The sequence below is a fragment of the Actinomyces provencensis genome (genome assembly GCF_900155435.1).
GTDB lineage: Bacteria > Actinomycetota > Actinomycetes > Actinomycetales > Actinomycetaceae > Pauljensenia > Pauljensenia provencensis.
The window spans coordinates 1,969,995-2,015,703 of record NZ_LT700212.1 but is presented as its reverse complement, the minus strand read 5'-3'; the positions used below and the strand labels follow the sequence as shown (position 1 = coordinate 2,015,703).

36 protein-coding genes, 2 tRNA genes, 1 pseudogene and 1 riboswitch are annotated in these 45,709 nt (G+C 70.3%); of the genes and pseudogenes, 24 read left to right on the top strand and 15 right to left on the bottom strand.

Annotation, left to right across the window (positions count from 1 at the left end):
* The 5 genes from BQ9890_RS08920 to lysS form a co-directional block, all read left to right on the top strand.
* The coding region (locus tag BQ9890_RS08920) for a PH domain-containing protein (RefSeq protein WP_195907653.1) at positions 1 to 1,455 on the top strand (1,455 nt) is incomplete at its 5' end.
* Positions 1,445 to 2,344: a Rossmann-like and DUF2520 domain-containing protein gene (locus BQ9890_RS08915; RefSeq protein ID WP_268258646.1), complete on the top strand. Its 900-nt coding sequence runs from the start codon at positions 1,445 to 1,447 to the stop codon at positions 2,342 to 2,344. The genes BQ9890_RS08920 and BQ9890_RS08915, both read left to right, overlap by 11 nt.
* A 188-nt stretch (positions 2,345 to 2,532) precedes the next feature.
* Entirely contained in the window at positions 2,533 to 3,414 is an 882-nt protein-coding gene (gene panC, locus BQ9890_RS08910) for a pantoate--beta-alanine ligase (protein ID WP_075890942.1), read from the top strand.
* A 1-nt stretch (position 3,415) separates the two neighbouring features.
* On the top strand, positions 3,416 to 3,862 hold the full coding sequence (gene panD, locus BQ9890_RS08905; RefSeq protein ID WP_075890940.1) for an aspartate 1-decarboxylase: 447 nt from the start codon (positions 3,416 to 3,418) through the stop codon (positions 3,860 to 3,862).
* 107 nt (positions 3,863 to 3,969) lie between these two features.
* Positions 3,970 to 5,517: a lysine--tRNA ligase gene (gene lysS, locus BQ9890_RS08900; protein ID WP_075892950.1), complete on the top strand. Its 1,548-nt coding sequence runs from the start codon at positions 3,970 to 3,972 to the stop codon at positions 5,515 to 5,517.
* A 441-nt stretch (positions 5,518 to 5,958) separates the two neighbouring features.
* Here the strand turns inward: lysS and BQ9890_RS08895 are convergent, their stop codons facing one another.
* From BQ9890_RS08895 to BQ9890_RS08870, 6 genes and pseudogenes are all read right to left on the bottom strand, one after another.
* Entirely contained in the window at positions 5,959 to 6,786 is an 828-nt protein-coding gene (locus BQ9890_RS08895; RefSeq protein ID WP_230297886.1) for a uridine kinase family protein, read from the bottom strand.
* A 43-nt stretch (positions 6,787 to 6,829) separates the two neighbouring features.
* Positions 6,830 to 7,525, bottom strand: coding sequence for a LutC/YkgG family protein (locus BQ9890_RS08890; RefSeq protein WP_075890938.1), 696 nt, complete (start codon positions 7,523 to 7,525; stop codon positions 6,830 to 6,832).
* Positions 7,522 to 9,288 carry a LutB/LldF family L-lactate oxidation iron-sulfur protein gene (locus tag BQ9890_RS08885; protein WP_078062343.1) on the bottom strand — a complete coding sequence of 589 codons (1,767 nt, stop codon included), beginning with the start codon at positions 9,286 to 9,288 and terminating at the stop codon, positions 7,522 to 7,524. Before BQ9890_RS08885 ends, BQ9890_RS08890 begins: the two co-directional genes overlap by 4 nt.
* Complete coding sequence (locus tag BQ9890_RS08880; RefSeq protein WP_075890936.1) at positions 9,288 to 10,076, bottom strand: (Fe-S)-binding protein; 789 nt, start codon at positions 10,074 to 10,076, stop codon at positions 9,288 to 9,290. Before BQ9890_RS08880 ends, BQ9890_RS08885 begins: the two co-directional genes overlap by 1 nt.
* A 438-nt stretch (positions 10,077 to 10,514) precedes the next feature.
* Positions 10,515 to 11,042: pseudogene (locus BQ9890_RS08875) on the bottom strand (amino-acid N-acetyltransferase); the annotation flags it as partial.
* Positions 11,012 to 11,956: a sugar-binding transcriptional regulator gene (locus BQ9890_RS08870; RefSeq protein ID WP_075892946.1), complete on the bottom strand. Its 945-nt coding sequence runs from the start codon at positions 11,954 to 11,956 to the stop codon at positions 11,012 to 11,014. The gene BQ9890_RS08870 and the pseudogene BQ9890_RS08875, both read right to left, overlap by 31 nt.
* 155 nt (positions 11,957 to 12,111) lie before the next feature.
* Here BQ9890_RS08870 and BQ9890_RS08865 point away from each other — a divergent pair, with 155 nt between their 5' ends.
* The 3 genes from BQ9890_RS08865 (at position 12,112) to glpK (ending at position 16,493) form a co-directional block, all read left to right on the top strand.
* Positions 12,112 to 13,860 (top strand): glycerol-3-phosphate dehydrogenase/oxidase, encoded by a 1,749-nt coding sequence (locus BQ9890_RS08865; RefSeq protein ID WP_075890934.1) that lies wholly within the window; start codon positions 12,112 to 12,114, stop codon positions 13,858 to 13,860.
* 194 nt (positions 13,861 to 14,054) lie between these two features.
* A complete protein-coding gene (locus BQ9890_RS08860; RefSeq protein WP_075890932.1) occupies positions 14,055 to 14,864 on the top strand; it encodes an MIP/aquaporin family protein in 810 nt (269 codons plus the stop codon).
* A 108-nt stretch (positions 14,865 to 14,972) separates the two neighbouring features.
* Positions 14,973 to 16,493, top strand: a complete 1,521-nt coding sequence (gene glpK / locus BQ9890_RS08855; RefSeq protein WP_075890930.1) for a glycerol kinase GlpK — start codon at positions 14,973 to 14,975, stop codon at positions 16,491 to 16,493.
* Between the two features lie 231 nt (positions 16,494 to 16,724).
* On the opposite strand, the gene BQ9890_RS08850 is transcribed toward glpK, so the two are convergent.
* The 3 genes from BQ9890_RS08850 to BQ9890_RS15670 form a co-directional block, all read right to left on the bottom strand.
* Positions 16,725 to 17,285, bottom strand: a complete 561-nt coding sequence (locus BQ9890_RS08850) for a PIN domain-containing protein (protein WP_075890928.1) — start codon at positions 17,283 to 17,285, stop codon at positions 16,725 to 16,727.
* Positions 17,286 to 17,436: 151 nt separating this feature from the next.
* Entirely contained in the window at positions 17,437 to 18,153 is a 717-nt protein-coding gene (locus BQ9890_RS08845) for a PspA/IM30 family protein (RefSeq protein ID WP_075890926.1), read from the bottom strand.
* A gap of 215 nt (positions 18,154 to 18,368) precedes the next feature.
* Entirely contained in the window at positions 18,369 to 20,363 is a 1,995-nt protein-coding gene (locus BQ9890_RS15670; protein ID WP_456047838.1) for a TPM domain-containing protein, read from the bottom strand.
* Positions 20,364 to 20,607: 244 nt separating this feature from the next.
* Between BQ9890_RS15670 and BQ9890_RS08835 the strand changes: the two genes are divergently transcribed.
* The 4 genes from BQ9890_RS08835 to BQ9890_RS08820 all read left to right on the top strand — a co-directional run bounded on the left by BQ9890_RS08835 (position 20,608) and on the right by BQ9890_RS08820 (position 24,807).
* Positions 20,608 to 20,985, top strand: coding sequence for a cold-shock protein (locus tag BQ9890_RS08835; RefSeq protein ID WP_075890922.1), 378 nt, complete (start codon positions 20,608 to 20,610; stop codon positions 20,983 to 20,985).
* Complete coding sequence (locus BQ9890_RS08830; protein WP_075890920.1) at positions 20,978 to 21,787, top strand: DUF3027 domain-containing protein; 810 nt, start codon at positions 20,978 to 20,980, stop codon at positions 21,785 to 21,787. Before BQ9890_RS08835 ends, BQ9890_RS08830 begins: the two co-directional genes overlap by 8 nt.
* Positions 21,788 to 22,002: 215 nt before the next feature.
* Positions 22,003 to 23,460 carry an NCS2 family permease gene (locus tag BQ9890_RS08825; protein ID WP_075890918.1) on the top strand — a complete coding sequence of 486 codons (1,458 nt, stop codon included), beginning with the start codon at positions 22,003 to 22,005 and terminating at the stop codon, positions 23,458 to 23,460.
* 30 nt (positions 23,461 to 23,490) lie between these two features.
* Positions 23,491 to 24,807, top strand: a complete 1,317-nt coding sequence (locus BQ9890_RS08820; protein WP_075890916.1) for an MFS transporter — start codon at positions 23,491 to 23,493, stop codon at positions 24,805 to 24,807.
* Positions 24,808 to 24,908: 101 nt separating this feature from the next.
* Here the strand turns inward: BQ9890_RS08820 and serC are convergent, their stop codons facing one another.
* A complete protein-coding gene (gene serC / locus BQ9890_RS08815) occupies positions 24,909 to 26,045 on the bottom strand; it encodes a phosphoserine transaminase (RefSeq protein ID WP_075890914.1) in 1,137 nt (378 codons plus the stop codon).
* Positions 26,046 to 26,259: 214 nt separating this feature from the next.
* Here serC and BQ9890_RS08810 point away from each other — a divergent pair, with 214 nt between their 5' ends.
* The 3 genes from BQ9890_RS08810 to BQ9890_RS08800 all read left to right on the top strand — a co-directional run bounded on the left by BQ9890_RS08810 (position 26,260) and on the right by BQ9890_RS08800 (position 29,065).
* Entirely contained in the window at positions 26,260 to 26,952 is a 693-nt protein-coding gene (locus BQ9890_RS08810) for a metal-dependent transcriptional regulator (RefSeq protein WP_075890912.1), read from the top strand.
* A 99-nt stretch (positions 26,953 to 27,051) separates the two neighbouring features.
* Positions 27,052 to 27,219, top strand: a riboswitch (cyclic di-AMP (ydaO/yuaA leader).
* A gap of 7 nt (positions 27,220 to 27,226) precedes the next feature.
* A complete protein-coding gene (locus BQ9890_RS08805; protein ID WP_075890910.1) occupies positions 27,227 to 27,997 on the top strand; it encodes a C40 family peptidase in 771 nt (256 codons plus the stop codon).
* Positions 27,998 to 28,135: 138 nt separating this feature from the next.
* Positions 28,136 to 29,065, top strand: a complete 930-nt coding sequence (locus BQ9890_RS08800; protein WP_075890908.1) for a universal stress protein — start codon at positions 28,136 to 28,138, stop codon at positions 29,063 to 29,065.
* A gap of 147 nt (positions 29,066 to 29,212) precedes the next feature.
* On the opposite strand, the gene BQ9890_RS08795 is transcribed toward BQ9890_RS08800, so the two are convergent.
* Together BQ9890_RS08795 and BQ9890_RS08790 are read right to left on the bottom strand one after the other, a co-directional pair.
* On the bottom strand, positions 29,213 to 29,686 hold the full coding sequence (locus tag BQ9890_RS08795; protein WP_075890906.1) for an Lrp/AsnC family transcriptional regulator: 474 nt from the start codon (positions 29,684 to 29,686) through the stop codon (positions 29,213 to 29,215).
* A 5-nt stretch (positions 29,687 to 29,691) separates the two neighbouring features.
* A complete protein-coding gene (locus BQ9890_RS08790; protein WP_078062340.1) occupies positions 29,692 to 30,924 on the bottom strand; it encodes a pyridoxal phosphate-dependent aminotransferase in 1,233 nt (410 codons plus the stop codon).
* 310 nt (positions 30,925 to 31,234) lie between these two features.
* Between BQ9890_RS08790 and BQ9890_RS08785 the strand changes: the two genes are divergently transcribed.
* The 5 genes from BQ9890_RS08785 to BQ9890_RS08765 all read left to right on the top strand — a co-directional run bounded on the left by BQ9890_RS08785 (position 31,235) and on the right by BQ9890_RS08765 (position 40,036).
* A tRNA-Arg gene (locus BQ9890_RS08785) sits at positions 31,235 to 31,307 on the top strand.
* A gap of 227 nt (positions 31,308 to 31,534) precedes the next feature.
* Positions 31,535 to 34,630: an N-6 DNA methylase gene (locus tag BQ9890_RS08780; protein ID WP_075890904.1), complete on the top strand. Its 3,096-nt coding sequence runs from the start codon at positions 31,535 to 31,537 to the stop codon at positions 34,628 to 34,630.
* A gap of 339 nt (positions 34,631 to 34,969) precedes the next feature.
* Positions 34,970 to 35,509 carry a Dps family protein gene (locus tag BQ9890_RS08775; RefSeq protein ID WP_075890902.1) on the top strand — a complete coding sequence of 180 codons (540 nt, stop codon included), beginning with the start codon at positions 34,970 to 34,972 and terminating at the stop codon, positions 35,507 to 35,509.
* Positions 35,510 to 35,711: 202 nt separating this feature from the next.
* Positions 35,712 to 39,782 carry a prevent-host-death family protein gene (locus BQ9890_RS08770; RefSeq protein ID WP_143226289.1) on the top strand — a complete coding sequence of 1,357 codons (4,071 nt, stop codon included), beginning with the start codon at positions 35,712 to 35,714 and terminating at the stop codon, positions 39,780 to 39,782.
* Positions 39,779 to 40,036 (top strand): toxin, encoded by a 258-nt coding sequence (locus BQ9890_RS08765; protein ID WP_075890900.1) that lies wholly within the window; start codon positions 39,779 to 39,781, stop codon positions 40,034 to 40,036. Before BQ9890_RS08770 ends, BQ9890_RS08765 begins: the two co-directional genes overlap by 4 nt.
* A gap of 125 nt (positions 40,037 to 40,161) precedes the next feature.
* Here the strand turns inward: BQ9890_RS08765 and mscL are convergent, their stop codons facing one another.
* The 3 genes from mscL to BQ9890_RS08750 form a co-directional block, all read right to left on the bottom strand.
* A complete protein-coding gene (gene mscL / locus BQ9890_RS08760) occupies positions 40,162 to 40,572 on the bottom strand; it encodes a large conductance mechanosensitive channel protein MscL (protein WP_075890898.1) in 411 nt (136 codons plus the stop codon).
* A 37-nt stretch (positions 40,573 to 40,609) separates the two neighbouring features.
* Positions 40,610 to 41,230, bottom strand: coding sequence for an SAF domain-containing protein (locus BQ9890_RS08755; protein ID WP_075890896.1), 621 nt, complete (start codon positions 41,228 to 41,230; stop codon positions 40,610 to 40,612).
* A 234-nt stretch (positions 41,231 to 41,464) separates the two neighbouring features.
* Positions 41,465 to 42,091, bottom strand: coding sequence for a 5-formyltetrahydrofolate cyclo-ligase (locus tag BQ9890_RS08750; RefSeq protein ID WP_075890894.1), 627 nt, complete (start codon positions 42,089 to 42,091; stop codon positions 41,465 to 41,467).
* A 195-nt stretch (positions 42,092 to 42,286) separates the two neighbouring features.
* On the opposite strand from BQ9890_RS08750, the gene BQ9890_RS08745 reads away from it, so the two are divergent.
* The 4 genes from BQ9890_RS08745 to BQ9890_RS08730 all read left to right on the top strand — a co-directional run bounded on the left by BQ9890_RS08745 (position 42,287) and on the right by BQ9890_RS08730 (position 45,691).
* Positions 42,287 to 43,498, top strand: a complete 1,212-nt coding sequence (locus BQ9890_RS08745; protein WP_075890892.1) for a molybdopterin molybdotransferase MoeA — start codon at positions 42,287 to 42,289, stop codon at positions 43,496 to 43,498.
* Positions 43,498 to 44,187, top strand: a complete 690-nt coding sequence (locus tag BQ9890_RS08740; protein WP_075890890.1) for a GNAT family N-acetyltransferase — start codon at positions 43,498 to 43,500, stop codon at positions 44,185 to 44,187. The genes BQ9890_RS08745 and BQ9890_RS08740 overlap by 1 nt, the downstream gene beginning before the upstream one ends.
* An 87-nt stretch (positions 44,188 to 44,274) precedes the next feature.
* A complete protein-coding gene (locus tag BQ9890_RS08735; protein ID WP_143226288.1) occupies positions 44,275 to 45,489 on the top strand; it encodes a hypothetical protein in 1,215 nt (404 codons plus the stop codon).
* 126 nt (positions 45,490 to 45,615) lie between these two features.
* Positions 45,616 to 45,691: transfer RNA gene (locus tag BQ9890_RS08730), tRNA-Ala, on the top strand.
* Positions 45,692 to 45,709: the final 18 nt, after the last annotated feature.

The following is a 45,709-nucleotide window of genomic DNA, read 5'->3' as shown; positions in this document are numbered from 1 at the left end:
GGGCACAGGGGCGTCGGCAGGAGGGTCGGCACCGACGGGCGTGACGGTGCGGGCAGTGACGCCGACGGTGAGGATGCAGCGAACACCGGTGGGGTCGGGACGGGTGCCGCGGGGACGGGGATGCCCGGGACCCCTCGGACCGGCACGGACGCGTCGGGCGCGGACTCGGAGGCCGGGACCGGTGGTGTGCGCACCGATGGGGCGAGGGCCCTGGGAGCCGGACCCGGCGTGGCGCCCGTCGCCCACGAGCACCAGCTCTACAGCGTCCCGGTCGGACGCCTGCTCGGGTCGATGCTCATCTCCTCGGGGACCCTGATCGGCCTGCTGATCGTGGTCGCGGTGGTCGTCGGCGTCGTCGTGGCCATGGTGCAGTTCGGTGCCCGCTCCCTCACCGGACTCGTGGCTGCCGTCCCCGGCATCCTGGGAGTGGCCTCCTACCTGTGGGGACGGTTCTCGGGCGAGTTCAACTTCACCGCCGCCGTGTCCCCCGACGGCATCCGCATCCGCCGCGGGCTCACCGAGACCCGTTCCCAGACGATCCCGCCCCGGCGGGTCCACGCCGTCTCGGTCACGCAGCCCTTCCTGTGGCGGCGCATGGGGTGGTACCGGGTGACCATCACCCAGGCCGGATACGCGGGGGAGTCCTCGGACTCGGGCAGCTCGTCGAACAGCTCCAATGACGTGCTGCTGCCGGTGGGGACACGCGCCGAGGCCGAACTGGCCATCTGGCTCGTGGTGCGCGACCTGGGGGTGGAGGACCCCCGGGCCTTCATCGGGGCGGGCCTGGACGGGGAGGGCGAGGGGGAGGGGTACGTGCCCAACCCACGTCGCTCCCGGGTGCTGGACCCGGTGTCCTGGCGTCGGCAGGCGGTGGCACTGACCCGCACCTGCCTGGTGGTGCGTCAGGGCCGGGTGTCACACCTGCTGACGGTGGCGCCCGTCGAGCGGCTCCAGTCGATCGGGGTCGAGCAGGGACCCTGGCAGCGGCACCTGGACCTCGCGACGCTGCGCATGCACATCGTGCCCGGCTCCGTGCGGGCCGTGGCGTCCCACGTCGATGCCGCCCATGCCCGTGAACTGCTCTCCGACCTGCTGGAGTTGGGACGCGTGCGCCGTGGCTCCGAGCCCCCCGAGAAGTGGATGATGCGTGTGGCAGCCGTGGTTCCGGACCGGGAGGTGCGCGAGGCCATCGTCGAGGACGCCACCGGTGGAACCGACGACGCTGTCCGTGGTGTGGCCGGCGGTGGGCCTGGCGGCGGGGTCGACGGCCGCCCGGACGAGCGATTCGCCCCGGAGACTCCGGACAGCGGTCCGGGAGACCCCGTGGTGGGGAACTCGCCGGCGGGGACCCCGGCGCTCGGCGGCCCGGTGGTCGAGGGCACGGCGTCGGACGCCCCTGGGGTGGGGGAGGACCGCGGGAAGGCGGACGAGGAGGGCGAGCCGCGTGGGAACTGAACGACCGGGACGTCTCGGTGTCGGCGTGGTCGGGATGGGCCACGTCGGACCTGTCATCGCCTCCGCCCTGCGGGGTGCAGGTCATGCGATCGTCGGGGTGACCGCGTCCTCGCCGGCCTCGCTGGAACGCGCCGAGGTCATGCTGCCCGGTGTGCCCGTCCTCGACGTGGAGCACCTCGTCGAGCGCAGCGAACTGGTGGTGCTGGCGGTTCCCGACGACCAGATCGAGCCCCTCGTGAAGGGGTTGGCCGACCTGCGCGTGTGGCAGGGGGGCCAACTCCTCGCCCACACCAGCGGTGCCCACGGCACGGCCGTGCTCGAGCCCGCACGCCGCCTGGGGGCGATCCCCCTGGCCATCCACCCCGCCATGACCTTCACCGGCACCAGCATCGACATCGCACGGCTGGTGGGCACCCCCTTCGCGGTCACCGCGCCCGCCCCCGTCCTCCCCATCGCCCAGGCGCTGGTGGTCGAGCTCGGTGGCGAACCGGTGGTCGTCGCCGAGGAGCAGCGCCCGCTCTACCACGCCGCCCTCGCCCACGGGGCCAACCACCTGGTGACCCTGGTCGTGCAGGCGCAGAGGGCCCTGGCCGAGGCGGGCGTGGAGGACACGGGTGCCTTCATGCGTCCGCTCCTGGAGGCGGCGCTGGACCGCGTGAGCCGCGAGGGGGAGGCAGGCCTGTCCGGTCCCGTCGCCCGGGGGGACGCAGGAACGGTGGCCCGCCACATGGAGGCCCTGCTCGGCTCGGGTGACCTCGACGACGTCGCGGACACCTACGCCCACATGGCGCGGGCAACCGTGAGGATGCTGGTGGCCTCGGGCCGCCTCCCGGAGCGCACGGCCACCGAGGTCCTGGCCGCCCTGGCTCTCGGAGGGGCCGGGACCTGACGGGGCCGCGGGCCGGGACGTCGCTGCACGCGGGTGGACCCCTCGGTTCTGGTGCGGCCCCGGGGAGCGGGTGGACACCGTTCTGTGTGTGGGCGGTGCCGTTGCGGCTTCGATGTGCATCCCGGTGCTGCGGCGCGGGACAATGGGGTGCCCGGGAGACACCCGGGGACCACATCGAGGAGCAACCCGTGCACGACGCACCTGTCATCGCGAAGAACCGCCAGGAGCTGGCAGCCGCCCTGGCCGACACCAGCGGCACCCGTGCCCTGGTGATGACGATGGGCGCACTGCACGAGGGGCACCTCTCCCTGGTGCGCGAGGCCCGTGAACTGGCCGACCACGTCGTCGTCTCCATCTTCGTCAACCCCACCCAGTTCGCGCCCGGTGAGGACTTCGACGCCTATCCCCGCACCCTGGACGCCGATGTCGAGCTCCTGCGTTCGGTGGGCGTCGAGGTCGTCTACGCCCCCGACCCTGCGGACGTCTACCCCGTGCCCCCGCGGGTGACCATCGATCCGGGCCCCATCGCCCGGGTCCTGGAGGGGGCCACCCGCCCCACCCACCTCGCCGGGGTCGCCCTCGTGGTCACCAAGGTCATCAACCTCACCCACCCGGATGTCGCGATCTTCGGGCAGAAGGACGCCCAGCAACTCGCCATGGTCCGCACCCTGGTGCGCGACCTGGACCTCCCGGTGCGCATCGTGTCGGTGCCGATCGTCCGCGACGACGACGGTGTCGCACGCTCCAGCCGCAACCGCTACCTCTCACCGGAGGAACGGGTCCACGCCCGCGCCCTGTCCAGATCCCTGCGCGCCGGTGCACACACAGCCGGGACGGGTGGGGCGCCCTCGCGCATCCTCGCCGACACCGCTGCGGTGCTCGCACGCGAGGAGGGCGTCGAGGTGGACTACGTGGCGCTCGCGGACCCGGACACCTTCGACCCCGTGGGGGACGGTGCGCCCGGTGGCGCCCGAGCATTCCTCCTGGTCGCCGCGCGCGTCGGGGCCACACGCCTGATCGACAACACACTGCTGACCCTGGGCGGCGGGTCCTCGCAAGGAGGGGAATGAGATGACCGAGGTCATGCGCCCGATGATCCAGGGCAAGATCCACCGCGTGCGCGTCACAGGAGCGGACCTGAACTACGTCGGCTCGGTGACCATCGACGCCGACCTGCTGGAGGCTGCCGACATCCTCGCGGGCCAGCAGGTCGACATCGCCGACATCGAGAACGGCAACCGGCTGACCACCTACGTCATCGCCGGTGAGCGAGGATCCGGGATGCTGCAGCTCAACGGGGCCGCCGCCCACCTGGTGGAGGTCGGTGACCTGGTGATCGTCATGGCCTACGCCCAGGTCCCGGAGTCCCGGGCGCGACAGTGGCGTCCGAAGGTGGTCTTCGTGGACGAGCACAATGTCGCGCTGCACACGGGGGACGACCCGGGTGCCGTCCCCGAGGACACCGCGCGGGCACGCGAGCTGGGCCTGCACTCCACTGGGGTGTCGGGCCCGGCCTGAGCCGTGTGCGGGCCGACGGTGGCCCCACCACCACCGGCTACCATGGGCGGGTGACTGACGCGAACACCGAGCCCACCCCGTCCCCAGATTCCGTGACCCAGGACCCCCTGGGCCAGAAGCCCGTGCCGTCGCCCGCCGACGACACCCCCGAGCAGGTCCGGGTGCGGGCGGCGAAGCGCCAGAAGATGCTCGACGAGGGTGTGTCGCCCTACCCGGTCGTCCTGCCCATCACGACCACCATCAAGCAGGTCCGCGCCGACTACTCCGGTCTGGAGGCAGGCGAGGAGACGGACGTGGTCGTCGGTCTCGCGGGGCGCGTGGTGCTCATGCGCAACTCCGGCAAGCTGTGCTTCGCGACCCTCCAGGACGGGGAGGGCAACCGCCTCCAGGTCATGCTCTCCGCCAAGGAGGTCGGGCCCGAGTCCCTGGCGGAGTACAAGGCCGAGGTCGACCTGGGGGACCACCTCTTCGTCCACGGACGAGTGATCTCCTCACGTCGCGGGGAGCTTTCCGTGATGGCCGAGCCCGGCGGGGACACCGCACCCGCCTGGGAGATCGCCTCCAAGGCCCTGCGACCGTTGCCCAAGACCTTCACCTCCGGTGAGGGAGGGACCGGGGGCGGACTCTCGGAGGACATGCGTGTGCGTCGACGTTACCTCGACATGATCGTGCGCCCCGCTGCCCGGGACATGGTGCGGCTGCGGGCCAAGGTCGTGAAGTCCCTGCGCCAGTACTTCGATGCGGCGGGCTTCGTGGAGATCGAGACCCCGATGCTGCAGGTGCTCCACGGGGGTGCGGCGGCGCGCCCGTTCAGTACCCACATGAACGCCTACGACACCGACCTCTACCTGCGCATCGCCCCCGAGCTGTACCTCAAGCGCGCGGTCGTGGGCGGGATCGACAAGGTCTTCGAGATCAACCGGAACTTCCGCAACGAGGGCGCCGACTCCTCCCACTCCCCGGAGTTCACGATGCTGGAGGCCTACGAGGCCTACGGCACCTACGACACCATGGCGACCCGGACACGGGAGTTCATCCAGAAGTCCGCCCGGGACGCACTCGGCACCGAGGTCGTGACCCTGCCCGACGGCACGTTGTACGACCTCTCCGGCAGCTGGGACCACATCAGCCTCTACGACGCCGTCTCGGACGCGGTGGGGCGCACCGTCACCCCCTTCACCCCGCGCGAGGAGCTCGTGGCCCTGGCGGGCGAGATCGGGGAGGAGATCCCGGACCACTACGTGCCGGGCAAGATCGTCGAGGTCCTCTTCGAGAAGACGGTGGGCGACCACCTGTGGGCCCCGACCTTCGTGCGTGACTTCCCCGAGGACTCCAGCCCCCTGACCCGCGCGCACCGCACCAGGCCCGGTGTGGTGGAGAAGTGGGACCTCTACGTGCGTGGCTTCGAGCTGGCCACGGCATACTCGGAGCTCGTGGACCCGGTGGTCCAGCGCCAGCGCTTCGAGGCCCAGGCCCTGGCGGCCGCGGAGGGCGACCCCGAGGCGATGGTCCTCGACGAGGACTTCCTCACGGCCATGGAGTACGGCATGCCGCCCGCCGGCGGCATGGGCATGGGCCTGGACCGCCTCCTCATGGCACTGACGGGTCAGGGGATCCGGGAGACCATCACCTTCCCCCTCGTCAAGAAACTCTGATGCCGAAGTCCGCTCTGTTCTGACCTCGAAGTCCGCTCAGTTCCAGGGTCGAAGTCCGCTCTGTTCGGGGCGTGAAGTCCGTCCTCCTGGGGCCTGGGGCCTGGGGGTGCTGTCCCATGTCCGATCGGCGAGAGCTCTCCCGTTCTCGTCTCGTCGGGGTCATGGGCGCAGAGGTTCCCCAGCACGCTCCCGCGTAGGGGCGAGCCCGTCACGGCGGTCGGTGCGCGCGGGCGCCTGACGGCGCACTGACCACGGGCACTCCACCCGCTTTGCCCACGTCGGAACCGCGAGGGGCACGACGGCAGATCCCGAGGTGGGACCATTCGGGCGGATCTCAGTGCCGGAACAGAGCGGACTTCGAGGTCAGAACAGAGCGGACTTCGACCCTGGAACTGAGCGGACTTCGAGGGTGGAACTGAGCGGACTTCGCGGGAGGGGGGGTCAGCGGGCGGCGCGCTGGGCCCTGCGTTCGGCGTGGACGAGCGCCTCAAGGGCTGCTGCGGCCTCGTCGAGGGACGCCACGGGCCTGCATCCGCACTCCTCCAGGTGGCGGACCTTGCCCGGCTCCTCGCGGGCCAATCTCAGACCCCGCATGATGAGCACCGGGACCGGCTTGCGGGCCTCGCCCATGTCACGCAGCAGACGGAACCACATGTTGCGCACGGGCGAGCGTGCGATGCAGATCGCGTCCGCCAGCACGCCTTCGTCCTCCAGCCGGTGCACCAGCTCCGCGGCGAAGATCCCCTCGGCCACGAAGAGCGGTTCGTCGCGGTCCAGGACCATGTGCCGCACACCCGTGCGCCGGTTGGTGGGGATGTCGTAGATGGGGACCTCGGTCTGTCCCTGCCGGCAGAGCTCCAGGATGGCACGCACGGCGTCGTCGGCGTTCCAGGAACGGGGGTCGTCCCAGTCGACCAGCCCCTCGCGCAGCATCGGCATGTCCGCGTCGTCACCGTTGCGGTAGAAGTGGTCCAGCGACAGGGAGGTCGTCCCGGTGCGTGAGGTGAGTGAGGTCTTGCCGGACCCGGAGGGCCCGGTGAGGATGATGACGCGTGCGCGCGCCCGCCTGGCGCCCGCGGGGACCTCGAAGAGCCCCTCCTGGCGTGCGTCGGTGTCGGGGACGCCCACCCCGGTCCCCGGCTCCGCCGAACCGGCGCCGTCGCCGACCCCCACCGTCCACGGATCCCCGCCGGGGTGAACCGTCGGCGGAGTCCTCAGCCCCGTGGAGGGATCGGGGTCCCGGTCGGGGTCCGGGGAGACGGCGTGCATGGGCACAAGGATAGCCGCGCGGCCAGGGGTGGCCGGGCCGTCCCTAGGCGTCGGTGACGACCACCACGCACAGGGTGCGGGGACCGTGGACGCCGTCGACGCGGACCAGCTCGATGTCGGAGGTGGCCGAGGGGCCCGCGACCCAGGTCTGGGGACGCTCGGGGTGCTCACCGAGGATCGCCACGGCCTCCGGGACCGTGCCCTGCACCTGGGAGGCCCGCACGACGCAGACGTGCACGTCGGGCAGAAGGGTGATCGCGCGACGTCCCTGGTCGGGTTCGCCGTCGAGCACGATGGTGCCCGACAGGGAGATCGCGGTGCGCGCCGCAGTGACGACGGCATTGACCCCTGCGAGGAACTCCTTGTCCAGTGGCTCCTCGCGGGAGTCGGTGTGCACCTCACGGGGTGCGGATCGCTTGCGACCCCGTCCACGACCGAGCTGCCCGCCCGCTGCTTCGGCCCACTCCTGCGGCAGACCGGAGGGGACGACGACGCTGTGCGCCTCCGCGGCCTCCAGCATGTCGTCGATGGCACCCGGTACCTCTGCGGAGCTGACCTGGGCGACCCGGGCGTGGTAGTCCTCCAGGGCCTCGACGAACTCCGCGACGATCGCCTCCGATCCCGCCGGGGAACCGGCGTGGAAACGGTAATCACGCACGACGTGTGGGTCCGGGGCGGCTGGCTGGGACTGCGCGATGGCCGCGCGCACCGCGGCGAGGATCTCGGTCTTGGCACTCATCGGGCGTCCTCCTCGGGTGTCGTGCCCGTGTCCTGTGGTTCGGTGCCCGCCAACCCTGCGCCGTCCGCTCCAGGTCCCTGCGGCGCCGCGGCGTCCTGCCCGGGCAGCTCCCCCGGCTCGGGAGCATCGACCACACCTGGAGTGGGTTCGTCACGTCCCGCACGCCGTGCCGCCTCCCACTGGCGGTAGGACTGACTGGGAGGAGCCGGGATGTCGCGGGTGTTGGTCCAGGCGGTTGCCGGCCAGGGCAGGTGGACGATCCGGCGGTCGGCACCGGCCACGGCACGTCCGACGGGCATCACGGCTCCGGCCATCCCCATGACCGACCCCTTTGACATCGGCATGATCGAGGCCTTCATCGCGACGTCCCACCCGTTGGGGACACCACCACGTGAGGCCTCCACCGTGCGGTGACGCAGTTCGACGAGGACGGAGGGGATGTCGATGCGCACCGGGCAGGCCTCGAAGCAGGCGCCGCAGAGGCTGGAGGCGAACGGGAGGGTCGCCGCCGGGTCGTCGTGTTCGAAGGCACCGCGCAGCTGGGGGGTGAGGATCGCCCCGATGGGTCCGGGGTAGACCGACTGGTAGGCATGCCCACCGACGTGCTCGTAGACGGGGCACACGTTCATGCAGGCCCCACAGCGGATGCAGTGCAGGGCCTGACGTCCCACGGGGTCCGCCAGGACCCGGGTGCGTCCGTTGTCCAGGAGGATCAGGTGGAACTCCTGGGGCCCGTCCCCCGGGGTGACGCCGGTCCACATCGACGTGTAGGGGTTCATGCGCTCACCCGTGGCGGAGCGGGGCAGCAACTGGGCGAAGACCTCCGCGTCCTGGTACGTCGGCACGATCTTCTCGATGCCCACGATCGAGATCAGGGTCTCGGGCAGCGTCAGGCACATGCGTCCGTTGCCCTCGGACTCGAAGACACTCAGGGTCCCGGTGTCGGCCACCATCATGTTCGATCCCGAGATCGCCACCTTCGCTGCGAGGAACTTGCGGCGCAGGTGGGCGCGAGCTGCTGCGGTGAGGTCGCGCGGGTCGTCGGTGAGTCCCTCGGGTGCGTCCTCCATGCGCTCGCGGAAGATCGCCCGCACCTCGGAGCGGTTGCGGTGGATCGCGGGGACGACCACGTGGGAGGGCATGTCGTCGGAGAGCTGGACGATCATCTCCGCCAGGTCCGTCTCGCGGGCCTCGATGCCGCGCGTGTGGAAGTACTCGTTGAGCCCGATCTCCTGGGTGGCCATGGACTTGACCTTGACCACCTCCGAGACACCCTTGGAGCGTGCGATGCCGAAGGCGATGCGGTTGGCCTCCTCCGCGTCGCGTGCCCAGTGGACGATGCCGCCGCGCGCGGTGACATTCGCCTCCAGCTGTTCGAGCAGCTCGGGCAGGCGGCTCATCGCGTCGTTCTTGATGGAGGCGGCCGCCAGGCGCAGTTCCTCCCAGTCGGGCAGCTCCGAGACGCGCATGTCGCGCTTGTCGCGGATCGTGTGGGTGGCGTGCTTGATGTTGCGCCGCATCTGGGTATTGCGCAGCGTCGCGGACGCGGCGGTGGGGAAGGTGGCACCCCAGCGCAGCGGGTTCTCGGGTGTGGGGGCCGAGGGCGTCCACGCCTGGACCTTCCCGCGGTCGGCGGCGTCCTGCTCGGCGGTGGTCCCGCGGTGGAGGACCTGGTCGACGGCCTGGATCGCGGTGGCCGTGGCCGTGGCGGCCGTGCCGATGGCCTTGGTCGCGGCCTCCTGGAGCTGGATCGGGACCTTCATCACGCACCCACCTTCGTCGTCGTCTCGGGAGCTGCCCAGGGTTCCTCGCGGGTCCCGGCCAGTACCTCGGCCAGGTGCATGGTGCGCACACCCGAGCGCATGCGGGACAGGCCCCCACCGATGTGCATCAGGCAGGAGTAGTCGCCCGCGACGAGCACCTCCGCCTTCGTGGACATGACATTGGCCATCTTGTCGGCGAGCATCGCGGTCGATGTCTGGGCGTTCTTCATCGAGAAGGTCCCACCGAACCCGCAGCAACTGGTCGCCTCGGGCAGCTCCATGAGCTGGAGGCCCTCCACGGCCTCCAGGAGGCGGTAGGGCTTGTCCCCGACCTTGGCGATGCGCAGTGAGTGGCAGGTCGGGTGGTAGGTGACCCGGTGGGGGAAGTAGGCGCCGACGTCGGTCACCCCGAGCACGTCCACGAGCAGCTCGGAGAGCTCGTAGGTGTGCTCGGCGATCTGTGCGGCGCGCCGGCTCAGCTCGTCGTCGCCCTCGGAGGCGGCGACCATGGCCTGTTGGTGACGGATGGACCCCGTGCACGACCCGGAGGGGACGACGATGGCGTCCCACTCGCCGTCCAGGACGGGCTCGAAGGTCCGCACGTGGTTCGCGATGATCGGCATCGCCTCGGGGAAGTATCCGGTGTTGACGTGCATCTGCCCGCAGCAGGCTTGGTCGGCGGGGAAGACCACCTCGTGCCCGAGCCTCTCCAGGAGGTGGGTGGTGGCCTGCGGTGCCTGCGGGAACATGACGTCACCGATACAGGTCGCGAAGAGTGCGATACGCATGCGACGGTGCCTCTCGGCTCGGGATGGACCCCGGAGTGGGGTGGGTCTCCTTCCACGATAGCGCTCCGGTCGAGGTCAGGAGGAGTGGCCGCGACCGCGTCCGTGGGGCGCCCGGCCACCGTGTCACCGGGTGGTGGCTTCCGTCGGTTCCCACCGGGGGTGACGAGGGCGCCCCCCTGGGTGCGTCGTCCCTGTGTCACGGTCGACGGGGAGGAAGCGGACCGGGTGGGTCCGTCAGGCTCCGCGTGCGAGGGCGCCCGGCACCCCGTCCTGCCCGTCCTCCGGGCCGTCCTGCCCGGCGTCCCGGCCGTCACCCCGCCCGACACTGCGGTCACCGCGCCCCCGCGCGTCGCCCTCGTTCGCGCTGCGGGCCACACGGGTCCACGGCGCCTGGGACTGGGGGAGGGGCTCCGAGTGGGGGAGCGGCTCCGCGCTGACGAGGTCGAGGATCATGCGCGTGTTGCCCAGGGTGTTGGGCTTGACCGAGGCGAGGTCCAGGAACTCCTTGACCCCGTCGTCGTGGCTGCGCAGCATCTCCGTGAACACGTCCTCGCCGACGGGGGTGCCCTGGATGACGCGGAAGCCGTGGCGGGCGAAGAACTCGACCTCGAAGGTCAGGCAGAAGGTGCGCATGAGGCCCATGCGGCGCGCACGTCCCACCAGTGTCTCCAGCAGGGCCGACCCGATGCCGCGGTGGAGGTGGGCCGGGTCCACGGCGAGGGTGCGCACCTCGGCGATGTCGTCCCACATGACGTGCAGTGCACCGCAGCCGATGACCGGTCCGCCGGGGGTCTCCTCGACGACGATGAACTCCTGGACGTCCTCGAAGTAGTGGATGAGCTCCTTGGACACCAGGATGCGCCTGGCTGCGTAGGGGCTGACCAGGGCGGCGATGGCGCGCACGTCCGTGGGGCGCGCGTCCCGGATGTGGAAACTCACCGCACCATTGTGCGCGGGTGCCCCGATCTCATGCGTGCCAGGTCCAGGAGCGTCCGGGCGGCGGCGTCGTCGAGGACCAGGTCGGTGGCGACACCTGCGCGCAGGGCACCCAGCAGGGGCAGGGCCTTGGAGGCCCCTGAGACGACGCACAGGCGGTGGGGGATCTTCTGGAGCGTGGCGGGAGTGGGGCCGGAGGCGCGCCTGTTGAGGTCCATCTGGGTGGAGCCGTCCTCACGGATGAGGACGGTGCACACGTCCCCGACCACCCCGTCCGCCTTGGCGTCCTGGAGTTCCTGGGGCTCGAGGTAGCCGCCGGAGTAGACGTGGGAGGGCAGGTTCGCCGCCAGTGCGCCCACACCGAAGAGCGCGACCGTGGCGGACTCGATGGTCTGCAGGACGGACCGGATGGAACGTTCCCGCCAGAGCGCCTGCTTCGTCTCGGGGTAGTCGAAGAAGGCGGGGACGGGGAAGTGGACCATCCGGGAACCGAAGGCGTCGGCAGCCTGGGAGATGATGGAGTCCGCATAGGGCAGGCCCGACTGGCTGGCGTTGGCTGCGCCGTTGAGCTGGACCACGACCGAGCCGGGGAAGTGGACGTGGGGGATGTTGCGGGTGACCTCGGCGGTCGTGTTGCCCCAGGCCACGCCGAGGACGGCTCCGGGTTCCATGAGTTCGACGAGGCGCTCCGCGGCGACGAGGGCGACGTTGTGGAGCCTGTTGACCTCGGTGTCCACGTCGGGCACGGGCACCACGGAGGCACGCACACCGAAGAGATCGTTGATCTGCCCCGCCAGTGTCCCGCGCGTCCCCGGTGCGGCTGCCACGGAGATGCGGACCAGGCCCGTCTCGCGGGCGTGGGCCAGCAGACGCGACACGGAGGAGCGGGACACCCCGAGGTGCCGGGCGATGGTCTCCATGGTCTGGCCCTGGAGGTAGTACATGGACGCGGCCTCATGTGCCTGCTCATCACGGATGCTCACGGGGACCAGTGTGACATGCACAGGCGTTCAATGCCTACGGTTCGATGTGCACCTCCTGAGATACTGGTGCCCGTCGCGACATGCGCAGATGCCCACATCGAAGGAGATGAGAAGTCATGACAGTCCCTGAGCTCTCGGTCACGAACAGGACCAAGGCACTGTCCGACATGTCCTCCGAACCTCTCGACATCCTGGTGATCGGCGGCGGGGTGACCGGTGCGGGGATCGCACTGGACGCGGTGACCCGTGGCCTGCGCGTCGGTGTCGTCGAGGCCCAGGACTGGGCGTCGGGGACATCCTCCCGCTCCTCCAAGCTGGTCCACGGTGGCCTGCGCTACCTCTACCAGCTGGACTTCAAGCTGGTCGCGGAGTCGCTGCGCGAGCGCGGTCTCCTGCTGACCACGACCGCTCCCCACCTGGTCAAGGCCCAGCCGTTCCTGTGGCCACTGAAGACGCCCGTCGTCGAGCGCGCCTACTCCGCAGTGGGCGTGGGCATGTACGACGCCCTGGCCCAGTGGGCCCACAGGGGTTCCGTGCCCATGCAGCGCCACCACTCCCGCAAGGGTTCGTTGCGCCTGGCACCGGCCCTGCGCCCCGACGCGCTGACCGGGTCGATCGTGTACTACGACTCCCGGGTCGACGACGCACGCCTCGTCGTCACCCTGGTCCGCACCGCCGTGCGCTACGGGGCGCTGGCGGCCAACCGCACCCAGGTGGTGGGTCTCAGCAAGGACGCCTCCGGGCGCGTGACGGGAGCCGACCTGCGTGATCTCGAGTCCGGCACCGACCACCACGTCGAGGCGAAGGCCGTCATCAATGCCACCGGCGTGTGGACGGAGAAGACGCAGGCCCTGGCGGGCACCGGGGGTGGCCTCAAGGTGCTGGCCTCCAAGGGCATCCACCTCGTGGTGCCGAAGGACCGCATCCGTTCCAAGGTCGGCATCTTCCTGCGCACCGAGAAGTCGGTCCTCTTCATCATCCCGTGGAAGCGGTACTGGATCATCGGCACCACCGACACCGCCTACCACCTCGACCGGCGTGAACCCGTCGCGGACCGCTCGGACATCGAGTACCTGCTGGACCACGCCAACTCCGTCCTCGCCACACCCCTGACGAAGGACGACGTCATCGGCACCTTCGCCGGTCTGCGGCCCCTGCTGCAGCCGGGCACCCTGGACGGGGACGACTCGAAGTCGACCAAGGTCTCCCGCGAGCACACGGTCACCGAGGCCGCACCCGGACTCACCGTGATCGCCGGTGGCAAGTTGACGTCCTACCGCCAGATGGCCGAGGACGCGGTGGACTTCGCACTCGGGGAGCGGCGCGCCGCCGAGCTGCCCTCCGTCACGGCGGAGACCCCTCTGGAGGGAGCCGACGGCTACCACGCGCTGTGGGGACGTCGCCACACGCTCGCCGAGCACTCGGGCCTGAGCCGGGACCACATCGAGGACCTCCTGGACAGGTACGGCTCCGACATCGAGGTCATCCTGTCGATGATCGAGGAACGCCCGGACCTGGGCGAGGAGCTGCAGGGTGCGCCGGAGTACCTCCGCGCCGAACTCGCCTTCGGGATCACGCACGAGGGCGCCCTGCACCTGGAGGACCTGCTCGTGCGCCGCACGAGGCTGACCTACGAGCACAGGGACCGGGGAACCGCCGTGGCCGAAGAAGCCGCGGACCTGGCATCCGACCTGCTTGGATGGGACCAGGAGAGGAGGTCGGCGGAACTTCGGGCCTACGAGGCCCGTTGTGAGGCCGAGGACAGGGCCGAGGGAATCCTCGACGAGGTCGAGGCCCAGGGCGTCCGTGGCGAGGTCGGGGAGGTGACCCCCTTCATCGACGTGGCACCGGACGTGCAGGGCTGAGTCCCCTCATCCCTGACATGTCGTCCGCCGGGGACCGTCACCAGGACGGTCCGTGGAGGAGAGATTCACCCGCGGGGTGTCCCGCAACCGTGGTCACTGCGGGGGTCCCCGGACCCGAAAGTGGCTCATGTGCAAGGTGGAATGGGCCACCCTCACAATCGGCGTGATGACGCGCCGGAGAAAGGTAGTGCACAGTGTTCACGACATTGCTCCCTGCGGCGATAGAAGCAGGAACGACCCCGACGAGTGCTCAGATCTTCATCTCGGAGTTCTTCGGAACGACGATCCTCCTGCTCCTCGGTGCAGGTGTGGTCGCCACGAACCTCCTCCCGAAGTCCAAGGGCCGTGGGACCGGCTGGTTGATGGTCAACTTCGGGTGGGGCTTCGCAGTCTTCGCCGGTGTCTACGTCGCCTACGCCACAGGCGGTCACCTCAACCCCGCCGTCACGATCGCCAAGGTCGTGGGCCACATGTTCGACTCCTCGGTCACCCTGAACGGACCCGCCATCGGCGAGGGCGGCGTCGCCGTGACCGCCCTGAACGTCATCATCTACATCGTCGCCCAGTTCCTGGGTGCGTTCGTCGGTGCGGTCCTCGCATGGCTGGCCTACAAGAAGCAGTTCGACGAGGACCTCGACCCGGCCCTCAAGCTCGGCGTGTTCTCCACGGGTCCTGAGGACCGTTCCTACGGTTGGAACGTCGTCACCGAGGCCATCGCCACGGCAGTGCTCATCATCTGGGTCTTCGTCGCCGGATACTCGAAATCGGGCCTGGGACCCCTCGGTGTCGCGATCATCATCGTCGTCATCGGCGCCTCCCTCGGTGGCCCGACGGGGTACGCCATCAACCCAGCCCGTGACCTCGGGCCGCGCATCGCACACGCCGTCCTGCCCATCAAGGGCAAGGGTGACTCGGACTGGGCCTACTCCTGGGTCCCGGTCGTCGGCCCGATCATCGGTGCCATCGTCGCCACGGTCATCGTCTTCGCCGTCGGCCTGGCCTGATCGACGCGGACGCCATCCACCCCTCCCCGGTGTCGGTCGGGACCGCGGTCCCGACCGACACCGGGGGAACTCCCTGAACACCACCACGTACAAGTGAGAAGGACTGACATGTCAGAAGAGAAGTACGTCATGGCGATCGACCAGGGGACGACCTCGTCCCGGGCGATCATCTTCAACCACTCCGGCGAGATCGTCGCCGTCGGCCAGCAGGAGTTCACCCAGATCTTCCCGAACCCCGGCTGGGTCGAGCACAACCCCCTGGAGATCTGGGACTCGGTCCGGGCCGTCGTCGCCGACGCCTTCGCCAAGGCGGGCATCAACCGCCACCAGCTCGCGGCGGTCGGCATCACCAACCAGCGTGAGACCACGGTGGTGTGGGACAAGAACACCGGTGAGCCCGTCTACAACGCCATCGTCTGGCAGGACACCCGCACCGCTGCCATCACCCGTGAGCTCGCCGGCGACAAGGGCATGGACCGCTACAAGGACATCTGTGGTCTGGGCCTGTCCACCTACTTCTCCGGCCCGAAGATCAAGTGGATCCTCGACAACGTGCCCGGCGCCCGCGAGAAGGCGGAGGCCGGGGACCTGTACTTCGGCAACACCGACTCCTGGGTGCTGTGGAACATGACCGGCGGGGTCGACGGTGGCATCCACGTCACCGACGTCACCAATGCCTCGCGCACCATGCTCATGGACATCACGACCCTGGAGTGGCGTGAGGACATCGCCTCCGACTTCGGCATCCCGCTGTCGATGCTGCCCGAGATCCGTTCCTCCTCCGAGGTCTACGGCTACGGCCGCAAGCAGGGTCTGCTCATTGACACGCCCATCGCGGGCATCCTGGGCGACCAGCAGGCGGCCACCTTCGGGCAGGCCTGCTTCGAGCGTGGGCAGGCGAAGAACACCTACGGCACCGGCTGCTTCATGCTGATGAACACCGGCAACGAGCCCGTGTTCTCCGCCAACGGACTCCTCACCACAGTGGCCTACAAGATCGGCGAGGAGCCTGCGGTCTACGCACTGGAGGGCTCCATCGCGGTGGCCGGGTCCCTGGTGCAGTGGCTGCGTGACAACCTGGGCATGATCGAGAAGTCCAGCGACATCCAGGCGCTGGCGGAGACGGTCGACGACAACGGTGGCGTCTACTTCGTCCCGGCCTTCTCCGGCCTCTTCGCGCCCTACTGGCGTGACGACGCCCGCGGGGCGATCGTGGGCCTGACCCGCTACGCCAACAAGGGCCACATCGCACGCGCGGTCGAGGAGTCCACGGCGTTCCAGTCCCGTGAGGTCCTGGACGCCATGAACGCCGACTCCGGGGTCCCCCTCAAGGAACTCAAGGTCGACGGCGGCATGACGCACGACGGCCTGGTCATGCAGTTCCAGGCGGACCTGTGCGGCGTCGACGTGGTGCGTCCGAAGGTCATCGAGACCACGGCCCTGGGTGCCGCCTACGCGGCCGGCATCGCCGTGGGCTTCTGGGAGGGGACCGACGACGTCATCGCCAACTGGCAGGAAGGGAAGCGCTGGACGCCGAAGGCGGACCAGGAGGAGATCGACCGCACCTACCGCCTGTGGAAGAAGGCCGTCACGCGGACCTTCGACTGGGTGGACGACGACGTGAAGTGAGCCACCCCTGTCGGTGACGCGGGTCCGGGCCAGGTGCGCGGACCCCGGGGCCGATCGGGACACTGGACAGGGACGGGCCCTGCCCCTCCGGGAGACCGGGGTGGGCAGGGCCCGTCCCTGCACCCGACCGCACATGCGCGAGGGCGGAGCCCGGTGCGCGCCCGAGTGGGTGCGCACGGGCGGGCACGTGCCGGGGAGGGACGAGGTGCCCGGCTCCCGGCAGTCCGCGACTCAGAGGAAGTCGAAGGGGTTGAACTCGTCGACGTCGATGATGCGGATACGGGGCAGTTGCACCTGGAAGGCGTGGACGTCGTACTCGAGGTCGATGACCTCCAGACCCAGGTCCACCAGCTCGTGGAGCTGGGAGGAGAGGAACTCACGGAAGCAGACGACGGCGACCTTGCGCCCCATCTCCAGCAGGGTCCGGACCTGGGGGACGAAGTCCCCGTCGTGGCTGCCCAGGATCACCGAGCCCGAGTCCAGCTGCGCGATGGCCTCCAGGGTGCGTTGGACACCGACGTCGACGACCTTCATGCCCGCCGGACCCGCCAGGGGAATGGCCTTGTAGTCCATGGCAGTCAGGGCCTGGACGAATCCCATCGGCAGGTAACCGCTCGAACCATTGAGGAAGAACAGGCCCTTGGCCGGCTCCCCCCACGTCTCCCCGGCCGATGCCAGGACTCGGTCCCATCGTGGACGTTCTTCGGGGGCCGGACGGTGGTCCAGCACGGACATTCCGAGGGTGGCGTCGATGTTCTCGCCATCGACCACCAGGTAGGTCGTTTCAGCCATGCGCCCAGAGTAGGGCCTGCAGGCACGGACGAGGGGCGGGTGGCCGGTTCCCCGACCACCCGCCCCTCGGTGCTGCAGCTGGTTCCCCCCGGTCCCATGGGCCCGGGAGCGGTTCCCGCACGTGGGCCGCGAGTACAGCTCCCCCGCGGGATCAGTCCTTGTGCTTGAGTGCTGCCAGGCGTGCCTCGACCTCCGCCGCGGAGGAATCGGTGTCGAGTTCGGCGAACTGTGACTCCAGGGAGGTCGAGGCGACCTCCGCCCGGCCCTGTGCCATGGCCTCGGTGCGGCGGACACGGTCCTCGTACCGGGCGAGCTCCGAGGTCGGGTCCATGACGTTGATCGAGGAGATCGCGTCGGTCACCTTGGCCTGTGCCTCCGCGGACTTCTGGCGCGCCACCAGCTGGTCGCGACGCGACTTGAGCTGTGCGAGACGGTCCTTCATGCCGACCAGACCCGACTTGAGCTTGTCCACGACCTCGGTCTGGGAGGCGATCATGGGCTCCGCCTCCCTGGCCTCGCCCTCGAACTGGATCTGCTTGCCCAGTGCCACCTTGGCCAGGTCGTCCCACTTGTCCGCACCGGCGGAGTCCCCGGCGGTGCGCAGCTGCTCGGCCTTGTCGGAGGCGGCCTGGGCCTTGCGACCCCAGTCGGCAGCGGTGGCGACGTCGTCCGCGTGGTCCTTCTCCGCCAGACGGAGGTTGCCGACCGTCTGGGCGACCGCGGTCTCGGCCTCGGCGATGGAGTTCGTGTAGTCGCGGATGAGCTGGTCCAGCATCTTCTGCGGGTCCTCGGCGCGATCGATGATCGCGTTGATGTTCGCCTTGGCGAGCTGGGAGATGCGTCCCAGGATCGACTGCTTCTCTGCCATGTGTTCTCCTTGGTTCGTCAGGGGTGATCGGCTTCACGTCCTGCTCGGATGATATCGGCTGGCCCGCACCGGTGCGAGGGCGGGAGTGCACGGGGCGACGGAGTGCGCGGTCGTCGGGTGGGCCGGGGAGCGCAGGGAAGCGGCCATGCCCCGCCCGTGGGACCTGTGCGCGGACCCGGGCCGGGGGGGGCAGGCGACAGGGTCGGGCTGCGGGATCAGAAGGAGGACCCGCCTCCCCCGCCNCCTCCGCCGCCGAAGCCGCCGCCGAACCCGCCCCCGCCGAAACCTCCCCGACGGTGGTGGTCGCCCCCGCCCCCACCCCAGGAGCCCCCGGAGTGGTTGCCCATGAAGATCGACCAGAGCAGCAGGTTGCCCCACGAGACACCCGAGTCGCTCCGGGTCCCTGTGTCCCCGAAGCCGCGTGGGTTGCTGCGCAGTACGGATCGCGCAGTGGACTCCGCGTCGATGGCGGCCTGGATGCTCGCCTGGGGATCCGAGTCGACGGTGGCGCGGGCCCTGTCCAGTGAGGACTCCGCCCGTTGCATCTGCGAACGCACGTCCAGGTCCACGAGTCCGCGTCGCGACTGGATGAAGGTCTCGGCCTCAGCGACTGCGGCCTCCGCGGCTGCGAGACGGTTGCGGGCGTTCCCGGTGGCACGGGTGCGCTGCTCCTCCGCGGAGCGGAGCCCGGCCAGCGCGGCGTCCAGCGCGGCCTCGGCGCTGTGCAGGTCCTCCAGGGCCGCGAGGGGATCGCCCGAGCCGGAACGGGCCGCCTGGGCTGCGGAGACGGCCCGGCGGGCGTCCTCGACCAGGGGTGCGAACGCCTGGGGATCGGCCTTCAGGCGCGTGACGTCATTGAGGTCGGAGGTGAGGGAGGCGACCGCCGTCGTCAGGTCCTCCTTGGCGTGGTCCAGGTTCTTCTGGGCGTCCATGATGGCGCGCACCTGCAGCTGGGCCATCGCCACCGCGCGCATGCCCGTGTCCACCGCCGCCACCGCGCCCGAGCGATCGGTGCCCAGGAGGCCCTGGGCCTGGTCCGCCGCCTCGCGGGCGGAGTCCAGGAGGGCGCGTGCCTGGTCGGGGTTGTCCTGGAGTGCGGAGATCGCAGCCGGGGGATAGGCGATGGCCAGGGAGTGCAGTTCCGAGACCGCGGTGGGCAGGGATGCCTCGACCTCGGAGATCCGCTCGCGCAGACCGGCCACCTGCTGGTCCGCGCTGGCCTCGGAGTCGCGCAGGTCGTGGAAGGCCTTCTGCTGCGCGACCAGGGGGAGCATCACCTGGTCCAGGGCGGTGAGGATCCGGTCGGCCGTCGCGGCCCGGGAAGCCGGGTCCCCGGCCTCGTTCATCTGCTTCTGCGCGTCGAACGCCCGCGCCACCCCCTCCTGGGCGGCACGGAACGCGGCGCCGTACTCATCGGTGCGCAGGGCGCCGAACTGGGCACGGGCGAAGTCGAGTTCGTCGGAGGCACTGCGCACCATCTCATCGGCCTCGAGGAGGCGCCTGTTGGCCAGGTCCACCTTCTGGTCGGCCGTCATGGGAGGGGCGCCCGACGCGGCCGCACCGGAGCGGATCCGGGAGTTCGTCCGGCGCGACTTCACGAGGACGAGGACGAGGGCGGCCGCGGAGCCGAGGAGCACCAGGGCGACGACGGTCCCGAACACACCGGAACCCCTGGGAGCGGACCCTGTGGCGTCGCTGCTCCCGTCCGTTTCCGTGGTCCCCGTACCCGTGCCGTCCGCCGCACCGACCATGGAGTCGACGAAGGCGGTGGCCGCCTCGGTGGTCGTGTCCGCGTCCAGGGGGTTCGCGTTGCGCAGCACGTCGACGGCGGCACTGCGTGCCACGGTGAGGTCGGAGTCGGAGACGACCTGCTCACCCTCGTTCCCGCAGGACCCGATCTGGCGTTCCTCGTAGGCGATCACCAGGACCACCGAGCTGGTGGACAGGCCCGACTGGATGCCGCTCTGCTGACACCAGGTGACCACCTCCTGACCACTGAGGTCGGGGACCGCCACGAAGTAGAAGTCGATGCCCTCCGACCCGGCGCGCCGGGCGTCGTCCTGGATCGTCGCGACCTGCGAGGTCGAGAGGAATCCCTCCGGATCGGTCACCGTGTCGCCGATGGTCACGGGAGATGTGGCGCCAGCAGGTCCTGCGGCGACCGCCAGGGCGGTCAGGGCCGTCGCCGCGGCGGCTGCGAGCCGGTGCATCGTCCTCATGCGTGTCTCCCTCCCCGGTGCCCCTCGGGCCCCGGTCGTCAGCCTATTGTGCCCGGGCGTCCCCCGCGTGCGCGCGCAGCGCCGCCCTCGCAGGCGTCGACACGTCCGCAGCGCCGCACCGGTCATCCCCCGTCCGCCCACAGCGCAGGGACGCGCCAGCCTTCGACCGCGGCGACCGGGCGAACTATCATGTGTCGGAGGCCCGTACGGGCCGCTGACCACAAGGAGTGCAATCGTGCCCACCGGCAAGGTGAAGTTCTTCGACGCCGATCGAGGCTTCGGATTCATCGGCGGCGATGACGGCGTCGAGGTGTTCCTGCATGCCTCCGCGCTGCCCGAGGGGGCTCCCGCCCCGCGTCCCGGGACCCGCGTCGAGTACGGCGTGGCAGACGGACGCAAGGGTCCCCAGGCGCTGTCCGTCCGGGTCCTGGAGGAGGCGCCGTCCGTCGTGCGCAACCAGAGACGCAAGCCCCAGGCCATGGTCCCCGTCGTGGAGGACCTCATCAAGCTCCTGGACATGTCCTCCAACTCCCTGAGACGGGGCAAGTACCCCGACAATGCCCACAAGATCGCCCAGGTGCTGCAGGCGGTCGCGGAGGATTTCGATGCCTGAGGACACTGTCCCGACCAAGCCCACCCGCACCCGCAGGCCGCGACCGGACGCCGTCCTGGAGTCCGCGGTCGAGGTGGCACGCGAGGCGGCGGAGTCCGTCGCCCGTCGCGGCACGGTGGGGGAGCACACCGGCGTCCACCTCGAGGGGGAGCGCCTCCTCACCCACTACTTCCGGACGCTGGAGCCCGGCTACGCCGGCTGGCGTTGGGCGGTCTCGCTCTCACGCGTGCCGAGGTCCAAGGTCGCCACGGTGTGCGAGGTGGACCTCGTGCCGGGGGAGGGTTCCCTGCTCGCACCCGCGTGGGTGCCCTGGGAGGAGCGGCTGCGTCCCGCCGACGTCACCCGTGACGACGTGCTGCCCTACAGCGCGGACGACCCGAGGCTGGAGCCGGGTTTCGAGGACACCGGCGAGGACCCCGACGAGCCGGTGGTTCGTGAGCTGGGTCTGGGGCGCCCGCGCGTGCTCTCCCGGGAGGGTCGCGACGAGGCCGTGGAACGCTGGTACCACTCCGATCACGGGCCGGCCGACACGCGCGTGCCCAAGGCCCCGTGCTCGACCTGCGGGTTCCTGGTGAAGATGTCGGGATCCCTGCGGGGGGTCTTCGGGGTCTGCGCGAATGAGTGGTCGCCGGACGACGGCAAGGTCGTCAGCCTGGACCACACCTGCGGGTCGCACTCGGAGACGGACGTCCCCTCCGACGGCCCCGAGTGGCCGGTCGAGCCCTCACGGGTCAACGACTTCCTCATCGTCCCCGAGCAGATGGACGGCGGGACCGTGGTCGGGGCGTCCGCAGGGGCCTGATCGCTGCTGCCCCCCTGCCGCCGATGATCCGCACCGGCCGGTTCGCCCTCGTCGACGACCGGCAGGGGTCGCCCTCGTGGGCGGCGAGCGGGGCGCCCTCGACGACGCCACGGAGGATGTCCCGCGTTTCGGGACAGCCTACTCCTGTTTGCCAGCCCACGGTCCCCACTTGGGACGCTCTTGAAATCCGGGGGCGGGGTGGGCACGATGTGCGCGTGAGCACCCAGACTGCGCGCACGCGCTCCCCACAGGCAACTCCCACCAACGCACTCGACCGCTTCTTCCACATCACGGAACGCGGGTCCACCATCGGTCACGAGGTCCGCGGCGGCTTCGTGACCTTCTTCGCGATGGCCTACATCCTGGTCATCAACCCGATCATCCTGTCCACCGACGGTGTGCTCCCGGAGGGCACACCATTCACCGCGCGTGACATCGCGGCGGGTACCGCCCTGATCGCCGGCATCATGACCATCCTCATGGGCGTGGTCGCGAACTTCCCCCTGGCACTGGCTGCGGGCATGGGCCTCAACGCCATGGTGGCATTCACCCTGGTGCTGGGATCCGGACTCACCTACCAGGAGTCCATGGGCCTGATCTTCTGGGAAGGCCTCCTCATCACCATCCTGGTGCTCACCGGCTTCCGTGAGGCCGTCTTCAAGGCCGTCCCGCGCCAGCTCAAGACCGCGATCTCGGTGGGCATCGGCCTCTTCATCGCCTTCGTCGGCCTGGTCAATGCCGGGATCATCCGCCCCGGCGGCACCCCGGTCCAGCTCGGTGTCAACGGGTCGCTGGACGGATGGCCCGCACTCGTCTTCGTCTTCGGTCTCCTGCTGACCATCGTGCTCTACGTCCGTAAGGTCAAGGGCGCCATCCTCATCTCCATCCTCGCCTCCACCGTGCTCGCCGTCATCATCCAGGCGGTCGCGGGTCTGGGCGCGAAGTCGGAGACGGACCCGACCGGGTGGGGCCAGACGGTCCCTGCGATCTCCGGGTCCCCCGTCGCGCTCCCCTCCTTCGGAACGCTGCTCCAGATCGACTTCTTCGGCGCCCTCCAGAAGCTCGGCCCCCTGGCCGTCCTGCTGCTCGTCTTCTCCCTGATGCTCGCGGACTTCTTCGACACGATGGGCACCATGGTCGCCATCGGTGGCGAGGCCAAGCTGCTGGACGAGGACGGCAACCCGCCCAAGTCCCGCCAGATCCTCCTCATCGACTCCCTGGCTGCCGTCGCCGGCGGTCTGGGTGGCGTCTCCTCCAACACCTCCTACGTCGAGTCCTCCGCCGGTGTCGGTGAGGGCGCACGCACGGGCCTGGCCTCGGTGGTCACCGGTGTGCTCTTCCTCCTGTCGACCTTCCTGTCGCCCATCGTCGAACTGGTCCCGACGGAAGCCGCGTCAACCGCACTGGTGTTCGTGGGCTTCCTGATGATGACCCAGGTCGTCGACATCGACTGGTCCTCCCCACAGATCGCGATCCCGGCATTCCTCACGATCGCTTTCATGCCCTTCGGCTACTCCATTACAGTGGGCATCGGCGTCGGCTTCATCACCTACACGGTCATCCAGGTCGCGCTCGGCAAGGCTACGAAGATCCACCCACTGATGTGGCTGACTTCGGTGCTGTTCGTGCTGTACTTCGTCCTCGGCCCCATCCAGGCGGCGTTGGCGGGATGACCCTGATGGCCTGAGGAGGCTCCCGACCAGGTGTCACGTACCTTCCACTCCCTGCGCTACCACAACTTCAGGCTCTGGTTCACCGGCAACGTCATCGCGTCGACCGGAACCTGGATGCAGCGGGTCGCGCAGGACTGGGTGGTGCTGACGGTCCTGACCTCCCACGACGGGTTCCAGGTGGGGGTGGTGACTGCCCTGCAGTTCCTGCCCCTCCTGATCCTGTCGCCCTGGGCCGGGGTCCTCGCGGACCGCGTCGACCGACGCAGGCTCCTGCTGATGACCCAATGCCTGACCGGCCTGCTCGGGCTGGTCCTGGGGGTCCTGGTGCTGACCGGCACCGCCGAACTGTGGCACGTCCACGTGCTCGCACTGGCCGGCGGTGCCGTGGCAGCCCTGGACTCCCCGGCACGGCAGGCCTTCGTGTCGGAGCTCGTACCCTCCCACTCCCTGCCCAACGCGGTGGGACTCAACTCCACCGCCTTCAACATTGCGCGTCTCTTCGGACCCGCCCTGTCCGGCCTGGTCATCGACTGGGTCGGACCGGGGTGGGTCTTCATCGTCAACGGGGTGCTCTTCCTCGCCCCGGTCATCGCTCTGGCCGCGATGCGCCCGGCGGAGCTCGTCCCCCACCGATTGGTGGCACGCCGGAAGGGCCAGGTGCGCGAGGGCGTCGCCTACGTGCGCAACCGTCCCGACATCATGCTGCTCCTCTTCGTGGTCGCCGTGGTCTCGGCGCTGGGGATGAACTTCCAGCTCACCTCCGCGCTCATGGCCACCGAGGTCTTCGGCAAGGCGGCCGGGGAGTACGGGCTGCTTGGCTCCTACATGGCCATCGGCGCCCTGGCCGGTGCCCTGCTGGCCGCTCGGCGCAGGACTCCCCGGCTGCGCATGATCGTCATCGCGGCGGGCCTGTTCGGGATCTGCGAGATCCTCCTGGGACTGGCCCCCACCTACACGTGGTTCGCCGTCCTGACGGTGCCCACGGGCCTGGCGATGCTCACCATGATCACATCCGCCAATGCTGCCATCCAGATCTCCACGGCGGAGGAGATGCGCGGGCGCGTCATGGCCCTCTACACGATGATCTTCCTCGGGGCCACGCCCATCGGCTCCCCCGTGGTCGGCTGGATCGGGGAGAACCTGGGGGCCCGCTGGTCGATCCTGGTCGGGGGCATCGCCTCCCTGGCGGTCGCGATCATCGCGGGCGTCTGGGCGATCTCCCACTGGCAGATCCACCTCCGGTTCCACTGGTCGTGGCACCCGCTGGAGGCCGAGGGCCCGGTGGAGCGGGCCCGGGCCGCCATGGACGCCGAGGAGGCGACGCGCAGGGCGCAGGAGACGTCCTGACGCCATCTGCGAGGGCGGCGCCCCGCCCGGACCGGTGTCCCGGGGCCTGGATGGTGTCGAGCCCACATGTGGTTGTCCAGGGCGTGCGGGATGCCCGCCGCTCAGAGTCGGGGCAGCAGCCAGTCGATGGAGGCGAGCAGGGACTCGACGTCGGAGGTCGGCGTGGCGGGGAAGGTCGCAATGCGCAGCTGGTTGCGACCGAGCTTGCGGTAGGGCTCGACGTCGACGATGCCGCTGGCCCGCAGGGCGGCGGCGAGCCTCTTGGCATCCACCTGCTCGGAGAAGTCGACCGTGACGACCACGGGGGAGCGCCACCGGGGCTCAGCCACGAACGGGGAGGCCACCTCGCTGGCCTCGGCCCAGTCGTAGATGAGGCCGGAGGCCGCGAGTGAGCGCGCGGACATGGCTCCGAGGCCGCCCTCTTCCAGCATCCAGGTGACCTGGCGCTCCATGAGCAGCAGGGTCGCGATGGCCGGGGTGTTGAGGGTCTGGTCCTTGGCGGAGTTGTCCATGGCCACGCAGAGGTCCAGGATCTGGGGCACCCAGCGGTCCGTGGCCGCATGCAGGCGGCGGGCTCTCTCCTGGGCGGCGGGTGAGAGCAGTGCCACCCACAACCCCCCATCTGATCCGAAGCACTTCTGGGGCGCGAAGTAGTAGGCGTCCGTGGAGGAGATGTCGACCGGGACACCGCCCGCCACCGAGGTCGCATCCACCAGGGTGAGCGTGCCCTCGCCACCGATGCGCCGCACCGGGGAGAGGGCTCCCGTGGAGGTCTCGTGGTGCGGGTAGGCGAAGACATCCGGATCAGGAAGGTCATCGGAGTCGCCCTCGTCACCGGAGAGCAGCGCGACCCCACCCGCCGGCGCCTCGACCACCACGGGCGGGAGGAGGAAGGGGGCTGTGGCGGTTTCAGTGACGAACTTGTGCCCGAATTCCCCGAATGAGGCGTGTGCGGAGCGCCTCTCGACGAGGCACGCTGTGGCGACTGCCCAGAAGGTGGTCGTGCCCCCATTGCCGAGCACGACCTCCCACCCCTCGGGCAGGTCGAACAGCGTTGTCAGGCCTTCGCGAAGTGAGTGGACGACGGAACGCACCGGGGACTGGCGGTGGGAGGTCCCCATCAACAGCGGAGTTCCCAGCGCATCGAGCTGTTCTGAGCGAATCCGGGAGGGGCCGCAGCCGAAGCGGCCGTCGAGGGGTCGGAGCTCGGAGGGGACGAGAGGCAGGTCGGTGCTCATGCTCGAAAATGTAGCCCTGTGGATCGCGTGCGGGCACGATGGTCCGGCTCCCGGGGCGCAGGTGCCGCGGTCCGGGGGGCGGTGCGCGCCCGGACATGCGAGAGTGGGCCAGATGCGGCTCCCATCACCGCGCCCTGCTCCCGGGAGGGGGCCAGGACCCTATCCTTGGAGTCGGCCACCACCAGGCGCTGCTGCGCGGAGAGGACGGGACCGGATGGGCGACCTCATCGACACCACGGAGATGTACCTCAAGACCGTCTACGAGCTCGGTGAGGATGACGTGACCCCACTGCGGGCGCGCATTGTCGAGAGGTTGGGCCACTCGGGGCCGACCGTGTCCCAGACGGTGGCACGCATGGAGCGCGACGGGCTGCTCCACGTCCGTGGGGACCGACGTCTGGAGCTCACACCCGAGGGCGAGGCCCGCGCAGTGGAGGTGATGCGCAAGCACCGCCTGGCCGAGCGGCTCCTCCTGGATGTCATCGGACTGGACTGGGCCGACGTCCACGACGAGGCCTGCCGGTGGGAGCACGTCATGTCGGACCAGGTCGAGGAGCGCCTCGTCGAGCTGCTCCACGACCCGACACAGGACCCCTACGGCAATGCGATCCCGCAGGGTGGTGGGCAGCTGGGTGGCACGCCCGCCGACCAGGTGCTCCACAGACGGGCGGACGAGGACGTCTCCGCAGTCGTCCGGCGCATCGGTGAGCCGATCCAGGCCACCCACGAGGTCATCCGGGAGTTCGAGGACCTCGGGATCCGACCGGGCACGAAGGTCCGGCTCCGGGGCGGACCGGATGTGGTGCTTGTCACTCCCGAGCACGGAGGGACTCCCGGTGCCGCTGCCCGCACCCTGTCACTGCCTGCGTCTTTGGCACCTCACCTCTTCCTCGACGACGTCCACTGAGAACCTGCGCTTCACCTTTCGTCCACATGGCCGTTATGGATACGTGACATCGGGGCCCGGTGGAGGCTAGTGTGAACCTCGGTTGCGACGCAGCCGACCACACGCCATGTACCGAAGCCGGACGATGGCGACCGTGGACAGTCACCAGTCCGGCGCGGGGGAACCACGAATGGCCCGTCAGGGCCTCGGGGTGAAGTCCGGGAGACCGGACCGGGCTCTCCTGCCCGAATCCGACAGCTGACCTCGCAGGTTGAACAAGGAGAACGCACCACTCGTGACCACCGCCAAGACCGCAGCGAGGCACCGCAAGGCCCGCCGTCCGCTCGCACCCGTCACTGACACCCTTTCCTCCCTCTCCATGAACCCCGTGCGCGGGACGGCAGTCGTCTCCGTCACCGGGCTCGCCCTGACCGCCGCGGTCTCGGCAGCAGCCAACGCGGCTCCCGTCGCCCTCGCGGATTCCGTCCAGCAGTCCCCGACGGCGAAGATCTCCACGCTGCCGACGACCGTCACGGTCCCCGACATCGCGTGGACGGCCTCGGACGAGGTAGCAGCCTCCGCCGAGGCACCGGCCCCCGAGCCGGAGCCGGAACCCGTCGAGACGGTCACCGTCGCGGCGCCTGTCGCCACTGCCGCGGCCGCCACTGCGGCCACCACGACCACCGAGGTCGCCTCCCGCAGCGAGACCCGTGAGGCGGTCGCCGCCCCGGCCAGCGCGGCAGGCTCCTCCATCGCCTCCATCGCCCTGAACATGCAGGGCATCCCCTACGTCTACGGGGGCTCCAGCTGGTCCGGGGCGGACTGCTCCGGTTTCGTCCAGATGGTCTACGCGCAGGCAGGCATCTCGCTGCCGCGCACGTCCTACGCCCAGCAGTCCAGCGGCACGATCGTCTCCGCCGCCGCCGCCCAGCCCGGGGACATCGTCTCCTGGGGCTACCACGTCGGCATCTACATCGGCAACGGCATGATGGTGGACTCCTCCAAGCCGGGCACGTCCACCACCGTGCGCACGGTGTGGGGAAGCCCGGTGTACGTGCGCATCTGAGCGTGGCACGGTGACGCCATGCGGGGCGTCCCCGAGCACGGCGGGGTCGGGTCCTTCGGGACCCGGCCCCGCTTTCCGTGTACCCGGGGGCCCGTGGCGGGGCACAATGGAGGTGACACCCGACACAAGGAGGGGAACATGGCCACCAACGAAGTGATCCTGGTCGGTGCGGACGGTTCCGCCGAGAGCCTCGCCGCGGTGAGGTGGGCGGCGGACCGTGCACTGCGTTCGGATGCGCGGATCCACGTGATCTGCACCTATGCGCTGGCCTCGTACTCAGCGGCAGCCTTGGACGGGGGCTACGCGGTGCTCGATGACGAAGCACTGCGCCGCGGCGCCCAACAGGTCATCGACGAGGCCGTCGCCGCCGCCAGGGCCAGGGGTGATGTGCGCGTCTCGGGTTCCATCGAACCCGGTGACCCCGCAGCCGTGCTGGTGGAGATGTCGGGCGAGGTCGACCTGGTCGTGATCGGCTCCCGCGGCGGCGGGGGATTCGCCGACCGACTGCTCGGCACCGTCTCCTCCGCGCTGCCTGCGCACTCGAAGAGTCCGGTGGTCATCGTCCCCAAGCACACCTCGGGGAAGAGCTTCACCCCGGTGGAGCGGATCGTCGTGGGCGTGGACGGCTCCGATGTGGCCTCCTCCGCGCTGCACAAGGCCGTCGACGAGGCAATCGTCTGGGGTGCGAAGCTCACCGCGGTCTCCGCGGTCCCCATCGCCTCGGGTGGGGGAATGATGTCCTGGCTGCCGGCCTCGGTGGACCGTGACTCCCTGCTGCGCGACGTGCGCGAGGGACTCAACAAGGCGGTCTCGACAGCGCTGGACGGCCGCGACCTCGACGTCGCGCGCCATGTGCTGGACGGCTCCCCCTCGAACCTCCTGGTCGAGTTCTCCACCGCCGTGGACCTGGTGGTCGTGGGCACACGAGGGCGCGGCGGTTTCGCCGGTCTGCTGCTGGGGTCGACCTCGCAGACGGTCATGGCGCACTCCACCTGCCCCGTCCTGGTCGTGCCCTCACGCCACCGCGACAAGGCCCCGGACCCCGCCGCCAGGTGGGAGCGGCGCTGACGGCGGTGTGCACCGCCTGACCTGCACTCCCGCGCGGTGCCCCCGGGCTCCGGCCCGGGGGCACCCCGGTGGGAGCCGGTCCCGGGTGGGAGCCGCTCCGGGCAGCGGGAGGGGGTGCGGGGTCCGCTCCCGTCGACGCGGGGGCGGTCAGTCCTCCGTCACCGGCGGCTCGTCCTCGAAGTAGGCCCGCAGGACCATGGTGGTCTCCGTCGACACGGGCGCCACCCGGTGGATCGTGTTGATGAGGTCCTCCAGCGCGCTGAGGGAGGCGGTGCGCACCCGCAGGAGGTAGCTCGGGGCGCCGGCGATGGAGTAGCAGGAGACGACGCCGTCCACGTTGCGCAGCAGCTCGGGGAGCTGTTCCTGGTGGCTGTAGTCCTGGAGGATGACCGCCACGAAGGCCGAGACCGGCAGGTCGATCGCCTCCCAGTCCACCGTGGCCCGGTACCCCGTGATCACGCCACGCTTCTCCAGTCTCTGCAGGCGCGCCTGGACCGCGGAGACGGACAGACCCGTGGCTGCTGCCAGGACCGAGAGAGTCGCCCGGCCGTCCGCCATCATGGTGCGGACGATGCGCGTGTCGATGGGATCGGGGTCGGGTGTGCGTTCGCGGGTCGCCATGGAACTCACGCTACCAAGGCACCGTGACCCAGTGAGTCCGCGAAGTGGGCCATCCGCTCGACCCCACGCGTGACGTCTGCACGGTCCCCGGCGAAGGAGAGGCGCACGAATCCGTTACCACCGGGACCGAAGGCCTCACCGGGCACGACTGCCACGTGCTCCTGGTCGAGGAGACGGTCGGCGAACTCCCCTCCCGTCAGCCCGGTGCCCCGGACGTCGACGAGGGCGAAGAACGCCCCCATGCTGGAGTTCACCCTCAGCAGTGGGTGGTCACGGAGGAGGTCGACGACCACGTCGCGGGTGCCCTCGTACTGGGACCTCATCCGGATGACATGGTCGAGAGGACCGGCGAGGGCTGTCGCCCCGGCGTACTGGGCGGGGGCGTTGAGGGAGGAGTTCATCTGCTCCGCGAGCTTGCCGGACTCCACGATGACACGGTGGGGAGCGAGCAGGTGGCCGATGCGCCACCCCGTCATCGCGAAGACCTTCGAGAGGGAGTCGACCACGATGGTCCGCTCCCGCATCCCGGGGCAGGCGGCGATGGAGGGGGCGGGGACGATGCGGTCGACCTGGCCGGTGTCGAAGACGAAGGGGTGGTAGACCTCGTCGGAGATGGCCCAGAGGTCGTGGGCGCGACACACCGCGGCGATGCGTGCCAACTCGTGCGCGTCCGTGACGGCGCCCGTCGGGTTGCCGGGGGAGTTCAGGATGACGGCTCTCGTCCGGGGAGTGAGGGCGCGTTCGAGTTCGCCGGCCTCCATGCGCATGCCGACCTCCGGGCGCAGCGGGACCCGCACGGGGGTCGCACCACTGAGGATGACCTGCGCCTCGTAGGTGCCGAAGGAGGGGGTGAACACGGCAACCTCGTCACCGGGATCGAGCACGACCCTGAGTGCGAGGTACAGCGCCAGCGTCGCCCCCGGGGTCGCGTGGATCTCGGTCCCGGGGTCGTAGGAGAGCCCTTTGACGCGGCGTGTGTAGTCCGCGACCGCGTGCCGGTACTCGGGGATCCCCAGCACATCGGTGCAGTGGGTGTGCCCCGCGCGGATGGCCTCGATGCCGGCCCGCACGACGTGGTCGGGGGCGGTGGTGGAAGGCTCTCCGAGGGCCAGGGAGATGACACCGGGAGTGCGGGCGGCCTTGTCGAACACGTCGCGGATCATCGAGCGCGGTGTGGTGAGCGCGAGCCTGGAGAGGTCCGCAGTCTCCGACGGCACCTGGCATTTGTCCTGATACATGTCTGTAGCGTAGGAAAAGAACCTGTTCAGCAGCAAGTTGATGAGAACTGGTACTGCTCGTGGCCCCTCCGACAGGTCCAGTGCCGGTCCGGGGTGGTGGTCGTGGTCGGCCCCCGGGCGCCCAGTGCCGTGCACCGGGCCCCACACCCCGCCGGGAGTGCCGACACCGTCGCCAGTGCGGGACGACCCGAGTGGGAGGGCCGCGTGGAAGGCGCGACGGGTCTTGGCGCTTCCGCGGGAGTCGAGGGGCCGCGCACCGGGAATGATAAGCTGCCCCGTGCCTCGGCGCGCCCTCGTGGATCGCCGACGGGCCCTCGTAGCTCAGGGGATAGAGCACCGCTCTCCTAAAGCGGGTGTCGGACGTTCGAATCGTCTCGGGGGCACTGGTGGGGAACCAGCCGTGAGGTGCCGAGTTCTCGAGGTCGGACCTTCACGACTCCCGTCGTCCTGACCTCCGACGAGATCTTCGGCCCCCGGTGCCCGCAGTCCGGAGCCGTGCGCGGGGAGATCGCCGCGCAGGTGTCGGCCCACGCCCCGCGTGGTGCAGGTGCCCTGCGTCCCCGCACGAGAACACCACCTGCGACGGGCGTCGCAGACGTAGGGTCGTGTCATGGAGACTCCGGAGTCCATCGTCGCTCGCATCTCACACAGGGACCCCGTCAGGGCAGAGGCAACGTTGCAGGCGGACATCCGGTCGTTCATCCTTCATGCCGGTCTCGACGTCTCGGACGACCAGATGTTGGATGTCGCGATGGAGTCCCAGGTGGGGGACGGGACGCGGCGCAGGATCGACATCGAGGCGGGGACGACCGTCATCGAGGTCAAGAAGGACCTCTCGCGCGGGACGACTCGCGCGGATGCCGAGGTCCAGTTGGCCGGGTACCTCCAGCGTCGCTCGAGTGAGCAGGGAGCCCGGTACCTGGGTGTCCTGACGGACGGGCACGAGTGGCGGCTCTACGTCCCCGACCCGGACGGGGACGGAGTGCTTCCGGCAGGCGATCCACTGGTGATCTCCTCAGCTGCGGACACCGAGCGCCTGCGGTACTGGTTGGGGACGGTCCTGGCCACGGTTGAGCACGTGCGTCCGTCGGCCGAGGCCATCGTCCGGGCACTCGGGGCGGACTCCCCGGCCCACGCGGCCGACCACGCGACGCTGCACGCGCTCTACGCGGCGGGCTCGGCCTCCCCCGAGGTACGCCTCAAGCGGGAGCTGTGGGCGAAGCTCCTGCGCACGGCATTCGGTAGTTCCTTCGACGACGACCAGGACCTGTTCGTCGACCACACGCTGCTGGTCCTCATCGGTGAGATCATCGCCCATGCCGTCATCGGTTTCGACATCTCCCGGACGGGGGGACTCTCGGCCAGGGACCTGGTGTCGGGTGCGAGGTTCCGGGACTCCCAGATCAGCGGTGTCGTGGAGTCGGACTTCTTCGACTGGCCGGCCGACGTCGAGGGCGGTGACCAGTTCGTCCGGTCACTGGCGACGCGCCTGTCACGCTTCGACTGGTCCCGCCCCGACCACGACGTCCTCAAGCACCTGTACGAGGCCGTGATCTCCCAGAGCACGCGGGAATCCCTGGGTGAGTACTACACACCGGACTGGTTGGCCGAGGCGATGATCGCGGACGTCGACACCGACCCCCTGGGGCAGGTCTGCGCGGACGTGGCCTGCGGGTCGGGCACATTCGTCTTCCACGCGGTGCACGCCTACCTCCGGGCGGCCGACGAGGCAGGGATCTCCAATGGGCAGGCGTTGGAGGGTCTGACCACCCATGTCCTGGGCATGGACGTCCACCCGGTCGCCGTGACCCTGGCGCGGGTCACCTACCTGTTGGCGATCGGCTCGGAGAGGCTGACCGCCACGGACCGCGGACCGCTGGGCGTGCCGGTGTTCCTGGGAGACTCACTGCAGTGGGAGGACCACCAGGACCTGTTCGCCGGGGACGACACGCTCACGGTGTCGACGTCAGGGGATGAGTTGGTCAGTGGTGGGGGCGGCACGCTGTTCGCTGATGACCTGGTCTTCCCGCGGTCGGTGGCGGTGGAGGCAGACAGGTTCGATGCCCTCCTCTCCGACATGGCCGACAGTGCCCAGGACACGTCGGACACATTGGACCGGACCCTCATCGAGCCCATTCTCCGGCGTGCGAAGGTCACGGATTCCCACGAGAAGAGCGTCCTCACCCAGACCTTCGCCACTTGGCGATCCCTGAACCGGACAGGGCGCGACCACATCTGGGGATACTACGTGCGGAACCTGGTCCGTCCGCTCTGGCTGACACAACCGGGGAACCGGGTGGACGTCCTGGTGGGCAACCCGCCGTGGCTGCGCTTCAACAAGATGACGGCGGACATGCAGGCGCGCTACCGGACCCTGGCGCGTGCACGGAACCTGCTGTCCGGACCACTCGGGGCCTCGGCACGGGACCTGTCGACCCTCTTCGTCGTACGCGCACTGGAACTCTATGCGGCGCCGGGCGCGCGCTTCGCCTATGTCATGCCGCAGGGGACGCTGACGCGCAAGCCGCACGACGGGTTCCGTTCGGGGGACTGGGGCCTTCCGGTCAGGGCCCGGTTCGACCGGGCGTGGGACCTCACCGGCGCGGCTGCGGCCACCGGTTTCCCGATGGTCTCGTGTGTCATCCGGGGTGAGGTCACGTCCGGCCCCGCGGAACGCATGCCCGCCCGGGTCGAGGCCTGGACCGCCCACACCTCGTCCTCGGCACTGTCCTGGTCCGAGTTCGAGCCCGAGCTCGACCGCGAGCCGAGTCGCGTCAGCGTGCTCGACCCGCGAGGGGCCCAGGAGGTCTCCCCCTACAAGAGGAAGTTCCGCCAAGGCGCCATCATCGTTCCCCGCGCCCTGCTCTTCGTGGTCGAGGAGGACGCCGGCCCGCTCGGGGCGGGTGCGGGACGTGTCCGTGTCCGGTCCCGGCGCAGCTCCACGGAGAAGAAGCCGTGGAAGGACGTGCCTGACCTGACGGGGACTGTCGAGCGCGCCTTCGTCCACCCCGTCCATCTGGGGGAGACCCTGCTCCCCTACCGGATGACGGAGCCGCTGGAGGCCGTCCTCCCGATCGGTCTGCAGGACCCCTCGGCCCTGGCCCCGCAGGACGAGATCGACGAGTACACCGGAATGTCCCGGTGGTGGGCCACCGTCGAGGAGCAGTGGGAGGCGCACCGTGTGAGGACGGAGAGGAAGCCGTTGCGTCTTCGCATTGACTACTCGGGTCAGTTGAGTGCCCAGCTGCCACTCGACGTTCCACAGCGGGTCGTCTACTCGGCCTCCGGGAACTCTCTGGCGGCGAGTCTGGTCGTGGATCCTGCAGCCGTGGTCGAGCACAAGCTCTACTGGGCCCCGGCCCGATCACTCGCAGAGGGGCGTTACCTGGTCGGCATTCTCAACTCCTCAACCCTGCTGGCCCGTGTCAAGCCCCTGCAGAACCAGGGACTGTTCGGCGGTCGGGACTTCGACAAGCACATCTTCGACATCGCATTCCCGGCGTACGACGGGACGGACGGGGATCACCAGGACCTCGTGGCAGCGGTGGAGAGAGCTGAGCAGGTCGCGGCATCGGTCGACATCGGGGCTTCACGGAGCTTCCAGGCGGCACGCAGCCTGATCAGGAGGGGTCTCGTCGACGACGGTGTCGCTGTGACGATCGACGACATCGTCGACCGAATCCTTCCTGCCCAGGATCCGGCCTGAGCACCTGCCCCGCCAGTTCACCGGCCTGGACGTTACCATCGCGGAGGAGACGCAGGAGAGAGCGCAGTGGGCACACTCGGTGAGGTCGTGGGAGTTGCCCGTGTGGCAGAGGGGATGTCCCACAAGGACCGTGCCGCACGGGTCGGTGCCACTTAGGCGACCCTCCCGCGCGTCGAGCGCGGCGTCCGACGTGACGACGGTGGCCGTGCCGCCCTTCTGTCCCGCCGGGACCTTCCCGTGGAAAATGCCCGCGGTCGGGCCTACTGTTGGGGTGTCAGCCCCGGGCGGCCCCGGGGGGTCCCTCCCGGACCACGACCGACAGGAAGGCAAGGGAGAAGGATGACCGACATCATTGAACAGACCGTCGTACCGTCCGCCGACGCCGGTGCGCGCCGCACGAGCCTGGAGGGCTCCGAGTCCGGCTTCGTCGCATCCGACGCGTTCATCACTGCACTGCAGCGTGTGCTCGTCGATCTGACGGAACTGCACCTGCAGGGCAAGCAGGCGCACTGGAACGTGGTGGGCAAGAACTTCCGCGACCTGCACCTGCAGCTCGACGAGATCGTCGACGAGGCCCGTGAGCAGGCAGACGTCATCGCGGAACGCCTGCGTGCACTCCACGCCGTGCCCGACGGGCGCAGCGCCACCGTGGCAGCGACCACCTCGCTGCCGCCCTACCCCAATGGTGAGGTCCAGACGGACCGCACCATCGACCTCATCACCGAGCGTCTCGACCACACCGTCGCCACGGTGCGCGAGGTGCACGACCTCGTCGACTCGGAGGACCCCACCACCGCTGACCTCCTGCACGAGATCATCTCCGACTTCGAGAAGCTGTCGTGGATGGTCAGTGCGGAGAACCGCGTGGCGGCCCAGTAACGATCCCTCCGCGGGGTCCCGGTCGTCCGGGGCGTCCGTGGTCGGCGCGGGTACCAGCGGGGCCCGGGGACACCGTCCCCGGGCCCCGACCCGTGTGTGCGCGAGGCGGTCAGGGGACTCGGGAGGAGGGATCCGGATGGCTGATCGTGGGAAGACCGGCACGCCTCGAGACGCCCGGGCCCGCGCACACTACCGTGGGAGCGTGGCTCCCAGTCTCTTCTCACGACCCCAGGCCCCGGATCCGGAGGGCTCCGGACATCCGGGTGGCGCTCCCGCGCCCGAAGCAGCCCAGTTGGACGCAGCAGTGGCCCAGTGGCGTGACGAGCTCGCTGCCGTCACCGCGGCCGACCAGGCTGCGGACGGCGCCCCCCGACTCAGTCTGTCGTTGGCACACCCCGGGGGTCTCGCCCAGCTCTACGCCGAGCACACGACCCGCCTGTCCAACCTGGTGCGCGGGCCCGCGGCCCATGCACGCGCCCTGGAGCAGGCGCGCGGGATCCTGGCACGTTCACGTGAACTCACCGCGCGCCACGGCATCGGCCCCGTCCACCTGGCCATCGGGCGCGCGCTGTGGGACGAGGGCGACACCCGCATGTCCTCACCGGCCATGCTGCGACCGGTCCTCCTCGAGGAGGACGAGGGCGGGGACGTCCTCATCACACTGAGGCCCGGTGCGGAGATCGGACCGGAGCTCGCCGCGGCCCTGGCGGCCGTGCGGGTGGCCATCGACATGCCGACACTGCTCGCCGACGCCCGCACCGTCCACGGCTTCGCCCCCTCCCGTGCCCTCTCGACGCTGCGCGGGGTGGGTGGGGCGCTCCCGCGCTTCGAGTTGCGCGACGACCTCGTCCTGGGGATCTTCGAGCATCCCGCCACCGTGCTCCTGCGCGAACTCGACCACCCCTCCACCCTCCTCGTGAGCCAGGTCGTGCGCGCGCTGGCAGGGGACGAGGGCGCACGTTCCGAGACGTTGGGTGCACTCCCTGCACCGAACCCCGTCGACCGGGATCCCTGGGAGGAGACCGGGGCCGGGGACCTCACCCCACGCCAGCAGGACGTGGTCGAGGCTGTTGCCGGTGGGCACTCCCTCGTCATCGACGTGCCCGACGGGGGGGACGACACCCCCGTCCTCGCGGCGATCCTGGCGGACTCCGGTTCCAGGGGCCGCTCCACGCTCCATGTCGCGGGTTCACCCTCGCGCACCTCGCGGGTCGAGGGTCGCCTGCGCGCACTGGGTCTGGACGAGCTCGCGGTACGGGTGGACGGCGGCGCCGATGTCGGCGGAGGACTGCGCGCCCGACTCTCGGACGCCATGGCCGACACCTCCGACGTGGTCGACCCCGCCGAGGTCGACGAGATGCGCGCGCAGCTGCGCCGGGTGCGCGAAGCGCTGTCCTCCTACACGACGTACCTCCACCGCCCCTTCGAACGGTTCGGTGCCTCCGCCTACGACGCCCTCCAGGTGCTCACCGACCTCACGGGAGCCCACCCCGCCCCGCGCACGCGCGTCAGGCTCCGCGAGGACGTCCTCACCGACGTCGCCCACGACCAGGGTGAACGCGCACGCACCCTGCTCCACCGGGCCAGTGCGCTGGGGGTCTTCGCCCGCGCCAGCGATCACGTCGCCTGGCGAGGTGTGGTCATCAACTCGGCGGAGCAGGTCCCCGACGTCCTGCTGCGCGTCAAGCGCCTCGCCACCGAGACCCTGCCCGAGATGCGTGTCCAGATGGGTGCCGTCGCCGGGGAGACGGGGATCGTCACCGCCACGACCCTGGCCCAGTGGGAGGAACAGCTGCGCATGCTCGAAGGCGTGCGCGACGCGCTCGACGTGTTCCGACCGACCATCTTCGAGCGCTCCGCCGCCGACATGGTCATCGCCACGGCCCCCAAGAAGTGGAGGCGTGAGCACGGCATCACCATGAAGCGGTCCCAGCGCTCGCGCCTCGTCAAGCAGGCGAAGGACCTCGTGCGGCCGGGTCGCCACGTGGAGGACCTCCACCGTGAACTCATCCTGGTCCAGGAGAAGCGCGACGTCTGGCGCAGGCACTGTGACTCCGACGGCTGGCCCAAGCTGCCCAGGCGTCTGGACGAGGCGGCCGCACTCGCCGCCTCCGTGCGCACTGACCTCGACCGGCTCTCGCCCCTGCTGTCCACCTCGCACCCTGATCTGGCCCGCATGCCGGTGACGGACCTGGCGCGTCTGCTGGACCGTCTCGATGCGGACCCGGACGGTGCCCGTGAGCTCCCGCAGCGTGTGGCGGTGCTCAAGGCGCTCTCCGAAGCGGGCCTGGAGGACCTGGCCGCGGACATGCGGGACCGCCACGTGGGTGACGACCTGCTCGACGCGGAGCTGGACCTCGCCTGGTGGGCCTCGGTCCTGGGGACCATGCTGGCCTCCGAGCCGCGACTGGGGGGCTTCGACCCGGCGCGTCTGGAGGGGATGCTGGAGCAGGGACGGGAGCTGGACCTCGCCCAGGTCGCCTCCCTGACCCCCCAGGCACTGCAGCGCCTGCACCGGCTGCGTCGACAGGCCCTGGCCACACGGCCCGAACAACAGGGTGACCTCCTCGCCGCCCTCCAGGCGGGCCTGCCCGCCACGGAACTCTTCTCACGGCACGGCCTGGTCTCCCACCTGGTCCCCGTGGTCATGACCGTCCCGACGCTCGTTCCGCACCTGGTCCCCGAGGGGCACCGTGTCGACCTCGTGGTCCTCGACGACGTGGAGGACCTGCCCCTGGCGGAGCTGGTGCCCCTCATCGCCCGTGCGCGTCAGGTCGTCGTGGTCGCCGACCTGTCGCGGGCGGAGCCCGGAGGCACGGCAGCGACACTGGCACAGGTGCTTCCCGCCACCCGGCTGCAGGTGAGGCCGTCCCAGCTCAACGACCAGGTGGCGCGCCTGCTGAGCGCCCACGGCGCTGAGGGGACGGGCGTCCCCGTCCCCTGGACCACTGCCAGTGCCGCCGTGCGGGGGGTCTGGGCGGAGGGCTCCGGGATGCCCGCCCCGGGTGTCGCCGCAGTGGAGTCCTCCACGGCGGAGGTCGAGGCCGTGGTGGACCTGGTCGTCGAGCATGCGCTGACCGAACCGGACCGTTCACTGGCGGTCATCGCCCTGAACACGCTGCACGCCACGCGCATCCGTCAGGCGGTCTCCCGCAAGGTGGAGTCCTCCCCCGGCCTGGCAGCCTTCTTCGGCCCGGAACCGGCCGAGCCCTTCGTGGTCACCGACCCCGCGGGTGCCCGCGGGCTCAGCCGTGACTGCGTGGTGATCGCCGTCGGGTTCGCGAAGACGCCGCACGGGCGCGTCCTCCACGACTTCGGGGTCCTCTCCACCCGGCAGGGTGTCTCGGCGATGGCCGACGTCCTGCGGGCCGTGCGTGGGGACCTCACCGTGGTCTCCTCGATCAGGGCCTCGGAGCTCGACCGCTCCAGGCTCTCCGCAGAGGGTGCACAGATGCTCGCGGATCTCCTGGAGGTCGCCGAGGGCGGGTCGGGGACCGGACCCGGTGAATGGCCCACCCTCGAGAGCGCTCCGGACAGGCTCCTCGTGGACCTGGCCGACCGGCTGTACGGGATGGGCCTCGAGGTCGTCCCCAATGTCGGGATCGAGGGAGGCATGCGCATCCCCCTGGCGATCGGGCACCCCGAGGTCCCCGGGCGTCTGCTGGTCGCAGTGCTCACCGACGACGATGCCTACGTCTCGGAGCCGTCCCAGCGTGTGCGCGACCGCGTCTGGCCGGCACTCCTGGAGGCACAGGGGTGGAAGGTCCGCACGGAGTTGTCCATGGCCGTCTTCATCGATCCCCAGCACGAGGCCGAGGAGATCGTCCAGGTGGTCCTCGACGCCGTCGACGAGATCAACGGATCAGCCGCCGACGTCGTGGAGATCCCCGAGGACGCGGCCCTGGACCTGCCGGAGGTGGATCCCGTCCTCGATGCCCAGGTCGCAGCCACGGACGGCATCAGGGAACGTCTGGACACCCTGGAGTCCCCCGGGAGCGCGGAGCCGGAGGACGTTGCGGACGCAGGGGCGTCCACTGGGGAGGGAGCCCTCGCGCGTGGGCCGCGTCCCGCGATCGCACGGGGTCTGCCCCTGGCAGCCTACGGGGACGACCAGCTCGACGAGCTGGCCGACTGGGTGCGCTCCGACGGGGTCGGGCGCGACGAGGACCAGATGGTCGAGGAACTCCGCGAGGCGCTGGGGCTCACCCGCAGGGGTGCGCAGTCCGACGCCGTCCTCCACAACGTCGTGCGACGCACAGCGCCCAGGGCATGAGCGGCCAGACGCCCCGTGCCGGTGACGAGGCCGGGACCCAGCGCTCCACCCGGCGTCGGGGCGGGCGCCGCGTCGTGCGGGTGTCGGAGGTGGACCGCCGCCTGATCGAGCAGGGGCTGCCACCCTCGTGGGAGGAGAGGATCGGTCCGGAGGACGTGTCAGCGGTCGACGGCTCCGACCCGGACCGTGGCGACGGGGCCAATGACCGTCGTCTGCTGGACAACGTGCCCCCTCACTCCCAACCGAGGACCTGAACCGACCTGGACGGCACCTGCACCCGGGCACGGCCGGGTGGAACGCTTGAGGGCCCCGCACCAGGTGGTGCGGGGCCCTCATACGCGTCAGACGGGAGCCGACCGGTGGCCGGGACCCGGATGCCTCACTTGGTGGTGGGGATCTCCCGGGCGAGCAGGTCGCGGATCTCGACGAGGAGCTTGGTCTCCTCGGTCTGCTCCGGCTCGGCCTCCTCGACCTTGGTCTTGTTCATCGCAGCCAGCTTGTTCATGGGCACGACGATGAAGAAGTACAGGGCGATGGCCACCAGCAGGAAGTTGACCAGGGCGGTGAGGATCGCTCCGGGCTGGACGAGGGCGGCGTTGTCCCCGGTGCCGATGGTGAACTGCAGCAGCGAGTCGAAGTTCGGCTTGCCGAAGATGCCACCGATCAGTGGGTTGATGAACTTGTCGACGACGGCGTCGATGACGGCGGTGAATGCACCACCGATGATGACGCCGACGGCCAGGTCGATGACACTGCCGCGAGAGATGAAGTCCTTGAAGCCCTGGATCATGGGGAGTCTCCTCTGTGTTGACGGGTGGCCCGCCTTCCTACGGGCGCAGCACCAAGCTGAGTGTTCCCGCCCCGGTGTGGCCCAGGACGCGGCCGGTGTCCACTGCCCGGAGGACGAGACCCACCCGCGCAGTGGGAGAGTTCCCCCACGAGGAATCCTCGTCGACCACCATCGAGGTTAGGCGCACCGCTTCGGCCAGTAAAGAGGCCGCACAGCCCGACCGGTCACACATGTGGGGTGAGGACCAGATGTCCACGGTGTCACCCGTCTGGAGCCCGACCGTCTGGTCGAGGGGAACCGTGAGCATCAGCCGGGCATCCCCGGGTCCCAACCCGCGGGAGGCGGGTGAGCCCGCCACGTTCGACTCACTCAGGATGGTGCCCGCGGGCAGGGGCGCTCCGTCCCAGGTCGCGGGGAGCTCGGCTCCGACGTCCCAGGCGTCCTCCGGGAGTGCCTCGGGTGGGACGCGCACCTCCCTCACGTCCTCGCGGCCGAGGGCCTCCCCGTCCTCCAGGGTGTGCCGGGCGACCAGGACGGTGACGCCCTCGGGCGTCGGACGCAGCGCGAGGAGCGCACAGACCACCAGACCGGCCAGGAGGAGGGCGGTGAGGAGCGGTCGGGTGCGTGCCAGAGTGCGGGCCAGGCGGTCGGTGTCCATGGGCCGAGCCCATCACGACGACGGACGGGGTGGCGCGCCGGACGCAGTGGCGCTGTGGACGCGGCGCGTCGGGTTGCGTCGCCTGTGGACGGGCTGGGTCGGGTTCCGTCTGCTGTGGGCGGGAGGGGTCGGGCTCGCTTCCCTGTGGACGGGGTGCACCGGTCTCCTCCCCCGCGTACGTGAGTGGACAGCTGTGCCTGTGCCTGTGCCTGTGGGGCGGGGACGGGAGCGCCCTCAGCCCAGCAACAGGGCCCTGGTCGGGGTGATCACCGCATCGACAGGATGGTCGTGGACCTCGCGCGGCAGGGTCCCCTCGGGCAGGACCTCCTCGTCGAAGACTGCTGCGATGACGGGGGCACCCGGGCGGAGGTGCTCAAGCGCGCGGTCGTACCACCCGCCTCCTTGGCCCAGGCGCGTGCCCGACAGGTCCACCGCGAGTGCGGCCACCAGCACCACGGACGCAGCACGCAGGGCCTCGGGTCCCAGCAGCCCGGAGCGGGGTTGGGCCGGTCGCCGGGGATCAGGTCGGGTCAGGGCCGCGGAGTCGCCCTCGTGGATGGCCCATGCAGGGGCAGCCAGGGGGACACCCCCGGCCGTGACCAGCACCGGGAGGAGGGAACGCGGATGGGCGTCGATCAGAGGGCGGACGTCGGGTTCCGTGGAGGTGGGCACGAAGAGGGCCGGGAGTGCTCCCGATGGGTGCGTGCCCTCGATGGGGAGGTCGAGCAGCCGGAGGACCCGGACCCATGAGGCGAGCATGCCGGCGCGGTCCCCGGTGCGGGCGTCCCCGTCGCGGTCCCTGAGGCGCTGCGCGCGGGAGGCGCGGACCTCCCTCCGGATTGCGGCCTTGCGCGTCGTCATGACCCGTCCCGTCCCCACCGTTCCGCTAGTGTGACCATCATGGCAGACACCACGACGTCCGTTCGTCACACAGTCGCCCCCGTTGCAGCCCATGGGATGGGCCCACTCCCCGCGACCGGGCCCGTGCCGAACCCGGACCCGGGGTGCGGTGTCCCTGCCGACGTCACCGGCGGGCTGACGGAGGACTGATCGGGCGTGCGTTCCGTCGCGGACTTCTACCAGGACTGCCTGGCCGCAGTGGGCCAGCAGCCACCACTGGACGTGCAGCTCGTGGATGCCGTCTCCTGCGTGCTGGCGGAGGACGTCAAGGCGCCCTTCGACCTCCCCGTCGCCGACCTCGCGGCGTGTGACGGGTACGCGGTGCGCTCCGAGGACCTGGTCGGGGCCACCCCCGATGCCCCGGTGGAGCTGACGGTGACGGAGGAGGTCCGCGCCGGGGACGTGGACCCCGCGGCCCTCGTGGTCGGTTCAGCCATCCGGATCGCATCGGGGGCGCCGGTGCCCACGGGGGCGGACTCCGTGGTGGCCCTCGACTTCACCGATCACGGTCGGGCGCGCGTGGCCGTGCGGACGCAGCCGGCGGTGGGGGAGAACATCCGGCGGCGCGCCGAGGACGTCGAGCGGGGCCGCGTGGTCCTGCGCAGTGGGACGCGCGTGGGTGCGCGCCAGGTTGCCCTGCTCGCCGGGGTCGGACGCTCCCGGGTGGTCGTACGCCCCCGTCCGCGCGTGGTGATCATCTCCATCGGTGACGAGATCGTGGAGCCGGGACGCGAGGCACGCCCCGGCACCGTCTTCGACGCCAACGGGCACGCCCTGTCCACGGCGGTCGCCGACGCAGGGGCACAGACCTTCCGCGTGGCCGCCGTTCCCGACGAACGCCAGATCCTCAGCACCACCATCGAGGACCAGTTGGTCCGCGCCGACCTGGTCGTCACCACCGGGGGCATCTCCTACGGGTCCGGGGACACGGTGCGCGAGGTCCTGGGAGCCCTGGGCACCGTCCGTTTCGACAATGTCGCGGCCTGGCCCGGGCACATCCTGGGTGTGGGAACCGTGGGGGAGGGGACCCCGATCTTCTGCCTCCCCGGTGACCCCGTCTCGGCGCAGGTCTGCTTCGAGGTCTACGTCCGCCCGGCACTGCGCCACATGCAGGGGTGGACGGTCCTGAACCGCCCCAGCATCCAGGCGCAGGTGGACCGGTCCTGGTACTCACCGCGGGGCAGGCGTGAGTTCGTGCGCGTACGTCTGAGCGGGGACCCCCGCTCCGGCTACCGGGCCAAGGTCATGGGAGCCCCTGCCTCCCTGCTGCTCTCCGCGCTGGCGGAGTCCAACGCCCTGGCCATCGTGCCCGAGGACGTGACGAACGTGCGGGCGGGGGACTCCCTGCGCTGCATGGTGCTCGACTGATGTCCCCCGGTTTCGCGACGCGCGTGTGGGGGCGGAGGCCCCACGAGTTGACCCTGGTCGTGGAGGACCCTGTCGGACGCGGGTTCCTGCGCGGGGGCGGCCCCGGGGCGTCGTTGCCCCGTCGGCTCGTCCTCAGGCCCGCACTCGGTGGCGACCACCTGCGCATCGATGCGGTGAGGCGGCGTGACTGGAAGTGGCTGGGACCGTGGGAGGCGACCCTCCCGTCGGGTTCCACGGAGGACCTGCCCGACCTGGCGACCTTCCGCCGCAGGGTCGACCGACAGCAGAGGCGGGGCGAGTCGCTGCTCATGGTGGCGGAACTGGACGGCGACGTCGTCGGGTTGTTCTCCCTGTCCAACGTCCAGCGGGGAGCGATGTGCCAGGGGGTGCTGGGCTACTGGGTCACCGGTGGACAGGCCCACCGGGGGGTGGGGTCGCTGTGTGTGGCCATGATGGTCGACCTGGTGATCGGTGAACTCGGACTGCACCGCATCGAGGTGAATGTCCGCCCCGAGAACGAGCGTTCCCTGGGTCTGTGCCGCAAGCTCGGCCTGCGCCGGGAGGGCCTGAAGGTGCGCTACATGAACATCGCGGGGCAGTGGGCCGACCACATCGCCTTCGCGGTCGACTCCGAGGACCTGCCCGAGAGAGGCCTCGTCGCGAAGGTGTGGGGTCGCTCGCCGCTCTGAGACCGGGGGTCGCTGCGTCCTGGATCCCTGCAAAACCCAACACGCGAGGGGTGTCGGGCGGAGTGGGGGAGTGATCACCGTAGCGTGGTGACCGTGGAGTATGGAGGCGTGGTCGTCGTCGCAGCGGTGGCGATCGTGTGTCTGCTCCTGCTCCCACACCTCGTCGCCAAGCGCACTGCCATCACCCAGTCGAGGGAGATCGATCGCTTCTCCCCCAGGATGAGGGTGCTGCGCACGGAGGACGGGGACCAGGAGGGGTCACAGGACACGTGTCGATCCCCTGAGCGGCGCCTCCTGGCGTCCGCGTCCGGGCACCGAGCAACAGGAGGCACCATGTCGTCGCACATCGAGGACGGTCGCCGTCCCGTCGTGGGGGCGCGCGCCGTCCACCGTGAGAACGCCCGGATCCACGAGATCGCCCAGCTGCGTGCACGCCGGGCGGCGCGACTCGCCAATGAACGTGCGGCCGGTCAGCGAAGGTTGCTGGCCTCCGCAGTGACCGCCGTGGCGACCCTGGTCGTCGTGGTCCTGGCAGCGTTCTCCCTGCTCGGTTGGTCCTGGGTCGCGCTGCCGGCCGCCCTGCTCGCCGCCGCCCTGGGCACCTCACGGTGGGCGGCGGTCAGGTCCGAGGCCGAAGGGCGGCGCGAGGACGCCCGTCTGCGCCAGCTGCGCGAGGGCCTCGACCCCCGTGCGGGACGTGTGCCCCCCGCAAGGGGACGCACATCCGGCCCGGTCCGCGCCCCGGCGGAGCAGGTACAGACATCGGGTGCCGATGGGTCGTCGACCAGCCCCGGCGTCGACGGGGAAGGCGGGGCGGTGGCCGCCGTCGACGGGGTCGAACGGTTGGACGCACCTCCAGGGACGCGGGACCGTGGAGCGGCTCAGGGCGAGTCCTCGGATGCCCCGACCCCGGTGGGTGTGGAGGCGCCCCTGGACGACGCGGGAGAGGACAGCGGGACCGTGGAATGCTCCGGGGCCCCGGAGGTCGGCACACCCCGGCCGGACACCGTCGGGCCCCGGGAGGTTGCGGCCGGGTCCCGGGAGGCCACGGTCGGGCCTCGTACGTGGAGCGTGTCGGCCGTCCCGACCCCCACCTACGCCTCACGCGCCCGCGTGGTGGGCCGTGAGGTCCACGCGGACACCGACCTGCGGGGGATCCCCGCCGTCGACGCAGCGGTGCCCGCCCGTCCGCAGGCCAGTGGACACGGTGCGGAGAACGCCCGTTCCACGGAGGACGTCGCCGCCTCCCAGCCGGTCGTCTTCGACCTGGACGCAGTGCTCGACAACCGACGTGCCCAGTGACGGGCGGAGGACCGGCTCCCAGGCGCTGATCCCGTCTGCTCTGCGTGTGGGGGAGAGAGCCACCAAACCGTGGTTGAACTGGAAATATGCACTGGACTTGCACGGGTGCTAAACTGACCGGGCCTTGGGGCTATGGCGCAGTTGGTAGCGCGTCTCGTTCGCAATGAGAAGGTCGGGGGTTCGAATCCCCCTAGCTCCACCAGACAGATGAGGCGGGACA

Bases quoted from the DNA above. Each gene is read 5' to 3' on its own strand.
- BQ9890_RS08865 (WP_075890934.1), top strand. From the start codon at position 12,112: ATGACAGTCCCTGAGCTCTCGGTCACGAACAGGACCAAGGCACTGTCC.
- BQ9890_RS08880 (WP_075890936.1), bottom strand. From the start codon at position 10,076: ATGCGTATCGCACTCTTCGCGACCTGTATCGGTGACGTCATGTTCCCG.
- BQ9890_RS08895 (WP_230297886.1), bottom strand. From the start codon at position 6,786: ATGCACGCCGTCTCCCCGGACCCCGACCGGGACCCCGATCCCTCCACG.
- BQ9890_RS08800 (WP_075890908.1), top strand. From the start codon at position 28,136: ATGGCCACCAACGAAGTGATCCTGGTCGGTGCGGACGGTTCCGCCGAG.
- BQ9890_RS08740 (WP_075890890.1), top strand. From the start codon at position 43,498: ATGTCCCCCGGTTTCGCGACGCGCGTGTGGGGGCGGAGGCCCCACGAG.
- mscL (WP_075890898.1), bottom strand. From the start codon at position 40,572: ATGATCCAGGGCTTCAAGGACTTCATCTCTCGCGGCAGTGTCATCGAC.
- BQ9890_RS08765 (WP_075890900.1), top strand. From the start codon at position 39,779: ATGAGCGGCCAGACGCCCCGTGCCGGTGACGAGGCCGGGACCCAGCGC.
- BQ9890_RS08790 (WP_078062340.1), bottom strand. From the start codon at position 30,924: ATGTATCAGGACAAATGCCAGGTGCCGTCGGAGACTGCGGACCTCTCC.
- glpK (WP_075890930.1), top strand. From the start codon at position 14,973: ATGTCAGAAGAGAAGTACGTCATGGCGATCGACCAGGGGACGACCTCG.
- BQ9890_RS08775 (WP_075890902.1), top strand. From the start codon at position 34,970: ATGACCGACATCATTGAACAGACCGTCGTACCGTCCGCCGACGCCGGT.
- BQ9890_RS08850 (WP_075890928.1), bottom strand. From the start codon at position 17,285: ATGGCTGAAACGACCTACCTGGTGGTCGATGGCGAGAACATCGACGCC.
- BQ9890_RS08795 (WP_075890906.1), bottom strand. From the start codon at position 29,686: ATGGCGACCCGCGAACGCACACCCGACCCCGATCCCATCGACACGCGC.
- BQ9890_RS08870 (WP_075892946.1), bottom strand. From the start codon at position 11,956: ATGTACTACCTCCAGGGCCAGACCATGGAGACCATCGCCCGGCACCTC.
- BQ9890_RS08755 (WP_075890896.1), bottom strand. From the start codon at position 41,230: ATGGACACCGACCGCCTGGCCCGCACTCTGGCACGCACCCGACCGCTC.
- BQ9890_RS08830 (WP_075890920.1), top strand. From the start codon at position 20,978: ATGCCTGAGGACACTGTCCCGACCAAGCCCACCCGCACCCGCAGGCCG.
- BQ9890_RS08885 (WP_078062343.1), bottom strand. From the start codon at position 9,288: ATGAAGGTCCCGATCCAGCTCCAGGAGGCCGCGACCAAGGCCATCGGC.
- serC (WP_075890914.1), bottom strand. From the start codon at position 26,045: ATGAGCACCGACCTGCCTCTCGTCCCCTCCGAGCTCCGACCCCTCGAC.
- BQ9890_RS08890 (WP_075890938.1), bottom strand. From the start codon at position 7,525: ATGAGTGCCAAGACCGAGATCCTCGCCGCGGTGCGCGCGGCCATCGCG.
- BQ9890_RS08810 (WP_075890912.1), top strand. From the start codon at position 26,260: ATGGGCGACCTCATCGACACCACGGAGATGTACCTCAAGACCGTCTAC.
- BQ9890_RS08845 (WP_075890926.1), bottom strand. From the start codon at position 18,153: ATGGCAGAGAAGCAGTCGATCCTGGGACGCATCTCCCAGCTCGCCAAG.
- panD (WP_075890940.1), top strand. From the start codon at position 3,416: ATGACCGAGGTCATGCGCCCGATGATCCAGGGCAAGATCCACCGCGTG.
- BQ9890_RS08750 (WP_075890894.1), bottom strand. From the start codon at position 42,091: ATGACGACGCGCAAGGCCGCAATCCGGAGGGAGGTCCGCGCCTCCCGC.
- BQ9890_RS08780 (WP_075890904.1), top strand. From the start codon at position 31,535: ATGGAGACTCCGGAGTCCATCGTCGCTCGCATCTCACACAGGGACCCC.